Here is a 54,714-nt window from a genome sequence, read left to right as displayed (position 1 = left end):
AGCCAGATCAGCCCGCCCGAGGTCGCCGCCTCGGGGGTGCGCACGGACAGGCCGATGAGCGCGCCGATCCAGGTGAACGCGTACCCGAGCAGGAGCAGCAGGCCGAAGGCGCCGACGACACGGAGCGCGTTGGTGCTGCCGTCCGAGCCGACCCGCCAGCCGACCATCAGGGCGACCGCCGCGAGGACCAGAAGGGTCAGCGCGGTCTGCACGAGGTCGGCCAGGGTGCGGCCGGTGAGCACCGCGCCCCGCGCCATGGGCAGCGACCGGAAGCGGTCGATGAGGCCCTTGTGCATGTCGTCGGCGATGCCCGCGCCGGCGCCCGCGGTGGCGAAGGTGACCGTCTGGGCGAAGATGCCGGCCATCAGGAAGTTGGTGTAGGCGGAGGCGCTGGTGCTGCCGCCGATCTTCATGGACCCGCCGAAGACGTACGTGAACAGCACCACGAACATGATCGGCTGGATGAGTCCGAAGATGACCATCTCGGGGATCCTGGACATCCTGATCAGGTTCCGCTTGGCGATGACCAGGGAGTCCCGGACGGACTGGTAGACCGGGTTCGATGGTGCCGTGACCCGTACGGCGTCGCTGACGGCGCTCACTTGACGGCCTCCTTCTCGCTCTTGCCGGTCCGGGCGTCCCGGCCCTTGCCGGCCGGGGTGTCCGCCGCCTCGCCGTTCTCCCCCGGCTTCTCCTCGGCCACATGACCGGTGAGGGAGAGGAAGACGTCGTCGAGGGTGGGGCGGCGCAGGCCGATGTCGTCGATCTCGATGCCGCGGCCGTCCAGTTCGCGGATCACCTCGGCGAGGAGCTTCGCGCCGCCGGTGACGGGCACGGTGAGCTTGCGGGTGTGCTCCTCGACCGTCGTCTCGCCCTTGCCGAAGCCGCGCAGCACCTCGGAGGCGGTCGCGATGTGCTCGCGCTCGTGCACGACGACCTCGACGCGCTCGCCGCCGGTCTGCGCCTTGAGCTCGTCGGCGGTGCCGCGGGCGATGACACGGCCGTGGTCGACCACGCAGATGTCGTGCGCGAGGTGGTCGGCCTCCTCCAGGTACTGCGTGGTCAGCAGCAGCGTCGTACCGCCGGAGACCAGCTGCTTGATCACGTCCCACAGCTGCTGGCGGTTGCGCGGGTCGAGGCCGGTGGTCGGCTCGTCCATGAACATCACCGGGGGCGAGACGACCAGGGCCGCCGCCAGGTCGAGCCGGCGCCGCATGCCGCCCGAGTACGTCTTCGCGGTGCGGTCGGCGGCGTCGGCGAGGTTGAACTGGTGCAGCAGCTCGTCCGCGCGGACCTTCGCGTCCTTCGCCCTCATCTGGTACAGCTGGCCGACCATCTGGAGGTTCTCCCGGCCGGTCAGGTACTCGTCGACCGCCGCGAACTGTCCGGAGAGGCCGACCCTGCGCCGTACGGCGTCGGGGTCCTTGAGCACGTCGACACCCGCGACGACGGCCTTGCCGCTGTCGGGGCGCAGCAGGGTCGTCAGACAGCGGACCGCGGTCGTCTTGCCCGCGCCGTTCGGCCCGAGCAGGCCGAGCACGGTGCCCTCCGGGACATCGAGGTCGACGCCGTCCAGAGCCCTTACGTCACCGAAGGTCTTCACCAGGCCTTCGGCGTAGATGGCGCCTGGCATGAGTGTTCTCCACGTCGTTGGGGAATTTTCGGATGTGCGTGTACTGGGGACTTGCGCACGACGGAAAAGTCATCGGCGGTCCGGCCGTCGTCGCACCGGTCCGGACACCCACCGTAACGCGATGTATCGCGTCATTCAACGGATTTCCTCCGAGTGGGACGACCGGGCTCCGCGGACGCCTCCGACCTCAGTCGATGACCGTGTACCCCGCCTCGCGCAGCGCCCGGTTGACCTCGGCGCAGTGCTCGCGGCCCTTCGTCTCCAGGTGCAGCTCGACCTCCACCTCCGTGAGCCCGAGCCGGGGGTCGGTCCGCACATGGCTCACGTCCAGGACGTTAGCGTCCGCCACTGACAACACCCCGAGAAGCGTGGCCAGGGCTCCGGGCCGGTCGGTGAGCCGTAGCGTGACGGCCAGGTAGCGGCCGCCCGCCGCCATGCCGTGCCGCAGGATGCGCTGCATCAGCAGCGGATCGACGTTCCCGCCGGACAGCAGCGCCACCACCGGGCCCTCGAAGCTCCCGGGGTCGCGCAGCAGCGCCGCCACCGAGCTCGCGCCGGCCGGTTCGACGACCAGCTTGGCCCGCTCCAGGCACAGCAGCAGCGCGCTGGACAGATCGTTCTCGGAGACCGTGCGGACCTCGTCGACCAGTTCCTCGACCAGGCGGAACGGCACGTCGCCGGGGCGGCCGACCTTGATGCCGTCGGCCATCGTGGCCGGGTTCTCGATGGACACCGGCCGCCCGGCCGCGAGCGAGGGCGGGTACGCGGCCGCGCCCTCGGCCTGCACCCCGATGATCCGTACGTCCGGACGCAGCGCCTTCACCGCGAGGGCCACGCCCGCCGCGAGCCCGCCGCCGCCGATCCCCAGGACGATCGTGCGCACCTCGGGGCACTGCTCCAGGATCTCCAGGCCCACCGTGCCCTGGCCCGCGATGACGTCCGGGTGGTCGAAGGGGTGGATGAAGACGGCACCCGTCCGCCGCGCGTACTCCTGGGCGGCGGCCAGGGTCTCGTCGACCACCTGCCCGTGCAGCCTCACCTCGGCGCCGTAGTCACGGGTGGCGGCGACCTTGGGCAGCGGGGCGCCGTCGGGCATGAACACGGTCGACCGCACGCCGAGGAGGGAGGAGGCGAGCGCGACGCCCTGCGCGTGGTTGCCGGCGCTGGCCGCGACGACCCCCGCGGCGCGCTCCTCCGGGAGCAGGCCCGCGATCCGCACGTACGCGCCGCGCAGCTTGAACGATCCCGTCCGCTGGAGGTTCTCGCACTTGAACTGCACCGGTGCGCCGACCAGCTGGGACAGATACCTGCTGCCCTCCATCGCGGTCACCCGCGCCACACCCGAGAGCATCTTCTGCGCGCCGCGCACGTCGTCGAGAGTCACACTGGGAAAGGAGTCAGCCGTGCTGTAGCTCATGACCACCAGTCTCGCAGTTCACACGGGCGCGCCTCCGGGGTGACCACGCTCCGAGACCCGGTTTGCGCAGCCCCGGTACGGCCCGCGTCCGGGCCGCGTAACCTGTCCCCCAACCCAGCTCCCCACGCATGAATTGAGCCCCCGGCCATGCCCACTACACCAGAGATGTCGATGGACATGACGACCGTCGGTGACACCGGTCTTCTCGAAGCCCTTCAGCACGAGGTCGCGGTCTTCGCGCGCCGTGCGGAACAGACCCGGCTCGGCGGGGTGGGGCAGGTGCGCAACTCCATGGACCGGGCCGCCTACCTGCTGCTCAACCGCCTGGACAAGGAAGGCCCGATGGGCGTCAAGGCGCTCGCGGCGAGCATGGGCATCGACTCCTCGACGGTCACCCGGCAGGTCGCCCCGCTGGTCGACACCGGCCTCGTCAAGCGGACCTCGCACCCCGAGGACGGACGCGCCGTCGTGCTCCAGCTGTCCCCGCGCGGCCAGTCCCGGCTGGACGAAGTGCGCACGTCCCGGCGTCAGTTGATGGCCGAGCTGACACACGATTGGGCGCCGGAGGAGCGTGAGGTGTTCTGCGCGCTCCTCACCCGCTTCAACGGCGCGCTGTCCGCCCGCCAGGCGACCCAGGGCATGCCGGCCGCGGAGTCCGAGCCCTCCTCCTGAGCTCACCCGCCCCGGGGAGGGCGGTGGGCCGGGCCCGGTGCCCCCGGGCCCGCGTGCCGCTTCCCCCGCCTCCCGCGCGCGGGCATGTGCGCCGCCCCCGTGCGCGCGCATGTGCGCCGGGCTCTTGACCGGAAGGCGCCGCCTGGCCTCATATGAGACCGGGCCCTCGTCGTACGGGGTGCGACGGGTCGCACGCGGCCGCGGGCCCGTTCTCAGGGCGGTCCTCGGGCGGGAGGCGTGGTGCGAGAACGGCGTGCCTCCCAAGGCGTCCGCCGGGCGAGGGAGTTCGAGGCGTTCGTGGCGGGCGCGGCGGGGCGGCTGCTGCACACCGCCACGCTGCTCACGGCGGAGCCCCGGGACGCCAACCCGCGCGCGCGGCGCCTGCTGACGCTGGCCCTCGCCCATACGTACGCCTCCTGGGACCGGCTGCACGGCGAGGATCCCTACGACAGTGCCCGGCGCCAGCTCGCCGCGCGGTTCCAGCGCTCGGCCTGGCACCAGTACGGGAGCTTCGGGCGCCGGCGCACCTCCCCGGACCACGCGCTGGCCGGGCTCACGCCCCAGGAACGGCTGATCCTGGTCCTCCGGCTGTACGAGGGGGTCGCCGAGGAGCAGGCCGCGGCCCTGCTCGGTCTTCCCGTGGAACGGGTACGGGCGATCTGCGCCCGCGCGATGGCGACGCTGCTGCACCCGCCGCGCGGCCCGGCGCCCGCCCGGATGGAGGTGGCGCCGTCATGATCCGGCGGACGGAGGTGTTGTCGTCATGAACCTGGCGGAGCGTGAGGCGACCGTACGGCGGCTTCTGGAGCGGGAGCCGCCGCCCGTGGTGCCGCCCGACCTGTACGGCGAGGTCGTGCGGCGCGGCGGACGCATGCTGCGGCGCGGGAGGGCGGTGCGGCGGCTGCTGTGGCTGGCGCTGTTCGGCGCGGTGGTCGTCTTCGCCGTCTGGGCGGCCACGGCCCGCCCGTGGGTGGAGCCGCCGTCGGAGACGACTCCCCTGGTGACGGACTGGTGACCGGCCGGCGCCTTCGGACGACGTGGCCGCCCGCCACCGGGTGACACCCGGCCCCCGCCGCACGGCTGCCACGCCGCCCTGACACGCTGCCGCCCGCGGTCCGGTGATCCGGGGCCCGCGGGCGGCGAGGGTGTGGCAGGAGGCGGAGACGACGGAGATCCGGCAGGGGCCGGGCCCCGGGCCTCTCGGCTCCCGGGGCGTCCGGACTAGCCCAGGGCCTGCTGGAGGTCCTGGAGCAGGTCGTCGATGTTCTCGATGCCCACGGAGATACGGACGAGGTCGGCGGGGACCTCCAGCGCCGAACCGGCGGCCGAGGCGTGCGTCATGCGTCCCGGGTGCTCGATCAGGGACTCCACACCGCCCAGGGACTCACCGAGCGTGAAGATCTTGGCGCGGTTGCAGACCTCGACGGCCGCCTCCTCGCCGCCCTCGACCTGGAACGACACCATGCCGCCGAACGCCCGCATCTGCTTGGCGGCGATCTCGTGACCGGGGTGCTCCGGCAGACCCGGGTACAGAACGCGCGTCACGCGCGCGTGCCGGGTGAGCATCTCGGCGATCCGGCCCGCGTTCTCGCTGTGCCGGTCCATGCGCACGGAGAGCGTCTTGGTGCCGCGCAGCACCAGCCAGGAGTCGAAGGGCCCGGCGACCGCGCCCATCGCGTTCTGGTGGTACGCGAGTTCCTCGCCGAGTTCCTGGTCACCGGTGATCAGGGCGCCGCCCACGACGTCCGAGTGGCCGCCCATGTACTTGGTCAGGGAGTGCACGACGACGTCCGCGCCGAGCGCGAGCGGCTGCTGGAGGTAGGGGGTGGCGAAGGTGTTGTCGACGACGAGCCGGGCACCCGCCTCGCGCGCGATCTGCGCGACCACGGCGATGTCCGTGATGCCGAGGAGGGGGTTGGAGGGTGTCTCGACCCAGATCACCTTGGTCTTCGGGGTCAGCGCGGCCCGCACCGACTCGGGGTCGCTGGTGTCGGCCACCGACCACTCCACGCCCCAGCGGGAGACGACCTTGGCGAAGAGCCGGAAGGTGCCGCCGTAGGCGTCGTTGGGGATCACCACGTGGTCACCGGGGCTGAGCAGCGTACGCAACAGGCAGTCCTCGGCCGCCAGTCCCGACGCGAACGCGAGGCCGCGGCGACCGCCCTCCAGGGCGGCGAGGTTCTCCTCCAGGGCGGTCCTGGTGGGGTTGGCGCTGCGGCTGTACTCGTAGCCGCCGCGCAGGCCGCCGACGCCGTCCTGCTTGTAGGTGGAGACCTGGTAGATCGGCGGGACGACCGCTCCGGTGAGGGGGTCGGCGGTGTTGCCCGCGTGGATCGCGAGCGTCTCGAAATGCTGGCTGATGTGCGTGTCGCTCATGAGTCCCGAGCGTAGTGCTCCGCGAGTGCTCATGACGTCGTGACCGGACCGTCCCAAAAGCCGACGTGGGACCGGGTTGGCCAATTGTCGGACCCGTCTGGTTCGCTTGAGCCATGGAGATTCTCTGGGTCCTGATGGCGCTGGCCATGTTCAGCCTGGTCCTGCTGCCGGTGCTGCGGCGCATGCGCAACGGTGTGCGGCTGGCGTCGCCCGGCGACCCCGACGCCGCGGACCCGGCCGACTACGGCTTCCTGCGCCAGGAGGAGCTGGACATCCGCATGCCGGGGCCCGACGCGGATCTCCTGGACGTCCTGGACGTCGTGCAGCGGACCCAGGACCACCGGGCGGCCTCGCAGCTGCTGGCCGGCACGGAGACCGAGGGCGAGACCCGCTGGCAGCGGGTGCAGGCGTTCGCGGGCGCCGCGTCCCTCGAGCTCCAGCAGCGGCCCGGCGGGGTCAGCGAGACCCCGGGCGGGCAGTGGCTGCGCGTGTGGCGTGCCGAGGCCCCCAAGGACGCCGGCGGCGCCGCGGTGCACGCCGAGTTCCTGGTGCAGCAGGCCTGGCGGACGTCGACTCCGGGCACCGACGACTTCCGGATCATCATGGAGGAGGCGCGGTCCGCGTGCGGCGACGCCGCGCTGCTGTCCCCCGGTGACCCGATCCCGTACATCATCGAGCTGTCGGTGGCGCGTGGACTCGGTTACTCCCAGGCCGAGTTCGAGAACCTCTGGCTGAAGATCCTGGACCGCGCGCCCTCCCACATGGGCGCGCACCTTGCGGCCCTGCACTACTGGTGCGACAAGTGGCACGGCTCGCGGGAGACGGCGCAGGCGTTCGCGGAGGCCGCCGCGGCGCGCGCGCCGCGGGGCTCCCTCCTCGCGGCGATGCCGCTCTTCGCGGTGTTCGAGCACCTTCCCGAGGTGAACCTGGTCCGCAGCTTCTACCAGAGCGAGGTCGTGACCAAGGCGGTCCACGGCGCGCTGTACGCGGTCCACGCGGCCCGCCCCGACGACCCGATGCTCGCACACGTCCGGCATCTGCTGGTCTGCTTCCTGGTCCGCGGCGAGCGCTGGGCCGAGGCGATGGACCAACTGGTGCACGTGGACGGCCACGTGGGCGCCCTGCCCTGGACCCTGAGCGCCGATCCCGCCTCGGACTACGCGATATACCGCGCCCTGGCGGTCGCGGGCTACGAGGCGAACGGCGGCAGCCCGGCCACACTGTCGCACTGAGGCAGACGAGACGCCTCCAGCACCGCGCCACCGGTGCCGGAGTCCGGCCCGGGCTCCGTCAGGCGGAGGCCACCACCTCGCCGGACGTGACCTGGGGAGGGTGGGGGAGCAGTGACGCGAGGTTGTCCCGTACGAAGTCCGCGGCCCTGGTGATCGATTCCTCGGCACCGGCCCGGTCCTGGAAGACGCTGGTCGAGACCATCACGCCGTCCCCGGCATCGATCCAGTAGTAGGCGACGAAGCCGGGGACCTGGCGCATGAGTGCCACGAACCCCTCGTTCACGAGACGTGCCGCCTCGGCCGCATCGGTCACGCCTTCGTACCGCCGGACTGCTGCGTACATCACCAGGCTCCTCAGGGCGTTCCGGGTTCGTTCTCCGCTGAGACGTCGTACCCCTGGGACGGCCGCACGGCTCGTGCGGCGTCCGGCAGTCACCTGAAGGGCCGCCCCGGGTGATCCGTACGGCGGCTCGCGGCCCGGACGGGCCGAGAACGCGAGGTGCCGCCGCGTCAGATGGTCGGGGTGTCGTCGACGACCGGCTTGTGGACCTCGACGATCGGCTTCCAGCCGGCGGAGAACTCGATGAAGTCCGCGCGGGTGGGGTAGGTGTCGATCGCGCGGCGGTCACGCTTGGGGCTGTCGCCGCCCTTGCGCCCCCGGGGGATCTGCTCCTCGAAGATGTCGACCTTCACGTCAGGAACCTCCTTGAGGGCCTGGCGCCAGATCTGCACGACGTCGGCGCCGAACGCCTGCCGGGCCGCGGCGTAAAGGGCCGTGAGGGCCCCCTTGTCCCCACCGGGGACGAAGAGTGCCAGGTCCAGCACGACACCGGCGGACTGGAGGACCTCGATGGTTCCCGAGCCGTTCTCGTCGGCCACGTAGATTCCGGGTTCATTCTCGTCGTCGGGAAGGCAGGAGACCTCTTCCTGGAATACGGTCCTCGCCGTGATCGAGCCGCCCTCGAAATCCTCACCGGACCTGGTCAGAAAAGCAGGGACATAGCAGCCGGGAAGTTTGAGTTCTGCCGTGTCGGCGGAAATGAAGAGCCTGTCCCTAACGCCGAGCTTCGTCACCTCTTCGAGCGAGAGGCGGCGAGCGGCAATCTTCTCCGTGTTCACGATTTCCCTTTCAGGTTGCACCATCCCTGCGAACCAGGACGCTACCACGAAACCCCGAGGTCAACTGCCCAGTAATCGTTGGGTAAATGGCCTCCCGCGACCCGTCCGGGAGAATACGGAAGCGGGTGCCGTTCGGCCGGGAACACGCATCCGCCAGGAGGTGGCCCCCGTCGTGGTGTCGGGATCAACCGGCGGTCGGATTTCGGTGCGCCGGGCAGCACGGAGGAACTAAAAAAAGGGCTTACGGCAGATATCACCCATATCCCCTTCGGGGAGGCGGGCGCGAGGTAAGGCGGTCCATTAGCCGCGCATCCCGAAGAGCTCGGCGGAAACCAGCCGGATCGTCCGGCGACGCGACAACGGGGGCTCCCCGGTGATGCCGTCGGTCGTGCCGGACCGCCGGTCAGGGACGCAGATGGGCCAGTAGCTCCTCGCCTGCGGGGTATCCCCGCTCCTGGGGGAGCAGTCGGGCGGCTGCGTCCAGTTCGCGGTCCCTGACGAGTGCGTGGATCTCGTGGGCGAGCGGGGTCACATCGTCGATGGACACGATCCACTCGTTCGCGTAACGCGCCGACGCCTCACCGGAGAGCCCCAGTTGGAGCGAGCGGTGGGGCAGGGGACGCAGGTGCAGATCGCGTTCGGGATCCCACTGGACGCGGGCCGGTGCGCGCTTGAGGTCGCGCTGCCAGGCGCTGCGGTCGGGATGCAGTCCGCGGACGTAGTGCGAGAGGCACGCGTTGCGCAGCGCCCAGTCGAAGCCGTCGCGGCTGATCTCGACGGCGAGGACGGTCTCCTGGCCCTCCTTCGTCCCCCAGCCGCAGCGGTACATCATCCACAGGAAACTGGGCTTGATCCACGTCATGCGGTCGGGCTTCCACGCGGCGGGAAAGCGGCCGCGGCGGGCGGCGGGTCCGCCGATCTCGGGGCGGTACGCCTGATAGACGGTGACCGTGGACGCCGTGTGGAGCGCGCGGATCCTGCGGAGCGGTTCTTCCATGACCTCCAGCGTGGACCCGGCCGGCTCGTACGACCATCGATTTTCGTCCGTCGCGGCGGTACCTCCGGGGGTGCCTTCCGGCTACGGCCGCTGCTTGGCCTTGTCGACGACGGCCCAGCTGTCGAGGTAGGAGAGCTGGGTGAGCTCGACCCTGTGCTTGTTCCTGACCACGGCGCGCGCGTCACGGAAGCCGAGGAACGCGTAGGTCTTCGGGTCGAAGATGAAGTAGCCGCCGAAGGACCTCGCCCCGTCCGGAAGCGTCGGATCGTCATAGGTGACGGCCACGCCGGTACGGCCCTTCGCGTCCTTCTGGTTCGGCACCGCCTTCACCCCGGGGATCATGCCGAGCGCCTCGTACGCTGCCGGGCGCAGCCCCTCGGGCATCACCGGGACCAGCTTGAGCAGCCCGGCGAGCTTGAACTGGACCAGCGACCACGTCGCGTCGGAGATCCCGCTGAGCGAGTCGTCCTTGCCGCTGGGCCTTCTGTGCGCGAGCTCGAGAATCAGTTTCCTGGGGTCGGTCGGAAGCTTCTTCAGCGTCCCCCAGTCCTGCGGCGGCCACACGGTCTCGTTCTTCTGCGGCGGCTGAGACCACCAGCCCTTGCCGATCTCCATGATCCAGGAAGGCTTCGAGTTGTCCACCGACCTCCAGTCCTCGTCGGTGTAGGTCTTGGTGGCGCCGGTCTTCTCGTCGATCTCCCTGATGATCTCCTTGGTGTAGATGAACTGGTCGTCTCTCGGGCTGGCCGCAAGACTGGCCGCCTGCTCGTGCCGGCGAGCGTAGGTGGCCGCGCCGTTGAGCACGATCCGCACGCTCAGGTTCTGCATGACCGGGGAACTGGCCGTCGGCGGTGCCGCCGTCTTCCCGTCACCGCTGTCGTCGCGCTGTCCGGTGACCAGCACACCGCCGACGACCGCGACCGCGACCGCGCCGGTCAGGGCGACGCGCAGGACGGGGCGGCGGTGGCGTACCGCCGGGGCGGGTCCGTTTCCCGCGTTGATCGTGGAGAGCAGTCGTGCGCGCACCCGTCCCCGGGTGGCGTCATCGAGCGGCGGAGTCCCCGCGTCGTATTCCCTCAGTTCTCGCAGTTCTTCGATGTCACGCATGGGTGTCTGCCTCTCGGAAAGCTGTCGGATCGGAACCGCCCAGTGCTTGGCGCAAGCTGCCGCGAGCCCGGTTCAGCCGGGATCTGACGGTGCCGATCGGCACCCCGAGGGCTTGGCCCGCTTCCTGGTAGTTGAGGTCGCCCCAGGCCACCAGCAGCACGACGTCCCGGTGCCGGGCGGACAGCTTGGCCAGCGCCGCCGCCAGTTCCCGGTGCACTGCCGCGGCGCCGACCGCGGCGACCGCGCGGTCCGCGACCGGCTCCTCGTGCACAGGCGCCGGAACCTTCGCGAGCGCCTTGAAACGGCGTGCTTCGGCCCTGCGGTGCCGGCTGATGAGGTTGGTCGCGATGCCGAACAGCCAGGGGCGGGCATCAGCACGGCTGAGGTCGTAGGTATGGCGCCGCTGGAAGGCGGTCGTGAACGTCTCCGCCATCAGATCCTCCGCCGTCTCGGGACCGATCCGCCTGGCCACGTAGCGGTGCACGACGTCGGCGTACCGGTCGAAGAGCGCGGCGAACTGTTCGGGCTCGTCCCGGGACCGCGCGATCACACGGGCGTCGCTGTCCTCGCGATCCTCCTCGCAGGTGCGGACGCCCGAGGTCTCAACGGGCATCGGAGCTCCTTTCGTTCGTTCGAACGCCTTGAAGGCCTGGGTTCGTGCGAGTTTCACGTGCCCTTCGCCGATGGGCCACATCGGGTTCCATTCCGGCGACAGCGGAGCCGGGGGCTCTCCCGCCCATCGCGCCCGCCAGGGACGTCAGGGATGCCATGGGCGTGAGGGGACTGCACCCCGAGCGGACCGTGAACGGGAATCGGCCACCCGGCTGCTCCCCCGGGACCGGGAGCATCCCGCCGGTGCGGAACTCCTGGCCCAGCCGCGTCCCTGATCGGTGGTCACGCCCCGTGGACGGCCACGGCCCGGGTTCCGGTCAGCCGGCGGGGGCTTCGCCGGAGCGGGGGTCGACGGCGTCGAGGGTGGCGAGGGCCGCGGCGTCGAGGGTGATCCCACCGGCCGTCATGTTGGCCTCCAGGTGGGCGGCGTCGGCGGTGCCGGGGATGAGCAGCACGTTCGGGGCGTGGTGCAGCAGCCAGGCGAGGCCGATCTGTGAGGGCGTGACGCCCAGGGAAGCGGCCACGGCCCGCACCGCCGGGTCGCCGGTCACCTTGGGCAGGCCCGGGAAGGCCCCGCCGAGCGGGAAGAACGGCACCCAGGCGATGCCCTCGGCCGCGCACAGCCGGAGCATGTCCTCGTCGGCGCGGGAGACGAGGCTGTAAGCGTTCTGCACGCAGACGATGCCCGCGGGCAGGGCGCGGCGCAGGCCGTCGAGGGGGACGCCGCTCAGGCCGATCGCGCCGATCTTCCCCTCGTCGCGCAGGGCGGTCATCACCGCGAGCTGGTCGTCGAGGCCGACGATCTGATCGCCGTCGGCGCGCAGGCCGGGGCCTGAGTCGAGACGGCGGAGGTTGACCACCGGGAGCCGGTCGGTGCCGAGGCTTCGCAGGTTGTCCTCGACACTGGCGCGCAGCTGCTCGGGACGCTGCGCCAGCCGCAGCGGCAGCGGCCCGCCCGGGTCGGGATCGGCACCGACCTTCGTGACGACCAGGACGCCGTCCTCGGGGCGCAGTGCCTCGCGGATCACGTCGTTGGCGAAACCGAAGCCGTAGAACTCGGCGGTGTCCACGTGGTCGACGCCCAGCTCGACCGCGCGGCGCAGCAGCGCGACGGCCTCACCGCGGCGGTCGTGCAGACGCTGGAGCTGCATGGCGCCGTAGCCGATCCGGGAGACCGTGCGGTCCGCCAACGAAGCGGTGGTGGTGGTCATGACGTCGTCTCCTCGATCGGCGATCGCAGGGCGGTGCGCAGCAGTTCGGCCAAGTGGAACGCCATCACCTGGTCGGCGATCGGGGTGACCCGCTCCCGGGCCTCGGGCGGGTCGAGGTACTCGACCTCGACCATGTAGGCCATGACGCGGTCGTGCACCATGGCGCGCAGCCGGTCGATCGTGTCGACGACGATGGCGCGGACGGCGAGGCTGGTGGTCGCCCGCCCCAGGCCTGCACGCCGACGCGGGCCTCGGCGGGATCGATCGCGGCGATCAGGAGGGCGAGCAGGTCGTCGGGGTCGGGCGGGGTGTCGCTCGTGGCGTGGTCACCAAGGGTTTCGGCGCGCTTGGCGAGAACGCGTGGGCGGAGGCCTGGACCGGGTCGGCCTTGCTGCGGCGCGCTCTGCTTGCGGGCCCCACCCTACAGATTGGCCACTCCGTTCGACCTGCCCGAGCGAGACCTGCGGCTCAAGGCCCTTGCCGCACCCGTCCCTGCGACTCTGCCTCTCGGACGAGGCCTCACGGGGCTGCGCGGCCAGGACGACCTCATCGCCCACCTTCAGGGCTGGGGGGAGGGAGCTCGCCCCGAAACAGCTGAATCGCTTCTCCGTCACTCGTTCGAGCGGAGGGAAGGCGCTCGTGCCCGATAGGCTGAGGCGCGGGACAGAATCGCGCCCATGGGAGCAGCCATGACCACCCCTGCCGCTGAGCAGCCACTCATCCCTCAGCCGCCCGCAACGGTCGCCGCGCTACGACAGGCCGTGAGCCAGATCGCGCCTGCCGCCCTCCCCGCCTTCACACGCGAGCTGGACCAGGCGGCCGACCAGTCCCGGCAGGGCTCTGATCTCGCCCCCCTCCGGCGATTCGTCACCCAGTGGGCCGTCTACGTCCACATCCAACGCCAACCCGGCCTGGCCGCGGATCTCCGCCGCTGGGAGGACACCGCCGAAGCGGGCGACGCCACGCAGGCACGACAGGCGGCCGCCGAGATCGGACGGCTTCTCGACGAAGCTCACGCCGCCGTCGGTCTCCCGACCCGGTGAGCTCGGACTGGCAACTGGGAGTACGACCCTGATCACGATCACGTGGCGGGCGGCCTCCCGGCCCACGTCGTCGCGGAAGTCGAACGCCTGGCCGGCCAACTCGTCGAACTCGCCAGTACGGGAATCGACGTCTCCGATCTCGGCAATGGCCCAAGACCGGGCGGTCTACGTCGGATGGACGCGGCCGGCGGTTGGTTCTACTTCCTCGTGGCCCTGCGCGATCCGCTCATCATCGTCTTCCGCATCGTTCCCCCGTTCGACGCCCTGTAGCAACCGCACCCGCGTGGCGCTCCGAGGCCGGGCCGGCGTGTCCGACCGGTCCATGGTCCGGCAGCCGGCCGCCGTGAGACCCCCCTCGGCGCCTCCGTGGTCGTCGTTCAGGCGCCCGCCGCCGTGACGACGGCGTCCGTGGCGAAGCCCAGGAGCAGGCCCGTCAGGATGCACCAGGTGGTGAGGGTCTTGAGGCCGGTCCTGCGGGCGACGGCCAGGAGTTCGATCACCACGTAGAGGATCGAGCCGGCGGCGAGGCCGAGGAAGGCGATCGAGAGGGTGTCGTCGACGAGGTGCTGGCCGACGACCGTGCCGAGGAAGGTGGGGCCGCCGCCGATCAGGCCGAGCCAGAGCAGCGTGAGCCAGGACGGGCGCTCGCCCTCGGCGGCGAGCGGGGCGACGATGCCGAAGCCCTCGGTGGCGTTGTGCAGGCCGAACCCGATGATCAGCAGGACGGCGAGCGAGAGTTCACCCTTGGCGGCGGAGTTGCCGATGGCCAGGCCCTCGGCGAAGTTGTGCAGGCCGATACCGGTGGCGATCATCAGCGCGAGCGAGCCCGCCTGGCTGCGGGTCGCCGGGGCCAGCTCGGTGGTGGCGGCGGCGCCGGGTCCCGCGGGGCGCGCGGCGGCGGCCCGGCGGCGGGCCATCCAGCCGTCGTAGTGCACGAGCCCGGCCAGCCCGAGGGTCAGCCCTGCCGCCAGGGTGCCGCCTCCGGAGGCGACCGAGCCCCAGTCGTGGTCGGCGAGCGCCCCGTCGACCGGCTCCCAGGCGTGCGTCAGGACGTCCCACACGAGGAAGACCAGGATGCCGATCGCGACGGCGTTCAGGCCCGCCTTGAGGCGGGGTGTCGGCGTACGCAGGCGGCCGATGGGGAGGCCGAGATAGATGGTGAAGCCCGCTATGGCTCCGAGCAGGACGACGTTGGCGCTGGACATGGATTCTCCGGTCTGACGTTCGGGGACGCCCAGAAGTTAAGACAGGGAAGGCTTACCTAACAAGAGAGAAGGCCGGCCTTCGGAGAACCTTGGTCAAGCCATTACGCGACGGTGCGGAGCCCCCGGAACCCCGCATCGGGCCAACTGCGGTACGCCGCCGACGAATTGGTCACGCGAGGCGCCGGACGAGCTCATCCCGGGTGTCCGGACAGTTCGCGGCGGCCCGCGGCACCGACCGGCAGCCGCGTCCGGGCGCCGCACCGGGACGCGTCCCGCCCCGCGGCGCCCCTCAGCCTCCGAACGCGATCCCCGCCACCCCGCCGATCAGGGCGCTGGCCAGGGTCGCCGCGAGGAGCGCGGCGAGCGGGATCAGCAGCCGCCGGGGTCTGACGCGGGCCCCGGTCACGGCGTTCACGGCCGTGGCTCCCAGGACCAGTACCGCCAGGCCGAGCAGGGAGACCGCCAGCCAGCCGAACACGGCGCCCGCGCCCGTTCGTTCGTAGCCGCCGGAGGCCGTCCGCCGCACGTCCACCGTGCGGCCGACGGACAGGTGGTCGGCGATCGTGGCCCGCGGATCCACCGTCGTCCCGTCGTCGGAACGGAAGACGCCGTGGCAGTGCACACTCCGGTGGTTCCCGTAGCCGCTCCAGGTGCAGGCCTCGACCCTGAGACGGCCGGACGTGCCCTCCAGGCCCGAGGCGTAGGCGACATGGGTCACCGCGAGCCAGGTGACGACCGCGCCCACGGCGAACAGACCGGCGATCACGAGGAACAGACTCGCCCTCGGCACCCCCTCCCGCAGCCTCTCGCGACGGTTCGTCCGTCCGCTCATCGCGCCCCCTTCCGCCCCCGGACCACGGCCGCCCCGTCCCGGATCACAGCCGCCCCGCTCCCGGACCCTGGCCGTCCCGTTCTCCCGCGCCATACAGCAGACCCACGACCGCGCCCCATGGTTGTGGGCGGCGCCCGCGTGGCTCCGATCGAGTGGACTTGCCGGACCGTTGATCGGACCGGAGCCCCGGTCGGCGCCCCGGGTGGTGGTGTTGCCGTCTGTTCCCGTGTCCCCCGTGACCTGGACCTGATCCGGAAGAGGCGCCCCCCATGCGACACCGCTCCTACCGCCGTCCGTTCGCCGCCGCCCTGCTCGCCGCGTCCGTGCTGGCCCCGATGACGGCCACCCCCGCCGCCGCCCTCCGCCCGGCGGACGCCCCGACCCGCGGCGCCCGCGCGACCGGCACCGGCGGATACGGCCAGGACGACACCGCGCGCGACAGCCTGAGCCCCGCGCTGAGCGCACGGCTGGACAAGGCCGTCGCGGACGTCCGCAGGCAGGCGAACATCCCCGGTGTCGTGGTCGGGCTCTGGATGCCCGGCAGGGGGAACTACGTCCGCGCGACCGGCGTCGCCGACACCACCACCCGCAAGCCGATGTCCGTCGACTCCTACGTCCGGATCGGCAGCGAGACCAAGACCTTCACCGTCACCGCGCTGCTCGAACTCGTCGACCGGCACCGGGTCCGGCTGGACGACCCGATCTCCCGCTACGTCCACGGCGTCCCGAACGGCCGGAACATCACGCTGCGCCAGCTCGCCGAGATGCGCAGCGGACTGTTCCCGTACACCTCGGACCCGGACTTCGTGCACGACCTGCTGAGCAACCCCCAGCGGGTCTTCACCCCGCGGGAGCTGCTCGCGTACGGCTTCAAGCACCGGAACACGTTCGCGCCCGGCGCGCAGTTCGAGTACTCCAACACCAACCTCGTCCTGCTCGGCCTGGTCGTCGAGAAGGCCGGCGGGCAGAAGCTGCGCGACGTCATCCACCAGCGCGTCCTGCGCCCCGCGGGCCTGCGCCACACGCTGTTCCCGAAGGGCAACGAGTTCCCGGAGCCGCACCCGCAGGGGTACACCGACCAGACGCTGACCGGCGAGGTCGCGAACTCCACGAACTGGAACCCGAGCTGGGCCTGGGCGGCCGGGGCGATGATCTCGAACCTGCACGACCTGCGGCGCTGGGCCAAGGTCGTCGCCACCGGCACGCTGCTCAGCCCCGCCACCCAGGCCCAGCGCCTGAAGACGCTGCCGACCGGCTTCCCCGGCACGTCGTACGGCCTGGGCATCTTCAACGCCAGCGGCTGGATCGGGCACAACGGCTCCCTGCCGGGCTACGAGACCGTGACCGTCTACCTGCCCTCGAAGAAGGCCACCCTGGTCGTCATGCTCAACACCGACACCACCTACCAGGGCCAGGAACCGTCCACGCTGGTCGCCAGGGCCGTCACGCAGATCGTCACCCCGGACAACGTCTACGCGGGCGCGGTCGTCGGACGCTGACGTGAAAGGGGGCCGTCACGGTCGTACGACCGTGACGGCCCCCTTCCTGTCCTGCCCGGCGGCCGGGACCGCCGGGCCGGCCGCTAGAGGGTGGCCGCGTCGATCACGAAGCGGTAGCGGACGTCGCTCGCCAGCACCCGCTCGTACGCCTCGTTGATCTCGGAGGCCTCGATGAGCTCGATCTCGGCGCCGAAGCCGTGCTCGGCACAGAAGTCCAGCATCTCCTGGGTCTCGCGGATGCCGCCGATGCCGGAGCCCGCGAGGGTCTTGCGGCCGCCGATCACCGAGAACAGGTTGAGCCGGACCGGCTCCTCGGGCGCGCCCACGTTCACGAACGCGCCGTCGGTGCGCAGCAGGGACAGATAGGCGTCCAGGTCCAGCGGCGCGGAGACGGTGGACAGGATCAGGTCGAAGGTGCCGCGCAGCGCCTTGAAGGTCTCCGGGTCGCTGGTGGCGTGGTAGTGGTCGGCGCCCAGCTTCAGGCCGTCGTCCTTCTTGCGCAGCGACTGGGAGAGGACCGTGACCTCGGCGCCGAGCGCGTGCGCGATCTTGACGCCCATGTGGCCGAGACCGCCCATGCCGAGCACGGCGACCTTCTTGCCGGGGCCCGCGTTCCAGTGCTTGAGCGGGGAGTACGTGGTGATCCCGGCGCAGAGCAGCGGCGCGGCGACGTCGAGGGAGATGCCGTCGGGGATGCGCAGGGTGTAGTTCTCGTCGACGACGATCTTCTCGGAGTAGCCGCCGTAGGTGGGCTCGCCGTCCTTGCCGACGGAGTTGTACGTGCCGACGCCGCCGCCGGTGCAGTACTGCTCGAGACCGGCCACGCAGTTGTCGCACTCACGGCAGGAGTCGACCAGGCAGCCGACGCCCACGCGGTCGCCGACCTTGAACTTGGTGACGCCGGAGCCGACCTCCTCGACGATGCCGGCGATCTCGTGGCCCGGCACCATCGGGAAGGCCGCCTTGCCCCAGCCCTCGCGGGCCTGGTGGATGTCGGAGTGGCAGATGCCGGCGAACTTGATGTCGATCAGGACGTCGTGCTCCCTGACCGCGCGGCGCTCGATCGTGGTGCGCTCCAGCGGAGCCTTGGCGGCGGGTGCGGCGTAAGCGACGACAGTGGTCATGCCGGGGTTCTCCTCGGGAGGGGGGTGTCCGTGCCCGGCGGACTCGGTCCGGGCACGGCGTCCAGCCTGCCCGGTCCCACGCGTTTCACCCAGACCACGGTTCTGCGTACGTCCGCCGGTCCTACCACTGGCGGGGTCAGGCTCCGTGTCGTACGACCGTTGATACTGGACATATGGATGAACAGCCCTCCGCGGGCCCCGCCGGTGAGGCGGCCCACTCCCTCGACCGGCGCGCCGAGCTGAGCGAGTTCCTGCGCAGCCGACGGGCCCGGCTGAAGCCGGAGGACGTCGGGCTGCCCGACTTCGGGCGGCACCGCCGGGTGCCGGGGCTGCGCCGCGAGGAGCTGGCCCAGCTGGCCGGGGTGTCCGTCGCCTACTACACGCGCCTGGAGCAGGGCCAGGGCCGCAATGTGTCGGCGGAGGTGCTGGACGCCATCGCGCGGGCGCTGCGGCTGACGGACGCCGAGCACAACCACCTCACGCATCTCGCGAAGCCCAAGCAGCACAAGAAGAAGCAGACGGCCCGGCCGCAGCAGGTGCGCGGCTCGCTGCGCCAGCTCCTCGACACGCTCGACCACGTCCCCGCGTACATCACCGGGCGGCGCTCCGACGTGCTCGTCTGGAACCGGATGGCCGCCGCGGTGTTCGGGGACTGGTCGGAGCTGCCGCCGCAGGAGCGGAACTGGGCGCGGATGGTCTTCCTGCGGCCCGAGTACCGGGAGCTGTTCGTGGAGTGGGAGCAGAAGGCGATCGACATCGTCTGCATGCTGCGCATGGACGCGGGCTGTCATCCGGACGATCCCCGGCTGGCCGCGCTGGTCGGGGAGCTGTCGGTGAAGAGCGAGGACTTCCGGCGGCTGTGGGCGACGCACGACGTGAAGGAGAAGAGCCACGGGCTGAAGCTGCTGCGGCATCCGCTGGTGGGCGATCTCGCGTTGCAGTTCGAGTCGTTCCGGCTGATCGGTGACGGTGAGCTGGCGCTGGTCACGTATCACGCGGAGCCGGAGTCGGCTTCGGCCGAGGCGCTGCGGCTGCTGGCGTCGTGGGGAACGGACGCGACCCGGGCGGGCTCGTCCGCTCCCCGGTAGCCCGCCCGCCCGAGCCCGGGTACCGCGGGCCGGCTCGGGACCCCGGGCATGCCTGGGCTACGGCCGGTAGGGCGGTGCCGCTCCCCAGGTCCACTTCGGTACGGGCTGCTCCCCCGGAGGTGTCGCGTCCGGGCCCGAGTAGTACACGGCAAGCCGCGTGCCCCACTCCGCGTACGCGAGGAAGGCGGAGCGGAACTCGGCGTCGGTGGGCAGTCCCGCGTCGTCGGCGGCGTCCTGGAGCAGGTTGACCCAGCGGCGGCGCTGCGGCTCCGTGATGCCCTTGCCCAGGTGCTTGGCGACCATGTGGCCGTGGCCGCCCTGGGTCTCGGAGTACGCGTGCGGTCCGCCGAAGACCTCGCCGAGCCAGAGGGCGACATGGGCGGCGTGCTCGGGCGCGAGGTCCGCGAACAGCGGCGCGAGGAGGTCGTCCTTGAGGACCTTGTCGTAGAACGCCTCGGTGAGACGGGAGAAGGCCTCGGCGCCGCCCGCCCAGGCGTAGAGGGTGGGCTCGGAGGCGCCCCGGCCGCGGACCGAGGTCGGTTTGTAGTGGCGCATCTCCTCGATGCTGCCGATGTACGGGCGGATCTCGGCGAGGAAGCCGGGGAAGAGCTCGGAGGTGCGGAAGCCCTCGACGTGGTCCTCGGTCGAGGTCCAGGTGATCCTCAGGACGAAGTGCTCGAAGTCCTCCTCGCAGCGCGCGAGTTCGTAGTCGACGCACTGCGGGGCCGCGGCGAGCTGGACGGCGGCACGGGTGTAGGCGGCCAGGAACTCGGCCGACCGGTCCTCGGGAATGCGGTACCTGATGTATTCGACTGTCGAGACGGTCATGTCCCCACACAAACACGGAAGGACCACCGGAGGCTCTCTTTCCGGTGGCCCTTTCGCTGCGGGCTCATTCCCGCGGGGCGGGTGCGCGCCACGGTGATGCGCCGCGGTTACGCGCCGGCGTTCTCCTTGACGGTGATCTTCCCCTTGCGGATCGTCGCGACGCGCGGGGCCTTCTTCGCGATCGCGGAGTCGTGGGTGACCATGATGAAGGTCAGCCCGTGCTCCTTCCACATGGCTTCGAGCACCTCCATGATCTCGTCGCGCATGCCCTCGTCGAGGTTGCCGGTGGGCTCGTCGGCGAGCAGCACCTTGGGCTGCTTGACCAGGGCGCGGGCGATCGCCACGCGCTGCTGCTGACCGCCCGAGAGCTCGGCGGGCAGGTGCCCGAGGCGCTCGGCGAGCCCAACGGACTCCAGGGCCGCGGCGGCCCGCTCACGCCGTTCCTTCGCCTTGACCCGCAGCGGTACGAGCGCGGTCTCGACGTTCTCCTGGGCGGTGAGCGTGGGGATCAGGTTGAAGCTCTGGAACACGAAGCCGATGTTCTCGCTGCGCACCCGGGTGAGCTTGGCCTCGGACAGTTTCGCCATGTCGACGCCGTCGAGCTCGACACTGCCCGCGGTGGGACGGTCGAGCCCGCCGAGCATCTGGAGCAGGGTGGACTTGCCGCCGCCGGTGGGGCCCTGGATGACGAGCCGGTCGCCGTCGCCGATCGTCAGATCGATCCCGGCGAGCGCGTTGATCGATTCCTTGCCCCGCACATAGCGCTTGGTGACGCCTCTGAGTTCGTACATGGTGTTACTCCTGGGATACGTAAGTACGTAGGGGCGGGGCTTATTCGACGCGGCGCAGGGCGTCGGCGGGACGCAGCCGGGAGGCGCGCCAGCCGCCGAAGGCACCGGCGATCAGACCGCCGGCCACGGCCAGGGCGACCGCGAGGACGATCGTGTTGACGCTGACCGGCGCGGTGAGCGCGACGTCGAGGGCCTTGGAGGCGCTCTGCCGTGCCGGGCCGCCGAAGCCGCCGCCGCCGAAGCCGCCGCCTCCGCCCGGACCGCCGCGGCCCGCGCTCGCCAGCTGCGCCGTGAGGCTGGGGCTGATCTCGGTGACGACGTAGGCGCCGGCGAGGCCGAGGGCGATGCCGAGGACGCCGCCGACCAGGCCGTTGACGATGGCCTCGCCGACCACCTGGCGGGTCACGCGGCTCGACTTCCAGCCGAGCGCCTTGAGGGTGCCGAACTCGCGCACGCGGCGGGAGACGGCGGAGGACGTGAGCAGGCCCGCGACCAGGAACGCGGCCACGAGCACCGCGATCGACAGCCACTTGCCCACGTTCGAGGCGAGGTTGGAGGCGGTGGACAGGGAGCCGGAGACGGTGCTCGCGAGGTCCGCCGAGGTGGTGACCGTCGTACCCGAGATGTTCTTCTGGATGGTGGTCTTGACGCTGGAGATCTGCTGCGAGTCCGTGGCCTTGACGTAGATCGTCGTGACCTTGTTCTTGGAGCTGCTGAGCGTCTGCGCCTGCTGGAGCGGGATGTAGAGGTTGGCCGCCGCGTCGCCGCTGTCGGGCGTCGCGATGCCGATGATCTTGTACTTGACGCTCTTGATGGTGACGGTGCCACCGAGCTTGAGCTTCTTCTCCTTGGCGTACGACTTGTCCGCGACGACGACCTTGGCGTTCGTCTCGGAGGTCTTGAACGTACGGCCGCTGGTGATCTTCGACGAGGTCAGCGGGCCCAGGGAGGGCTTGGTGACGTCGGTGCCGTAGACCGTGTAGTTGTTGACGTCGAAGTTGGCGCCGCCGCCCTCGACGCGGCCCTGGGGAGCCCCGCCGCCGCCACGCTGCCGGCTGCCGCCGCCGCTGCCCGGGTCCTGCTTGAACTGGCCGCGGGTGAACTGGCCGTTGATACGGATGACCGTGAGGCTCAGGCCGCCGACGGAGTCCGCCACGCCCTTCTGGGAGTCGACCTTGGAGACGGTCGAGGAGGCCAGGGTCTGGAAGCCCTGGACCATGACGCGGTCGCTGCTCTGGTCCGTGCCGGAACCGCTGTCCTTCGCGTCGAAGTTGAAGCGCGGGCGGTCGCTGGTGCCGGCCGCCGCGGCGGCCTTGGTGACCGTCATGTCGGTCCCCAGCCCGTACAGCGACTGGAGGACCTTGCCCTGGGCCTTCTCCATGCCCGAGGACACGGAACTGACCACGATGACCAGGGCGATGCCCAGGGCGAGCCCGGAGGCGACGACGAGGGCCGCCTTTCTGCGGCGGCGCAGTTCGCGCCTCAGGTAGGTGAAGAACATGTGCCGCAAGCTAGTTACGGCGCGTGATGAAGGAATAAGGCCGAAATAAGAGAACCATGAGAAGGCTGTGGCCGGGCTCGGAACCCCGTGGGAGACGCCGATGCGGCGGTGGCCCGGGGCCACCGCCGCATCAGTGTTCGCTCCTGTCCCGCTGCCGGCCGTCTCAGACGGCCGAACCGGCCTTCCAGGCCGCCCAGTCCAGGTTCCAGCCGTTGAGGCCGTTGTCCGGGGCGATGGTCTTGTCGCCGGTGTTCTTGACGACGACCACGTCACCGACCAGCGAGTGGCTGAAGAACCACGCGGCGGGGGTGTTGGGGTCGTTGGCGCCCTTCGTGTCGGACAGGCCGACACAGCCGTGGCTGGTGTTCACGGAGCCGAAGATGGACTTCGCGCCCCAGTAGTTGCCGTGGATGAAGGTGCCGGAGTTCGACAGACGCATCGCGTGCGGCACGTCCTTGATGTCGTACTCGCCCTTGCCGTCGTCGTTCGTGAAGCCGACCGTCGAACCGTCCATCCGGGTCTCCTTGAACTTCTCGGAGATCACCATCTGGCCCTGGTACGTGGTGTGGTCCGGAGCGCCCGCGGAGATCGGGATGGTCTTGACGACCTTGCCGTCCTGCATGACCTGCATCGTCTTCGTGTTGGCGTCGACGACGGAGACCTGGTTGCGGCCGATCTTGAACGTGACCGTCTTCTGCTGGACGCCGTAGACACCGCTCGCGCCCTGGACCCCGTCGAGGTTCAGCTTGAGGGTGACGGTGGAACCGCCGGTCCAGTAGTTCTCCGGACGGAAGTCCAGGCGGTTGGCGTTGAACCAGTGACCGACCACCTCCTGGCCGCTGCTGGAGGAGACGGTGATCCCCTTCTGCACGGCGGCCTTGTTGGTGATCGCCTTGTCGAAGTTGATCGAGACCGGCATGCCGACACCGACCGTCGAGCCGTCCTCGGGCGTGAAGTTGCCGATGAAGCTGTTGGCCGGGGAGACCGTGGTGAAGGACGCGTTCTCGTGGGCCGTGCGGCCCGCGGAGTCGGCGGCCTCGGCGGCGATCTTGTAAGTGGTCGCGCGCTCCAGCCGGTTCAGGGGCTTCCAGGTCTTCTTGTCGGCCGATATCTGACCGGCGACGGCGGTGCCGGTCGCGGTCTTCATCGTGACCGAGGTGAGCGAGCCCTTGCTGACCGTGACGGCGGTGCCGTTGTTGATCGAGGCGTTGTCCGAGCCGTCCTTGGGCGTGATCGTGATCTGGGCCTCGGACGTCTTCTTGGCCGCCGCCTCGTCGACCTTGGCCTGCGACGTGGGGTCGCCGGTGCCCGAGGCGTCGGTCTTGCCTCCGCCTCCGCTGCACGCAGAGAGCATCAGCACCCCGCCGAGCAGTACGGACGCAGTCGTCAGACGCTTGCGCCGCTTACTGTTCGTCATCACACGCTTCTCCATCGTCGCCGATTCCCGTAAAGGGGCACGGGCCCCATGAACTTCAACGCCACAACCGGTTCACCCCGTTCCACTTCACCCGGAAGTGTGGCCCACGCCACGTCCACCGCGTTCGGCACGCGGACCGGAGCGGTGTGCGGGTGGGGTGCGGAGGCGGATCGTGCGGCGCCGGGGCCGAAAAAACCCCGGACGGCGGTCACCGGCCGGGGCCTTGTCTCCCGGTCCGCGTCAGCCGCGCACGTCTTCCTCGTCGTCCTCCTCGGCATCATCCTCGTCGATGTCCCATTCCGGCGAATCGGGATCGTAGTCGACGGGCTCACTGCTCCAGGAGGCCTGCGCGAGTTCGACCCCGGGCACCTCGCTGACCAGGTCGAACGGGTCCACGAGATAAGCCAGCGCCTCCGCCGTGTCTTCCGTCACTGCGCCCTCGGCGTGGGCCCTTTCCTCGGCCGGCATGTCCGCGTCGTCGCCGATCCGGCTCAGCGCGGCCCGGGTCACGGCCTCGGCATCGTCGATCTCCAGCACGAGTTCGACACGAAGCCGGACAAACCGTGAAGTCTCAGGGGTAGTCATGGGAGGGAGCGTACGGCCCGTGGCATGCGCGACTTTCCCGCGACCCGCGCCTTTCATTAGCATCGGCCCACACGGCCAATTCGCAAGCGCCACAAGGGGATCGATATTTCGTGTCCGCCGCACGTCGATCGTTGCTGACCGCCACCGCAGCGGGGACCCTTCTGGGTGCCCTGTGGTTCGTCCCGTCCGCCAACGCGACCCAGGACGTACCCACGCCGAGCGCATCGGCGCCGGCGTCCGCCCCGGCCGCCGGCGCGACGAAACCGGCGTCCACGGGATCGGACGACGGCGGCCGCACGCTCCCCGGTGGCGACGGGCCGCACGCGCTGTCCGGTGACGACGGGACGCGGCTCGCGGACACCGGTGCGGTGGACACGACGCCGTATCTCGTCGGCGGCACGCTCTTCCTCGGTCTGGGCGCCGGATTCGTGACGTATTCCGTGCGCCGAGAGCGCATGATGGCCTACTGAGCGCACCGACCGCGCGCCTGACAACCCACAGGGAAGCCATGCGAGAGCTGAGCGAGCTGACCGACGTAGAGGAACCGGCCTGGCCGCTGCTGTCCAAGGCGCTCGCCGGCAGCGGGGTGTCCATGGACGTTCCGCCGGTGGACCCCGACCTGGGCCGTGCCAGCCTGCACCAGCTCCAGGTCACCGCACGGTCCTGGCTGGGCGGGATGGTCCTCAACTGCGGTGGCGTGGTGCTGGACAGCGGCTGGCTGCGGATCTACGGCAGCCCGGCCGAGGAGCCCCCGACGGGCGTGCCCGACGGGACGACGGACCTGCCCTCGCTGGCCGAGGTCAACGGGTTCCCCGAGCACTTCGACCCGTACTGGCGCCCGCAGGACGGCGGGCTCGTCGTCGGACACGACGTGCTGGGCGGGGTGTTCGTGCTCAACGGGCCGGACCCGGAGGCGGTGGGCCGGCCCGGCCGGCCGGGCGAGATCGTCTACTTCGCGCCGGACTCCTTGAAGTGGGAGGCGCTCGAAGTGGGCCACGGGGCATGGCTCCAGTGGCTCCTCGACGAGGGCACGGACCAGTTCTACGACACGCTGCGCTGGCCGGGCTGGCGGGCCGAGTCGGGCGCCCTCACGGGCACGCAGGGGCTGTCGGTGGTGCCGTTCCTGTGGTCGGCCGAGGCGCGCCGCGACCTCATGTCGACCAGCCGCCGCGCGGTACCCCTGTCCGAACTCCTCACCCTGCACCGGGACTTCGCCCTGAAACTGGACGGGGTGGACCCGGGCTTCCTGGGCGACGTCTGAACCCCCGCGTCACGGGGGGTCTGTTCACGCGCCCCGAGACGCGCACCGAGGCACGCGCGGGCCGCTCTCCGCGACCCCGCGGCGACCCTGAACTCCCGCGCCACGGGACCTGTCCACCCATCGCCGGGCCGTGCTCCCGTGCCGCGAGGCGGACTCTGGCCGCTCGCCGGGCCCGTGGCGACGCCTGAACCCCAGCGTCACGAGGGCCTGTTCACGCGCCGCCGGCCCATGCGCCCGCGCCGCGGGACAGGCTCCGCGGCGGGCGCGGGGTGGGTATGCCACGGCCCCGTGGCCCGCCGGCGTGTGCCGGGGGTCACGGGGCCGTGGCGAAGACGTGCCGGTCAGGCGGCCCTGCGGCCGCCGCCCTGGGCGCCGTTCTGGCCACCGCGCTGCGGAGCACGACCGCGGCCGCCGGAACGACCGGCGCCCGAGCCTCCGGCGGCGGCGTCCGTACGACGGCCGGAGCCGCCCCCGGCCTCACCGCGCCGGCCCGTGGCCGAGCCGCCCGCGTCCGTACGACGGCCCGCGCCCGCTCCGGACTCCCCGCGACGGCCCGCGGCCGCTCCCCCGGTGCCCGTACGACGCCCGGTGGCCGTGCCGCCGGTCGCGGCGCCGGTACCCGCGCGTCCTGCGCGCTGCCGGCGTGCCTGGCCGTCCGAGCCGGTGCCCGTGCGTCCGGCCGTGTCGCCGCCGGCGACCGCCGGGCGCCTGGCCCCGCCACCGGTCGCGCGCCGCGTCTTGGACCGCGCCTTCGGCTGCTCGACGACGGGCTGCGGAACCTCGATGACGACCGGGACACCGGAGGGCTCGCGGGCGCCGGTGAGACGCGCGAGCTCCTCGTCGCTGGACTTCACCCGGGCGGTGCGCGGCGTGATGCCGGCGTCCGCCATCAGCCGGGTCATCTCCCGCTTCTGCTCGGGCAGCACGAGGGTGACGACACTGCCGGACTCACCGGCACGGGCGGTACGGCCGCCGCGGTGCAGGTAGTCCTTGTGGTCGGTCGGCGGATCGACGTTGACGACGAGGTCGAGGTCGTCGATGTGAATGCCGCGCGCCGCCACGTTCGTGGCCACGAGCGCGGTGACCTGGCCGTTCTTGAACTGGTCGAGCGTGCGGTTGCGCTGCGGCTGGCTGCGCCCGCCGTGCAGCGCGGAGGCGCGGACACCGCTGGCGAGCAGCCGCTTGGTGAAGCGGTCGGCGCCACGCTTGGTGTCGACGAACAGGATCACCCGGCCGTCACGGGCGGCGATCCGCAGCGCGACGGCCTTCTTGTCGGTCTCGTCGGCCACGTGCAGCACGTGGTGCTCCATGGTCGTCACCGCGCCCGCGGACGGGTCGACGGAGTGCACCACGGGGTCGGTGAGGAACATCTTGACCAGCCGGTCGATGTTCTTGTCGAGCGTCGCCGAGAAGAGCAGCCGCTGGCCGCCCGGCTCGACCTGCTTGAGCAGCGCGGTGACCTGGGGCATGAAGCCCATGTCGGCCATCTGGTCGGCCTCGTCCAGCACGGTGATCGCGACCTGGCCGAGGGCGCAGTCGCCGCGCTCGATGAGGTCCTTGAGGCGCCCCGGGGTGGCGACAAGCACCTCGACACCGCGGCGCAGCGTGCCGGCCTGGCGGCCGATCGACATCCCGCCGACGGCGGTGGCCACGCGCAGGTTGACGGCGGTGGCGTACGGCGTCAGCGCGTCGTCGACCTGCTGGGCGAGTTCGCGGGTGGGGACCAGGACGAGCGCCAGGGGGCTGCGCGGCTCGGCACGGCGTCCGGCGGTGCGGGCGAGGAGCGCGAGGCCGAAGGCCAGGGTCTTGCCGGAGCCGGTGCGTCCCCGGCCGAGGACGTCGCGTCCGGCGAGGGAGTTGGGCAGGGTGGCGCCCTGGATCGGGAAGGGCTCGGTGACGCCCTGGGCCGCGAGGGTCTTCGTCAGGGCGGCCGGCATGTCCAGCGCGTCGAACGAGTCGACCGCGGGCAGCGCCGGTGTGATCGTCTCGGGCAGGGAGAACTCCTGCGGAGGCGCGACCTTGCGGGCGCCGGCGCGGCCGGCTCCCCGGCCCGCGCTCTTCGCGGAGCCGCCGGCGCGGTCGGCGCGTGCGTTCGCCGGCCGCTTACGGACGGGACGTTCGGATCGAGTCATGCTGGATCTGGTTTCCTTCCTGGGCCCACGGACTGCACACACAGCGCTCACCGACTGCATGAGCTGTCACAGCGCTGAGCCGGGTCCCGCACCCGAAGGCGCGGGACCCGGCTCTGGAAAAGCGCGTTCGAACTAGGCGGGAACGATGTTCTCCGCCTGCAGGCCCTTCTGGCCCTGCGTGACCTCGAAGGAGACCTTCTGGCCCTCGAGGAGCTCACGGAAGCCGGAGCTCGCGATGTTCGAGTAGTGGGCGAAGACGTCCGGGCCGCCGCCGTCCTGCTCGATGAAGCCGAAGCCCTTTTCCGAGTTGAACCACTTCACGGTGCCAGTAGCCATGTTGTTCTCCTGAACAGGTAGTTGGGCCCCCATCCGGAGATGCACCGGGTAATGCCGGAGATGCCGGTAAAACAAAACGCGCCTGCGGAGGATTCCGATCAGGCGCACAAAGTAAATGGGTACCAAAAACGTATCAATGAGACAGTAGCACACCCTGATACCAGAGGGCGAGGCGAGGCGTCGCATGTGGGCCGGGACACAGACCCGGCCCACCTGCGACGCACTCCGCTACGCGAGCGGGCCGGTCACCGGCTCCACCGCGGCCACGACGCCGCCCGCGCGCACGAACGCGTCGGCCGCCGCCAGGTCGGGGGCGAGGAAGCGGTCCGGGCCGGGGCCCTGGACACCGGCGGCGCGGACCGCGTCGATGACCGCGCGCGAGGCCGGGGCCGGGGTCAGGCCCTCGCGCAGTTCGATGGCGCGGGTGGCGGCGTACAGCTCGATCGCCACGATCCGGGCCAGGTTCTCCACGGAGGTGCGCAGCTTGCGCGCCGCCGACCAGCCCATGGAGACGTGGTCCTCCTGCATGGCGGAGGAGGGGATGGAGTCGGCGGACGCCGGTACGGCGAGCCGCTTCATCTCGCTGACCAGCGCGGCCTGCGTGTACTGGGCGATCATCAGGCCCGAGTCGACGCCGGCGTCGTCCGCGAGGAACGGCGGCAGGCCGTGCGAGCGGTTCTTGTCGAGCAGCCGGTCGGTGCGGCGCTCGGCGATCGAGCCGAGGTCGGCGGCGGCGATGGCGAGGAAGTCGAGGACGTAGGCGACGGGGGCGCCGTGGAAGTTGCCGTTCGACTCGACGCGGCCGTCGGGCAGCACGACCGGGTTGTCGACGGCGGAGGCGAGCTCGCGCTCGGCGACGGTGCGGGCGTGCGCGAGGGTGTCGCGGCCGGCGCCCGCCACCTGCGGGGCGCAGCGCACGGAGTAGGCGTCCTGGACGCGCGGGGCGTCGTCCTGGTGGTGGCCGGTGAGCTCCGAGCCCTTGAGCACGGCCAGCATGTTGGCGGCGCTGGCGCCCTGGCCGGGGTGCGGGCGGATGGCGTGCAGTTCGGGGGCGAGGACCTTGTCGGTGCCGAGGAGCGCCTCGAGGGAGAGCGCGGCGGTGACGTCGGCCGACTTGTAGAGCGTCTCCAGGTCGGCGAGGGCCATGACCAGCATGCCGAGCATGCCGTCGGTGCCGTTGAGGAGGGCGAGGCCCTCCTTCTCGCGCAGCACGACGGGGGTGATGCCGGCCTCGGCGAGCAGTTCGCCCGCGGGGCGCACGACACCGTCGGGGCCCTCGGCGTCGCCCTCGCCCATCAGGGTCAGGGCGCAGTGCGACAGCGGCGCCAGGTCGCCGGAGCAGCCGAGCGAGCCGTACTCGTGGACGACGGGGGTGATGCCCGCGTTCAGGACGTCCGCCATGGTCTGCGCGACCTCGGGGCGTACACCGGTGTGCCCGGAGCAGACGGTCTTGAGCCGCAGGAACATCAGCGCGCGGACGACCTCGCGCTCGACGCGCGGGCCCATGCCGGCGGCGTGCGAGCGGACGATGTTGCGCTGCAGCTGGGCGCGCAGTTCCGGGCTGATGTGCCGGGACGCGAGGGCTCCGAACCCGGTGGAGACGCCGTAGACGGGCTCCGGCTTCGCGGCCAGCGCGTCCACGATCTCGCGGGCCGCGGCGAGGGCCGCCACCGCCTGGTCGGAGAGCTCGATCCGGGCGCCTTCGCGCGCCACGGCGAGAACGTCGGACGCGGTCACTCCGGACGTCCCCACCACCACAGTGTGCATATCCATATTCAGGAGCGTACGCAGTGAATTCCTTGATGTCACTAGTGGGTGGCCGGTTGACCCCTTACTCCGGCGTACGTCACAACGGCCGCCCCGCACAGGCCCCGGGAAGCTCGGGGACCCTCATGTGCGGGGCCTGTCGTGGCGTCCGCGGAACCTGCGGCGCTCGCCCGCCGTCGGCGGGGGCGCGTCCGCGAGCCGTACGACGGGGTCGTCGGGGCCCTCGCGGCCGGCGACCACGGGCTTCGCGGCCCGGACGGCCTTCGCCCGGTACTGGGCGGCGTCCGCCAGCCGGAACAGCCGGCGCGCGGACCGTACGGGGCCGATCGGGTCCCCGGTCGAGGCGACCCCGCACGCCACTCCCTCACCGAGCTCCAACTCGGACGCCCGGCAGCAGAGTTCACCGGCGATACGGACCACGTCGTCGGCCGGCGGGCCCACCGCGAGCAGACAGAACTCGTCTCCGCCCAGCCGCGCCGCGAGGGTGCCGGGGAGCATGGCCCCGCAGAGCGAGAGCACCGAGCCGAACCGTTCGAGGAGCCGGTCGCCGACGGCGTGCCCCAGGGTGTCGTTGACGCGCTTGAGCCCGTTCAGGTCGCAGACGACGAGGCTGACCACGGAGCCGTCCTCCCGGTGCCGTTCGACGGCCTCGTCCAGCCGTATGTCCACGGCACGGCGGTTGGCGAGTCCGGTCAGGGCGTCGGTGTACGCGAGCCGCCTGGCCTCCTCCAGACGCTCGGTCTGGGCGATCCCGGCGGCGACGACGGAGGCGAGGACGGTCGCGAAGTCGGCGTCCTCCCGGCCGAAGACGGGCACCCCGGCCGGGCGGGCCACGTACAGCTCGCCCCACGCCCGTCCGTGCAGCACGACGGGCGCGACGACGCAGCAGCCGCGGCCCCGCCGGCGCAGGGCGGCCACGCGCTGGTGGCAGTACCCGGCGGGACCGGCCGCCGGGCCGTCGGCGGTCTCGACCCAGGCGTTGGGCTCGCCGCCGCCCGCCCAGCGCTCGTGCAGGAACTCGGCGATCTCCGGGAACTGGTGCACCGGGTACGCCTCCTGGTCGGGGAACTCGTCCTCGTCCGCGGCGCGGTCGCCCACGTTGGCCAGCACCCGCAGCCGGCCGAGTTCGCGCTCCCACACGGAGAGCGCGGCGAAGCTCCCGGCCAGCGCGTGACACGCGCCGAGCGCCGCGGCCCGCCACGACTCCCGTGGGGTGTGCGCCGCCGCCATCCCCTGCGCCAGCGTCACCACGGCCCTCAGCCGACTGTCCTCGCCCATCTCCCCAGGCTAGGTAGGTTTGCCCGCATTTGGGACATCGGTGGGGCGATCAGGGGTACGCGCGTACGGTCGCGGGGTCCGCGGGTCACTCCCCCGGCCACTCCGGCCTGCGCTTCTCGTTGAACGCGGCGACGCCCTCGGCCCGGTCGCCGGAGAAGGCGACGGACCGCCAGGCCGCGTCCTCGACCTCCAGGCCCGCCCGCAGGTCGAGGCCGTGGCCGAGCCGCAGGGCGCGCTTGGCGGCCCGCAGTCCGACCGGGGAGTTCGCGGCGATCCGGGCGGCGAGGGCGAGTGCCTCGACCCTGTCCCGGCCCGCCTCCACCAGCTCGTCCACCAGGCCCAACTCCCGCGCCTCCGCGGCCTCCAGACGGCGTGCCGAGAAGATGAGCTCGGCGGCGCGCGCGGCTCCCACGCGGCGCGGCAGCAACTGCGTGCCGCCGCCTCCGGGGATCACGCCGACGGACACCTCGGGCAGTCCGACGACCGCCGTGGCGTCGGCCACGATCAGGTCGCAGGACAGCGCCAGCTCGAACCCGCCGCCCAGCGCGAAGCCGTGCACGGCGGCGACGGTGGGCATCGGCAGTTCCAGGACACCGGTGTACGCGGCGCGCGCGAGGGGCCGCTGGCGCAGCAGTTCGGCGTCGGTGAAGGAGTTGCGCTCCTTCAGGTCGGCGCCGACGCAGAAGGCGCGCTCGTGGGTGGAGGTCAGCACGACCACGCGTGCGTCCCGGTCGGCGGCGAGGGCGTCGCAGGCGGCGGCGATCGAGCGGGCCATGTCCGTGGACACGGCGTTCATGGCCTTGGGCCGGTCGAGGACGAGCTCGGCGACATGGCCGTGCGTCCGTACGGCCACGAACTCCCCGAACCTCCGCTCGGCCGGCTCCGTCAACTGGTCCGCCTCGTGCTCCGCCATGACACCCTCCCGGTTAACGCGGGTTAACAATCGATGACCCGATCATCGCAGCCCGGGACGTCCGGCGAAAGCCGTGCCCTCGAGCCGTACCTCCTCGTTCGAGTGACATGTCATCCAACTTCGTTTCCGCGCTCTCACACCGTGCATAACCTGCGCACCGCCACAGCGCATCAGGGACACCGGCTCACCGGGGAGGGACGACCATGACGAACCGCGAGACACCGCAGGCCGCCGACACCCGGCCGGGCCGGCGAACGGCACTCACACGACCGCCGGCCCAGCGGACCGCCTCCGAGGCGGCGGAGGGCCCGGCACCGGTGGACGACGGCTGGATCCGGGTCACCCCGCTCAACCGGGCGATGCCCGCCCCGGCACGGCGCGGAGCCCCCGGGCCGGACGCCCGGGACACGCCCGCGGTGCGGACACCCACCGCCGGAATGGGCGCGACGCTCGCGGAGGCCAGGAAGCGGGCGGACGCCGCTCTCGCGAGGACCGGGACCGCACCGGACAGGGCCGCGAAGTCCTGGGCCCCCGCGACCGGGTCCGTCACGGCCACGCGAGGGACCGCCGCGGACACCACGGCGGAAATCACCGCGGACATCACGGCGCCCGGGAAGACGGTTGAGACGGGAACCGCACCGACCGCGCCTCAGCCGCAGGAAGGCGGTGCGGAGGCCGGTTCGGAGGCGCCCGAGGTCACGGAGGGAGTCCCCGAGGCGGACGCCACCGCGGCCGTGGATCAGCCCCGAGAAGGCGGTGCGGAAGCCGGGTCCGAGGCGCCCGAGGCCACGGCCGGGGCCCGAGGGACGGAGTCCGTCCTCGCGAGCGCTCGCAAGGCGGAGACCGAGGCCGGGGCCGACAACGCCGAAGCCACGGGTGACGCCCGCGAGCCGGAGGCCCGGACCGGGACGCGCGAGCCCCTCGTCACGGCGGAGGCCCGCCGGGCGGAGACCCGTGCGCCGGCACCGGGCAACGGGACCGGGGCGCTCGGGGCCACGGGCCCCCGGAAGGCGGAGACCGGACCGAGGTCACCCGAGGCCGCGGCCGGGACGGGCGTTCGGGAGGCGGCGCGCAGGGCGGACGCTCCCGTGCGAGGGATCGTTCCGGCAGCCCGGGCGGCCGGCGGGCGCGGAAGCGCGTACGCACCCGGTGGCGACGAGACCGCGCCGCTCCCGCTCCGTACCGTACGGGGCCGGCACCGCAAGCCCCGCCGGCGCCGGGTGCTCTTCGCCGTGGGCGGACTCGCGCTCGCCGCGGGGGTGCTGAGCCTGACCCGGATGACTCCGGACGCGGTGACCGGGGGCACGGCCGGCGGGAACACGGAGGCCGACCCCGTCGCGACGGCCACCGACAACGACCCGGCGGGCCACGCCGCCCCGACCGTCGCGGCGATGCCCACCCCCACGGTGGCCGGAGCCGCACCCGCGAGCCCCGCGATGGGCGGGACGAGCCCGGCCCCCACCTCGGACCCGGACGGGATCCCCGCACCGGTCCCGACCTCGGCGACCACGGTCCCGGCGGCCCGCTCCGGGCACCCCGCCACGGCCGCGCCGGGCACCACCGGCATCCCCACGGCCCCGGTGACGACGGCACCGGCCGCCCGGCCGACACCCGCGGCCAGTCCGACCGCCGAACCGCCCCGGCACACCCCGTCCCCGGCCCCGTCCGCCTCCACGCCCCCGCACCAGCAGCCGGGCGTGTGCGTACCGATCGTGGGGATCTGCGTGAACGGACTGCTGTCGCCCGGCCAGGACGACCAGTGACGGGAAGGTGCTACGACTCGTCGGCGCGGCGGGCCAGCAGCCACGGCTCGATGACGCCGAGCCCTCGCACGGGCCGCTGCCACATCGGCTGGAGCGCGAAACGGTACGAGGGAGGCTCCTCGCCCTCCTTCTCCGCGGCGGCCGCGGCCTCGGCGGCCTCCGCCTCGGAGGCGGGCGCGTCACCGGTGCGGGTCAGTTCCTCCGCGAAGGCACCGTCGACGAGGACGGCGTCGCGCGGCGCTATCGACGTGAGCCGGCTGGCCAGGTTCACGGTCGTGCCGAACACGTCGCCCATCCGGGTGGTCACCGTGCCGAAGGCGATGCCGACGCGCAGTTCGGGCATCGTCTCGTCGTTGGCCATCGTCTCGATGAGCCGCAGCGCGATCTCGGCGGCGACACCGGCGTCGTCCGCGGAGTAGAGCACCTCGTCGCCGAGGGTCTTGATGAGCCGGCCGCCGTGGGCCGCCACCAGGTCCGCCGCGGTGGTCTCGAAGGCCTCGACGAGTTCGCCGAGCTCCTCCTCCTCCATGCGGCGCGTCAGCCGGGTGAAACCGACCAGGTCGGCGAAGCCGACGGCGAGCCGGCGGTCGACCATCTCCTCGTCGTCGGCCGCCTGGACGACCCGGCCGGTGGCCGCGGCGAGCTGGCGGCGCCAGACGTAGACGAGGAACTCCTCCAGCTCGGGCAGGAGCAGTTCGATCAGGGGGTACGTCACCTCGGTGCGGGTCATGCCCGGCTCCGGGGGCTCGGTCAGACCCTCGAGGAAGGAATCGATCTGCCATTCGGCCAGACGGGCGGTGGTCTGCCCGGTGGACCGGGCTACCTGCACGGCCATGGCCTCGCTGAGCAGGCCCGCCTCGACGAGACCGGCGAGGCGGCGCAGGGCGAGCACGTCCGCCTCGGTCAGCGCCTTGGCCTGGCCGATGTCCGCGAAGCCCATCGCCCGCCAGAAGCGGGAGGCCAGCTCCATGGACACGCCCGCGCTGCGGGCCGCCTGGAACGGGGTGTAGCGCCGCTCGGCGCCGAGGATCAGGCCTTCGAGGCGCAGCGCGAGGGGGTCGTCCCCGGAGTCCGGCTCGGCCTGGGGGTCGACCCGGCCGTTCGCCTCGTGCCGTGCGTCGGGCCGGACGTACGGGCGGGCGTCGGCCGCCGCGGTGCCGTGGTCGTCGTCGAGGGGTCCGCCGCCCGCGTCCGGGCGCTCTTCGGGGCGGTGGTCCGGGCGGGTGCCGGTTCCGGCGTCCTGCCGGGCGCCGGCGTCCGCGGCGGCCCGTGCGGCGGTCGCGTCCGTGACCGGCCCGGCGGTACGGCCGGGCTCGCCGCCGGGGGCGGGATGGGCACCCGTGCCGGAGCCGGTGTCGTCGACGGTCACTCCTGCTGCCCTTCCGATCTGCCGTGGTCAGGTTCGACCGCGCTCAACTCTACGGCAGGTGTGCGCTGGCTCACTCCCGATGGCGGGACCGGGGCCAGGGACGGTGCCGAAGGACTGGACCACTCGTGGTCGTACGCCGTCACACCCCTCACCGGACCACGCCCGCGCCCCGCCCGCCGCACGGAAGCACGCCTTCTCCCGGCCGCCGCGCCGGACGACACCCTTCACGCCCCCGGCGGCGACCCGTCGCAGCCGCTCCCGGAGACACCGGAGGGGGGTTCGACCGGCCGGGGGAGGACTCCCCCGGCCGGTCTGCGCACCCGGACGCACCCGGACGCACCCGAAAGGCCCGGGCTCACGCGGGTCACCGGGCCGCCGGGGCCCACGCGGGCCGGCAGGGCGCCGGGCGACGGCTCACGCGGGCCTCAGGTGCACCACGTCTCCGGCGCCCACGGGCTCCCGCGTGCCGTCCGGCGTCGCGATGACGAGACGTCCGTCCCCGTCGAGGGCCACCGCCTCGCCGACGACGGAGCGGCCCCCGGGCAGCTCGGCCCGCACCGTGCGCCCGAGCGTCGCGCAGCCCGCCGCGTACGTCTCCTGGAGGCCGGACGCGACCGGGTCGCCGCCCGCGTCCCGCCAGCGCCCGTACCACTCCTCCAGGGAGCGGAGCACGGCCCGCAGCACGGTGTCACGGTCCGTGGTCGTCGCGCCCGCGAGCGCCAGCGATCCGGCGCCGGGCACGGGCAGTTCACCGGCGCGCAGCGAGACGTTGACGCCGATGCCGACCACGACCGCGTCGGACCCGGCGCGCTCGGCGAGGATGCCGCCGGCCTTGCGTTCCTCGCCGTCCACGGTGACCAGCAGGTCGTTGGGCCACTTGAGGGCCGTGTCGACGCCCGCGGAGCGCGAGAGGGCCGTCGCGACGGCCACGCCGGTGAGCAGCGGCAGCCAGCCCCAGCGTTCGACGGGCACTCCGGCGGGCTTGAGGACCACGGAGAAGAAGAGGCCGGACCGGGCCGGCGCCGTCCAGCGGCGGTCGAGGCGGCCGCGCCCGGCGTTCTGTTCCTCGGCGACGAGGACCGTGCCCTCGTCGGCGCCCTTCTCGCCGGTGACGACGGCGGCCAGATCGGTGTTGGTCGAGCCGGTCCTGGCGACCACCTCCACGTCGCGCCACAGGCCGCCGTCGCGGACGAGCGCCCTGCGCAGGGCGGCCCCGTTCAGCGGCGGGCGGTCCAGGTCCGACCACCGGTTGTCGTTCACGTCTGCTGCATCTCGCGGCGTCATGCAACCCAGCCTAGGTGTGGTAAACGCCGCACTGCCGATCGGTAGGCACGCCACTACGCTACGGATGAGTAGCAAGACCCCCTTCTGAGCATCCGTTTCAGAGCGTCTCGTCCCCGAGCACCCGCGTTTTCCGAGCACCGCGTTTCCGAGCAGTCACCGTCACGTCCCCTTAGATCAGGCAGGGAGCCGCATCCCGATGTCCGAGCCGGAAGAGCTGCACCACCCCGACATCCACACCACCGCGGGCAAGCTCGCGGATCTTCAGCGCCGCATCCAGGAAGCGACGCACGCCGGCTCGGAGCGCGCCGTCGAAAAGCAGCACGCCAAGGGCAAGTTGACGGCTCGTGAGCGCATCGACCTGCTGATGGACGACGCCTCCTTCGTCGAGTTCGACGAGTTCGCGCGGCACCGGTCGACGGACTTCGGCCTGGAGAACAACCGCCCTTACGGCGACGGTGTGGTCACCGGCTACGGCACGGTCGACGGCCGACCGGTCGCCGTGTTCTCCCAGGACTTCACGGTTTTCGGCGGTGCTCTCGGCGAGGTCTTCGGCCAGAAGATCATGAAGGTGATGGACTTCGCGCTGAAGACCGGCTGCCCGGTCATCGGCATCAACGACTCGGGCGGCGCCCGGATCCAGGAGGGTGTGAGCGCCCTCGGCATGTACGGCGAGATCTTCCGCCGCAACGTGCACGCCTCGGGTGTCGTCCCGCAGATCAGCCTGGTCGTCGGCCCGTGCGCGGGCGGCGCTGTGTACTCCCCGGCCATCACCGACTTCACGGTGATGGTCGATCAGACCTCGCACATGTTCATCACGGGTCCCGACGTCATCAAGACGGTGACGGGCGAGGACGTCGGCTTCGAGGAGCTGGGCGGCGCCCGGACCCACAACGCCGTGTCGGGCGTGGCCCATCACATGGCGGGCGACGAGAAGGACGCCATCGAGTACGTCAAGCAGCTGCTGTCGTACCTGCCGTCCAACAACCTCAGCGAGCCCCCGGTGTTCCCGGAGGAGGCGGACCTCGCCCTCACGGACGAGGACCGCGAGCTGGACACGATCGTGCCGGACAGCGCGAACCAGCCGTACGACATGCACACGGTGATCGAACACGTCCTGGACGACGCCGAGTTCTTCGAGACGCAGCCGCTTTTCGCGCCGAACATCCTGACCGGCTTCGGCCGGGTCGAGGGCCACCCGGTGGGCATCGTCGCCAACCAGCCGATGCAGTTCGCCGGCTGCCTCGACATCGACGCGAGCGAGAAGGCCGCGCGGTTCGTGCGGACCTGCGACGCGTTCAACGTGCCCGTCCTGACGTTCGTGGACGTGCCCGGCTTCCTCCCGGGCGTCGACCAGGAGCACACGGGCATCATCCGGCGCGGCGCCAAGCTGATCTACGCGTACGCCGAGGCGACCGTCCCGCTGATCACGGTCATCACCCGCAAGGCCTTCGGCGGCGCGTACGACGTCATGGGCTCCAAGCACCTGGGCGCCGACCTCAACCTCGCCTGGCCCACCGCGCAGATCGCGGTCATGGGCGCGCAGGGCGCGGTGAACATCCTGCACCGCCGCACCATCGCGGCCGCCGAGGACCAGGACGCCACCCGGGCCCGGCTCATCCAGGAGTACGAGGACACGCTGCTGAACCCGTACACGGCGGCCGAGCGCGGTTACATCGACGGCGTGATCATGCCGTCGCAGACCCGCTCCCACGTCGTACGCGGTCTGCGTCAGCTGCGTACGAAGCGGGCATCACTGCCTCCGAAGAAGCACGGCAACATCCCGCTCTAGACCCCGCAGACCCGGATCCTGGGAGCAGACATGACGATCAAGGTCGTACGGGGCAACCCGACCCCGGAGGAGCTGGCCGCCGCACTGGCGGTGGTCCGCGCACGCGCCGCGGCGGTGGCGTCCGCCCCGTCCGGCGCGTCCGGGCCGCGCGACTCCTGGTCCGACCCCGCCCGTATCGCCGCGCACCGGCTCCCGCAGCCGGGCCCGACGTCGTGGGGCCGCAGCTACTGGCCGGGCTAGTACCCGGCCGGAACCGGAGCGCGCACGATCCCCCGTGGAACCGTCCACGGGGGATCGTCTTCTCGCGGCCGATTCCCGTGCCCGCAGGGGCGGTTGAGACGTCCGCCGCCCCCGCGGGGGTGGCGGACGGCGCCGCCCGGTCCGGGCCACGGCAGGGGCGGCCGCGGTGCCGTTTTCACAGGATGCCCGCAAGTTGAGTACGCGTACTCAGGCGTCCGGCCGCCCCGCCGTCGCACGATCGGGAGCATGCTGTGGTCCGACCCCGAGAACGAACCCCCCGAGGAGCTCCGCGACATGCAGGACATGTTGCGACGCCTGGGCGTTCTCCTGGCCCTGGCCATGGTGATCGCGATGACCCTGATCGGCATCCACTGACCGGGCCCCGCGCCCGGTTCCCGTGTCGTGGGGGCGGCAGCCGAGGCACCGGCCGATCGGCGCCGATACCCTGATCGCATGAACGATCAGCCGCGCCGTCGTCTCGTCCTCGCCTCGCAGTCCCCCGCCCGGCTCAATCTGCTGCGGCAGGCCGGGCTCGCCCCCGAGGTGATCGTGAGCGGGTTCGACGAGGACGCCGTCACCGCGCCCACCCCCGCCGAGCTCGCCCTCGCGCTGGCCGAGGCGAAGGCCTCCGTGGTGGCCGCGCGGCCGGAGGTCCAGGGCGCGCTGGTGATCGGCTGCGACTCCGTGCTCGACCTGGACGGCCAGGCCCTCGGCAAGCCCGCGGACGCCGAGGAGGCCACCGCGCGCTGGCTGGCGATGCGCGGCCGGGCGGGCACGCTCCAGACGGGGCACTGCGTCTGGGACACCGAGCAGAAGCGGTGGGAGTCCGCGATCGCCTCGACCGTGGTCCGCTTCGGCGAGCCGACCGACGAGGAGATCGCCGCGTACGTCGCCTCGGGCGAACCGCTGCACGTGGCGGGCGCGTTCACGCTGGACGGCCGTTCGGCCCCGTTCATCGAGGGCATCGACGGCGACCACGGCAACGTCATCGGCATCTCGCTGCCGCTGGTACGCCGGCTGCTTGCCGAACTGGGCGTCGGCATCACGGAGTTGTGGACACCCCGGGAGGCCTGAGCACCCCGGCGGAACACGCCCGGCGAAGCCCTTCGGCCGCCCCGCCGATCCAGGAACGCCCGTACGACGGAGAGCGGCCGGACGGCGTCGAGCGACCGGCCGGCCTCCAGACCGACCGCCGGACCGCCGCCGGATCACCGGCAGATCGCCGCCGGACAGTCGCCGGACGGCCGCCAGATCGCCGCCGGTTCGCCAGCAGACCGCCGCCGGTTCGCCGGCAGACCGCCGACAGGCCGCCGCCGGAATCGCCGGGGCGGCGCCGGACAACCGTCGGACAGCCGTCTGACGCCCTCAGACCGCCGAAGAAGCCGTCGCCCCGACGCCCTTGGCCTCGGCGTCCCCGGAGCCGGAGTCCTCGGCGAGGGACCCCTCCGTGAGGGAGCCCTCCGCGGGGGAGGCCTCGGAAGCGGAGCCCTTCCCCAGGTCGACCCGCCCGGCGGCGTCACCGTCCTCGCCGGGGCCCGCGCCTTCCGCGCCGGCGGCCCCGCCGGTGGCGGTGCCCTCCTCCGCGGCGTCGCCCTCGCCGTCACCCGTCCCGCCGGCCTCCGGCGCGGCGTCGACGGGACCCGTCTCCCGGCCGTCGTACGCCAGGAGGGTGAACACGGTCAACGCGAAGCCGACCATCATGAAGGTGAAAGCCCGCCAGCCCACCAGACCCACCGCGAAGGCACCCAGCAGGGCGTGCACGACGGCGGCGCTGATCAGCAGGACACGCCCGAAGAGACCCGGGGGGCGCTGCCGGAGCGCGACCAGCACGGCCGCCGTGGCGCACGCCAGGAAGTAGAGGCCGAAGACCAGGCCGCCGATCTTCGACGACCGCGCCATCAGGTCGGAGTCGAGTCCCGCCATCGACATGTCCTGGCGGTCGACCACCACGCCCAGGAACCAGTTCAGGAGGGCGATGCCTATCGCCTCCACGAACAGCACGATCGCCGCCACCCACACCAGCGGTCTGCGCGCCACCGGCCCCACCCACTTCCGCGCTGTTACCCCAAGTACGTTCTGGACATCGCGAACGCTACTAACGGGTAAACCCGGGGACAAGGGTTCCGTCGAGGGCAAAGAATCATTGGGCCATTCGTAGGGACTCGACAAAGAATCGTTGTGGGCCGCAGCACGGAGTCACAGAGACCTTGGCCACACAGGAGGGCTAGGGTTCAGGGAAGGATTCCCGCGTGCCTTGGCACGACAAGGGATTTCGCGGGTAGGGCGAGCCTCGTATCACGCTCCGTGTGGGCAAGCTCACCACTGGGGACAGCTCGAAACGTCGTGTTGGCTGTCCCTAAACTCGGCTTGTTTTCAAGGAGGGAGCCATCGTGCGCAAGGTGCTCATCGCCAACCGTGGCGAAATCGCTGTCCGCGTGGCCCGAGCATGTCGGGATGCCGGGATCGCGAGCGTTGCCGTGTATGCGGAACCGGACCGGGACGCTCTGCATGTCCGTGCTGCGGACGAGGCGTTCGCCCTGGGCGGTGACACTCCGGCGACCAGTTATCTCGACTTCGCCAAGGTGCTCCAGGCCGCCGCGGACTCGGGGGCGGACGCCGTCCATCCGGGTTACGGGTTCCTTTCGGAGAACGCGGAGTTCGCGCAGGCGGTGCTGGACGCGGGACTGATCTGGATCGGTCCGCCGCCGCAGGCGATCCGTGACCTGGGGGACAAGGTCGCCGCCCGGCACATCGCGCAGCGCGCCGGCGCGCCGCTGGTGGCCGGTACCCCGGACCCGGTCTCGGGTGCCGAGGAGGTCGTGGCGTTCGCGGAGCAGCACGGTCTGCCGATCGCGATCAAGGCGGCCTTCGGTGGCGGCGGTCGTGGTCTGAAGGTGGCCCGGACGCTGGAGGAGGTTCCGGAGCTGTACGAGTCGGCGGTACGTGAGGCGGTCGCGGCCTTCGGGCGCGGCGAGTGCTTCGTGGAGCGCTACCTCGACAAGCCCCGGCACGTGGAGACCCAGTGCCTGGCCGACAGCCACGGCAACGTGGTCGTCGTCTCCACCCGTGACTGCTCGCTCCAGCGCCGCCACCAGAAGCTGGTCGAGGAGGCGCCCGCGCCGTTCCTGTCCGAGGCGCAGGTGGCTGAGCTGTACGCGTCCTCCAAGGCGATCCTGAAGGAGGCCGGCTACGTCGGCGCGGGAACGGTGGAGTTCCTGGTCGGCATGGACGGCACGATCTCCTTCCTGGAGGTCAACACCCGTCTCCAGGTCGAGCACCCGGTCACCGAGGAGGTCGCGGGGATCGACCTGGTCCGCGAGATGTTCCGGATCGCCGACGGCGAGGAGCTCGGCTACGGCGACCCCGAACTGCGCGGCCACTCCATCGAGTTCCGCATCAACGGCGAGGACCCGGGCCGCAACTTCCTGCCCGCCCCCGGCACCGTGACCGCGTTCGCCGCGCCGACCGGTCCCGGTGTCCGTCTGGACGCGGGCGTCGAGGCCGGCAGCGTCATCGGCCCGGCCTGGGACTCCCTGCTCGCCAAGCTGATCGTCACCGGCGCCACCCGCGAGCAGGCCCTCCAGCGGGCCGCCCGCGCGCTTGCCGAGTTCCAGGTCGAGGGCATGGCGACCGCGATCCCCTTCCACCGCGCGGTGGTCGTGGACCCGGCGTTCGCCCCCGAGCTGACCGGCTCGCAGGACCCGTTCACGGTCCACACCCGCTGGATCGAGACCGAGTTCGTCAACGAGATCAAGCCGTTCGCCGCCCCGGCGGACGCCGAGACCGACGACGAGCCGGGCCGCGAGACGGTGGTCGTCGAGGTCGGCGGCAAGCGCCTGGAGGTCTCGCTGCCGGTCTCGCTGGGCATGTCGCTGGCCCGCACCGGTCTGGCCGCGGGCGCCAAGCCCAAGCGCCGGGCCGCGAAGAAGTCCGGCCCGGTCGCCTCCGGCGACACCCTCGCCTCCCCGATGCAGGGCACCATCGTCAAGGTGGCCGTCGAGGAGGGCCAGGAGGTCAAGGAGGGCGACCTGATCGTCGTCCTGGAAGCCATGAAGATGGAACAGCCCCTGAACGCCCACCGCTCCGGCACCGTCAAGGGCCTGAGCGCGGAGGTCGGCGCCTCCATCACCTCCGGCGCCCCCATCTGCGAGATCAAGGACTGAGCACCGCGGACGGGTGACACACCGTCCGCAGGCGTCCGAAGCGCCCGGCGAACCGCGTCAGCGACCCGCCGGGCGCTTCGGCGTACGGGGACTCCTCCGGGCGCTCCGGTGTACGGGGCTCCCCCGGGCGCTCCGGTGTACGGGGCTCCCCCGGCGCTCCGGTGTCACCGGGCGCGCCCGGCACCTCGTCGTACGGGCGCGCCAGGCACCTCGTCGTACGAGCCCCCGGACGAGCCCCACGTACGGAACCCCCGTGTACGGAACCCGCGTACGGGCCCGTGTGCGGGGCGGATGCCGGGTGCGACGGCGCCCGGACCCCCGTCCGCGCAACCGTCCATGATGCTTCGAGCCGTCGGGCACCGAGCCCGCGGGCATCCGTCCGGCGGCCGCCGGTGGCATCCTGGAGCGCAGCCGGGCGGCGGGAGAGGGCAGGTGGAGGCCATGGTGGGCGCGACCGCGAGGGAGCGGGCCGGGACGTCGGAGCCCGCCCGGAGTCCAGGGGTGCCGCGCGCGATGCGTGCGGACGCCCGGCGCAACCACGGACGGCTGCTCGCCGAGGCGCGCTCCGCGTTCGCCGAGCACGGCACCGACACGTCCCTGGAGGACGTGGCCCGGCGCGCGGGCGTCGGCATCGGCACCCTGTACCGGCACTTCCCCAACCGGCACGCCCTGATGAGCGCGGTCTTCGAGGAGGCCGTGAGCGATCTGCTGGCCCGCTCGCGCGCGTTGCTCGACGCGCCGCAGCCGTGCACCGCCCTGGTGGAGTGGCTGCGCGCGATCATCACGCACGCGGGTGAGTACCGAGGGCTCGCGCGTGCCCTCATGTCGGCCTCGCGGGACGAGGGTTCACACCTCGCCCGGTGCAGCGGCCCGATGCGTGAGGCGGGCAGCGCCCTGCTGCTCCGCGCACAGGAGTCGGGAGCCGTACGCCCCGACGTCTCGATCGGTGATCTCCTCCAGCTGACCAACGCGATCGCGCTGGCGGCGGAGGAAACCGCGGACGACCCCGCGCTGGCCGACCGTCTGCTGAACCTGACCCTGCGCGGCCTGAAGCCGTGACCGCCCCGGCTCGGGGCGTCGTGAGCCGACCCGGCCGGTCCTGCGGCGGGTGACCCCGGCCGGCGGCACCGCGTCCGCCGGCTCCGTTCAGCGACGTCGAAGATCGGCCACGCGCGCTCTTTCGGCCGGGGGCTGGTCCCCCATCACCGTCGCGCTGCGTAGTTGCGGTCCCGAGCCCGGGACGACCTGGCCGCGGCGCGGACCGGGGAGGGGGACGTCACGGCGCGGCTGACGCCCCGCCGGCAGCGGATCCCCTCCCGCGCCGCCCGAAGCCGATGACCCGGCCACCGCGATCTGCACGCCCTGATCGGCCAGGGCCTGGAGTTCGGTGGCCGCGCGGTCGTCGTGGGCGGGCGGCTCGTCCGTGACCAGACGGGTGATGAGGTCGGTCGGCACGGTCTGGAACATGGTGTCCGTCCCGAGCTTGGTGTGGTCGGCGAGGACCACGACCTCGGCGGCCGCCTGGACGAGAGCGCGGTCCACGGACGCCGAGAGCATGTTGGACGTGGAGAGTCCGCGCTCGGCGGTCAGACCGCTCCCGGAGAGGAACGCCCGGGACACGCGCAGCCCTTGCAGGGACTGCTCCGCACCCGAGCCGACCAGGGCGTAGTTGGAACCGCGCAGGGTGCCGCCGGTCATCACGACCTCCACGCGGTTGGCATGGGCCAACGCCTGGGCCACCAGCAGGGAGTTGGTGACGACGGTCAGACCGGGCACCCGCGCGAGCCGGCGGGCCAGCTCCTGCGTGGTGGTACCCGCACCCACCACGATGGCCTCGCCCTCTTCGACGAGACCCGCGGCGAGATCGGCGATGGCCGTCTTCTCGGCGGTCGCGAGATGGGATTTCTGCGGAAAGCCGGACTCCCGCGTGAACCCGCCCGGCAGTACCGCACCGCCGTGCCGGCGGTCGAGGAGTCCTTCTGCCTCCAGCGCGCGCACGTCCCGCCGTACGGTCACTTCGGAGGTCTGGACGACGCGGGCGAGCTCACGGAGCGACACGGCCCCGTTCGCTCGCACCATTTCGAGGATCAATTGGCGACGTTCTGCAGCGAACACGAAACTGACAGTAACCCCAACGACCGTCTGCTTTCAGCAGTTTGCGCCGAATAACAGAAGTTGTTCGCATGGCAGGGTGCTGAGTGGTATACGTACCCACTCGTGCCGCCCCTGCCGTACGCAGCGTCACCAACCGCCCTTGACCAGCGGGGAGTCGGCGGAAGGTGTCAGCCCTCGCCCGCGGTCTTCCGGGTGTGCAGCTGTCGTGCCACCTCGGCGATCGAGCCGGACAGGGACGGGTACACGGTGAACGCGTTCGCGATCTGTTCGACCGTCAGATTGTTGTCGACCGCGATCGAGATGGGGTGGATGAGCTCCGAGGCGCGCGGGGAGACCACCACACCGCCGACCACGATGCCGGTGCCGGGGCGGCAGAAGATCTTGACGAAGCCGTCGCGGATGCCCTGCATCTTGGCGCGCGGGTTGCGCAGCAGCGGCAGCTTCACGACCCGGGCGTCGATCCTGCCCGCGTCCACGTCCGCCTGGCTGTAGCCGACGGTGGCGATCTCGGGGTCGGTGAAGACGTTCGAGGAGACCGTCTTCAGGTTCAGCGGGGCCACCGCGTCGCCGAGGAAGTGGTACATGGCGATGCGGCCCTGCATGGCGGCGACGGACGCGAGGGCGAAGACGCCGGTCACGTCACCGGCCGCGTACACGCCCGGGGCGGTCGTGCGCGAGACCTTGTCGGTCCAGATGTGCCCGGAGTCGCGGACCTTGACGCCGGCCTCCTCCAGGCCCATCCCGCTGCTGTTCGGGATGGCGCCGACGGCCATCAGGCAGTGCGTGCCGCTGATGACGCGGCCGTCGGAGAGCGTGACCTCGACGCGGTCGCCGACGCGCTTGGCGGACTCGGCGCGGGAGCGGGCCATGACGTTCATGCCACGGCGGCGGAAGACGTCCTCCAGGACCGCCGCGGCGTCCGGGTCCTCGCCCGGCAGCACGCGGTCACGGCTGGAGACGAGGGTGACCCGGGAGCCGAGCGCCTGGTAGGCGCCGGCGAACTCGGCGCCGGTGACACCGGAGCCGACCACGATGAGCTCCTCGGGGAGCTCGTCGAGGTCGTAGACCTGGGTCCAGTTCAGGATGCGCTCGCCGTCGGGCTGCGCGTCGGGCAGCTCGCGGGGGTGCCCGCCGGTGGCGATGAGTACGGCGTCGGCGGTGAGGGTCTCCTCGGTGCCGTCCGCGGCGCTCACGACGACCTTGCGGGAGCCGTCCAGGGACTGCATGCCCTCCAGCCGCCCGCGCCCGCGCAGCACCCGGGCACCGGCACGGGTCACCGAGGCCGTGATGTCGTGCGACTGGGCGAGCGCGAGGCGCTTCACCCGGCGGTTGACCTTGCCGAGGTCGACGCCCACCACCCTGGCCGCCTGCTCCATGGGAGGAGTGTCGTCGGCGACGATGATGCCGAGCTCCTCGTAGGAGGAGTCGAACGTCGTCATCACCTCGGCCGTGGCGATGAGAGTCTTCGACGGCACGCAGTCGGTGAGCACCGACGCCCCGCCCAGACCGTCGCAGTCGACGACGGTCACCTCCGCGCCGAGCTGCGCGGCCACCAGGGCCGCTTCATATCCGCCGGGTCCGCCACCGATGATCACGATCCGAGTCACGTACTCCATTGTCCCGCACGCTTCAAGGTGCTTCCGCCCAGGGGCCGCGAGAGCGGGACATCCGCGCCACTTTGTTACGCGAGAGGCGTACGTGCCGCTGCCGTACCCTCGACCCCATGTCGCTCTACGCCGCGTACGCCGGCAATCTCGACCCGCGGCTCATGACGCGCCGCGCCCCGCACTCGCCGCTGCGCGCCACGGGCTGGCTGAACGGCTGGCGGCTGACCTTCGGCGGCGAGCACATGGGCTGGGAGGGCGCTCTCGCGACGATCGTCGAGGCACCCAGGTCCCAGGTCTTCGTGGCGCTGTACGACATCGCGCCGCTGGACGAGGACTCGATGGACCGCTGGGAGGGCGTCGGCCTCGACGTCTACCGCCGGATGCGTGTACGCGTGCACACCCTGGAGGGTGAGGAGCCGGCGTGGGTCTACGTACTGAACGGGTACGAGGGGGGACTCCCCTCGGCGCGTTATCTGGGCGAGCTGGCGGACGCCGCCGAGTCCGCGGGGGCGCCGCACGACTACGTCATGGAGCTCCGCAAACGCCCCTGCTGAGCCCCGTCCGAGGCGGCGGTCTCCCCCACCCGCCCGCCTGTCCGGTCCCGTCGCGCCGGCACCCGCGCGGCGCCCTCCCGATCACCCTTTCGTCGGAAACGACAAGACAACGATCGCAAGACCGTGAGCTCCGTCATCTACGCGCGTAGGCCCAGACCGGCTACGCTCTTGCGCGTGAACGCATCTCTTCTTCCGGACGACATCCAGGGCGACCCCCACGCCGCCGCCGACGCCGCCGCCACGCGCCTGCGTGAGCTGACGGGCGCCGATACCCACGACGTCGCCCTCGTGATGGGCTCCGGCTGGGCTCCGGCCGTGGACGCCCTCGGCACCCCCGAGGCCGACTTCCAGGTCACCGAGCTGCCCGGCTTCCCGGCGCCGGCGGTCGAGGGGCACGGCGGCAGGGTCCGCTCGTACCGGATCGGCGACAAGCGCGCCCTGGTCTTCCTCGGCCGCACCCACTTCTACGAGGGCCGCGGTGTCGCCGCCGTCGCGCACGGAGTCCGCACCGCCGTCGCCGCCGGCTGCAAGACCATCGTCCTCACCAACGGCTGCGGCGGTCTGCGCGAGGGCATGCGCCCCGGTCAGCCCGTGCTGATCAGCGACCACATCAACCTGACGGCCACCTCGCCGATCGTCGGCGCGAACTTCGTGGACCTGACCGACCTGTACTCGCCGCGGCTGCGCGCGCTGTGCAAGGAGGTCGACCCCTCCCTGGAGGAGGGCGTCTACGCCCAGTTCCCCGGCCCGCACTACGAGACGCCCGCCGAGATCCGGATGGCCCGTGTCATCGGCGCCGACCTCGTGGGCATGTCGACCACGCTCGAAGCCATCGCCGCGCGCGAGGCGGGCGCCGAGGTCCTCGGCATCTCCCTGGTGACCAACCTCGCCGCCGGTATGACGGGCGAGCCCCTCAACCACGAGGAAGTCCTCCAGGCCGGCCGCGACTCGGCCGCGCGCATGGGGGAACTTCTGACCCAGGTGCTGGATCGTCTGTAGGCGACGGCGTGTCCGCCCCCGGCGCCGGGGGCGCGACGACCCGGGCACACGGAACCGTACGACCGAAGAGAGAGGTGCACCCCAGGTGCAGGACGAACTCATCGCGCGGGCCAAGGCGTGGCTGGCCGAGGACCCCGACGCGGAGACCCGTGACGAACTCGCCAAGCTCGTCGAGGCCGAGGACGTCACGGAGCTGACCGCCCGATTCAGCGGCACGCTCCAGTTCGGCACCGCGGGTCTGCGCGGTGAGCTCGGCGCGGGGCCGATGCGGATGAACCGCTCCGTCGTCATCCGCGCCGCGGCCGGACTCGCCGCCTACCTCAGGGCCAAGGGGCAGACCGGCGGCCTCGTGGTGATCGGCTACGACGCCCGCCACAAGTCCGCCGACTTCGCCCGCGACACCGCGGCCGTGATGACGGGCGCCGGCCTGCGCGCCGCCGTCCTGCCCCGGCCGCTGCCCACCCCCGTCCTCGCCTACGCCATACGGCACCTCGGCGCGGTCGCGGGCGTGGAGGTCACCGCCAGCCACAACCCGCCCCGGGACAACGGCTACAAGGTGTACCTCGGCGACGGTTCCCAGATCGTCCCGCCGGCCGACGCGGAGATCGCCGCCGAGATCGACGCGGTCCGCGCGCTCGCCGACGTGCCCCGCCCGGACTCCGGCTGGGAGACCCTCGACGAGAGCGTCCTGGAGGCCTACCTGGCCCGCACGGACGCCGTCCTCGCCGAGGGCTCGCCGCGCACCGCCCGCACCGTCTACACGGCAATGCACGGCGTCGGCAAGGACGTGCTGCTCGCCGCCTTCGCGCGGGCCGGGTTCCCCGAGCCGGTGCTCGTCGCCGAGCAGGCCGAGCCCGACCCGGACTTCCCGACCGTGGCCTTCCCCAACCCGGAGGAGCCCGGCGCGATGGACCTCGCCTTCGCGACGGCCCGCGCGGCGGAACCCGACCTGATCGTCGCCAACGACCCGGACGCCGACCGGTGCGCCGTGGCCGTGAAGGCCGGCACCGACTGGCGCATGCTGCGCGGCGACGAGGTCGGCGCGCTGCTCGCCGAGCACCTGGTGCGACGCGGCGCGCGCGGTGTATTCGCCGAGTCGATCGTCTCCTCCTCGCTGCTCGGCCGGATCGCCGAGGGCGCGGGGCTGCCGTACGAGGAGACGCTCACCGGCTTCAAGTGGATCGCCCGCGTCGAGGGACTGCGCTTCGGGTACGAGGAGGCGCTCGGCTACTGCGTCGACCCCGACGGCGTACGCGACAAGGACGGCATCACCGCCGCCCTGCTGATCACCGAGCTGGCCTCGGAGCTCAAGGAGCAGGGCCGGACCCTGCTGGACCTCCTCGACGACATCGCCGTCGCCTACGGGCTGCACGCCACCGACCAGCTCTCGGTGCGGGTGGAGGACCTCTCGGTCATCGCGGACGCCATGAGCCGGCTGCGCGAGCAGCCGCCCACGGAGCTCGCGGGCCTCGCCGTCACGAAGGCCGAGGACCTCACCCGGGGGACGGACAGCCTGCCGCCCACGGACGGCCTGCGCTACACGCTGGACGGCGCCCGGGTCATCGTCCGCCCGAGCGGCACCGAGCCCAAGCTCAAGTGCTACCTGGAGGTCGTGGTGCCCGTCGCCGGCCACGACGCCCTCCCGGCGGCCCACGCCGAGGCGACCGCGCTGCTGACGGCGATCAAGCGGGACCTGTCGGCCGCGGCCGGCATCTGACCGCGTCCTCCCCCTCCGTCCAGGGCCTCGGTGCGAGGCGGCCCGTCCGCCGCCTCCCGCCGGGGCCCTGACACGCATCCCGCCCTTCTTACGGGTGATTTCCGCACGGCAGTTGACGCAGCGCTCCCGTGCGCCACCGGACGACCGAGGAACGGTTACCGGCAGCGCACCATCGAGTCCCAGGAGCCGCCGCGTGCCCTCGACCGATTCCCGGCCGACGTCCGCCCCGCCCCGGAGCGCCCCGGGCGGGGGCGCCCCCGGCGTCCCGGCCGCCCGGCGCGCGCCCGGCGCGGCCGGTCTCCTCGCCGCGGTCCGCGCCGGGCTGCGGCACGCGGCCCCGGCCCTCCTCGCCTACGCGGCCGTCCGTCTCACCGGCCTGCTCACCCTGACGGTCTGGGCCCACCGCAGACACCACGGCGTCTGGCCGATCCTGGCGTCCCAGTGGGACGCGGTCTGGTACCTGGGCATCGCCGACCACGGCTACGCCCGCCATCTGGGCACCGCGTTCGACGCGAACAGCCTGGCCTTCTTCCCGCTCTACCCCGTCCTGGTCAAGGCGGTCGCGGCCCTGACCCCGGGCTCGCGCGCCTCGACCGGGCTGGCGATCTCGGTCGTCTGCTCGTTCATCGCCGCGTGGGGCGTCCACGCGGTCGGCAGCCGGCTGCACGGCCGCCGTACGGGCGTCCTGCTGACCGTGCTGTGGGCGGCCCTGCCGGTGGGTCTGGTCCAGTGGATGGGCTACACGGAGTCGCTGTTCACGGCGTTCGCCGCGTGGGCGCTGTACGCGCTCCTGACCGGCCGGCTGCTGTGGGCCGCCTCGCTGGCCGCGCTCGCGGGGCTGACCCGGCCCACCGGTGTCGCGCTGGCCGCCGCGGTCTCCGTGACCGCCCTGCTGTCGCTGCGCCGGGGCTTCACTGCGCGCGCGCCGTTGGCCGCCGTCCTCGCCCCGGCGGGCTGGCTCGCGTACGTCGGCTGGGTGGGCCTGAGACTGGGCCGCTGGGACGGCTACTTCGCCGTGCAGCGGCTGTGGCACAACGAGTGGGACGGCGGCGCCGAGACCGTGCGCCGGCTGCGGGAGGTGCTGGCGCAGAACTCGTCGCCGGAACTGTTCCTGATCATGGTGACCGTGACGCTGCTGGTGTCGGTGGCGCTGTTCGCGCTCTCGGTCTGGGACCGCCAGCCGCTGCCCCTGCTCGTGTTCACCGGGGTCCTGCTGCTGATCGTCCTCGGCAGCGGCGGCGTCTACTTCCCCCGGGCCCGCTTCCTGCTCCCCGGCTTCCCGCTGCTGCTTCCGGCCGCCCTCCACCTGAACCGGGCCTCACCCCGCTTCCGGGCCCTGTTCCTCACCGCCGCGGTCCTGGGTTCGGCGTACTGCGGGGCGTACATGGCCCTGGTGTGGCCGAGCGCTCCCTAGCTCCCGCACGAGTTCCCGTGAGCTCCCGTACGAGCTCCCGTACGGCAGCGCCCGCGGGAGGCTCACCAGCGCGGGAGTCCCGTCACGACGGTCACCACCGCCGCCAGCCAGGCCAGGACGAACGGGACCGCCAGCGGCCACAGGGGGCGTCCCCGCTCGCGTTCCTCGCTGTCGCCCGTGGGGCGCAGGGCGCGGTCGGCGTGCATGGCGGTCACCTCGGCGGCCAGGGCGTCGTACGGGTGGGGCACACCGCGCCGGCGCTGGAGCCGGCCCCAGCGGGGCGCGGAGACCGTCCAGGCCCCGCCCTCGCTCCAGCGCAGCTTGAGCTCCAGGTCCTCCCGGCGGGCCGAGCGGAAGTCGTCCCACGGGACGTGGGTGGTCCGGCGCAGACCGTTCAGCCAGAGACCGGTCCGGTCGGCGGTGATCCGCCAGCGCAGCTTCACGGGGATGCGGAACGCGCCGAACAGGCCGCTGAGGGCGACGAGGACCTCCTGCCAGAGACTGGAGTCCCCGTCGTCGACGGTCAGGTACGCCGCGACGCCGCACAGCAGCATCAGGAGAGCGGCCAGCCGGTCCACCGCGCCCGCGCGCCAGCGCCGTACCGGGACGACCGTCGTCCGGCGGGCGGCCTCCACCAGGCCCCGGTGCTCCGCGTCCTCCGCCGCCCTGCGCGCCGCCGTCCGCTTCGCCTGCCTGAGCCGCCACCGCACGGCGGCCTCCGGCACCGGGCGTACGGGCCCGGAGGACCGTTCCGCCACGGGCGTGCCACCGGGCTCGGCCGCGGCGCTCACGAGCACCACCTCGGCACCGTCGTACGGCGCCCCGTACAGGACGGCCTCCCGCAGCGGTCCCGGCCGGTCGTCGAAGAGCGGGTTGGCCGCCTCCGCGGGGTCCGCGATGTCCGTCGCGTCCGCCAGGGCGTCCACCGCTCCCTCCGCGACGTCGTCCCCGTCGTAGTCCTTCGGGTGGTCCAGCGCGACCACGCCGACGGTGAACAGCGGCCGCAGGCCCGCCACGTCGTCCGCGGCGAAGACCCGGGCGCCGCCGCGCCGGGTCTCGCGCGTCAGGACGCGCAGGACGGGCGCGGGAGCGGCCCGCAGCGCGGTGGCCCGCCGTCCGCCCAGCACTCCGGAGAGCAGCGCGGTGACACCCAGCCCGGCCACGAAGCAGCCGCCGCCGACCACCACCCGCCGGCCCTCCCCCGAGTCCCACGGACCGGCGGTCGTCACGATCAGCGGGACGCCCGCCAGGACGAGGAGGATCCCGAGCCGGGAGAGGAACCGGCCGCGCCGGAGCGGCCCGCCCGCGTCCGGCACGGGTGCCGTCACCCCTCCCGAGGCGGCCAGGGCCGCGTCCCGCTGCCGGTCCCGGGCCCGCAGCCGCAGGCCGGAGACCGCCGGCGCGGTCGCGGCCAGCGCGAGCGCGCCCGCGATCACGGGCAGGACCGGCGCGGGGTGCACGACCAGGACCGCCACGGCCAGGGCCGGCGCCGACACCCGTACGATCTCGGGCCGCAGCGGCAGCCATACGAGATGGAGCCCGGCCGCCGCCGCCAGGTACGGCGGCACACCGGCCGAGATCAGTCCCAGCGCGGCCAGCACGCCCAGGAGCAGCGCCAGTTTCAGCCCCCGCACCCGGAGCCGTTGCACGGACGCCCAGACGGGCGGCAGTTCCCGCGTCCAGCGCCGGGTGTGCTCCGTGCTCCAGGGAAGACAGCCGTCGGGTATCGCGGTGGCGGGCAGCGTCCGCCGGACGTCGGGGTTCATCGTTTCCCAGAGAATCGGACCGCGGGGCGGTGGTGCGAAGGGCTCTCGGTCTCGTCTCCGGGTGGGGGAACGGCGGTCGCGGCCGAGGCGGGGCGAGGCCCCGTGAAGGGGTGGGTCAGCCGGTCACGAGCAGGATGGCCAGGACGACCAGGCCGGCGAGGGCGGGGCCCATCACCTCGTACGCCCAGCGCACGGTGACCTCGCCCTGCGCGCCCTCGGTGGTGGCGCGGGTCTCGGCCAGCTCGCGCAGGTCGTCCATGACCTGGTCGGTCTCGGGGCGGGTCGGGGCATCGGTGGCGGCGCCCCGGCCGAAGGCGGACGAGAGGCCCAGGGGCGAGGTACGGCCCTCGCCGCCGCGGCCGGACCTGCCCTGCACCGGCTGCCTGGCCGCCTTCTTGCGGGCGCGCAGCGACACCGGCACCGCCCACAGCTGGTACTTCGTGCCCGAGGTGTCGATCACCTCGTTCGAGTAGTGCGAGCGCAGCGAGGCGACCTTGCTCCAGGGGAGCACGATCACGCGGAGCGGGTTGCGGACGCGCAGCCGGTCCTCGTTGGCGTAGACCGCGGGGCGCAGGGTGAAGGCGATCACCACGGGAACGGCGAGGATCAGCCCGGCGAGCGCCAGCCAGGGGGTGCGGCCGTGTCCGGAGATCAGCGCGTCGACGCCGAGCCAGCCCACGATGAGCAGCAGGAGGAAGCCGCCCGCGATACCGGCGGGTGACCGGTAGATCCGGTCCCTGGCCTCGGGTCGCGAGGCGTCCGGAAGGGGTGACTGGTGGTCGGGGGTGGTCATGGTCCCGATTGTGCACGACGCGTGCGGGACGGTTGAGGGCGGTGAGGTCTCGCTTCGGTCGCGAAACCCGCGGCGGGCCCGGGGGGCCGGGAGGGGTCGGTGGGGTACGACAGATACGGCAGATGCGTCAGATCCGGCAGATACGACGGGTACGACGGGTACGGGGCAATCCGCGGGAGGCGGCATGGGATCGGATCGCAGGGTGGACGACGCGGTGGACGGCGGGCAGGCCGCCCGTTGGAACGGGCCCGCCGGGAACGCCTGGGTCGAGTCCCAGGATCTGGTGGACGCCCTGTTCGCGCCGCTGGAGCGGCTGGTCGTGGACGCCGTGCCGGCCGGGTGGGGCGGGCGGGTCCTCGACGTCGGCTGCGGCACGGGCGGCACGACGGTGGCCCTCGCGCGCCGGCTCGGGCCCGGGGGGCGCTGCGTGGGGGTGGACGTCTCGGAGCCGATGGTGGTGGCCGCGCGGGCCCGTGCGGAGCGGGAGGGTGTGCGGGCGTCCTTCGTCCGGGCCGACGCCTCGGACCCCGTGTTCGAGCCGGGCTCCTTCGACGCGGTCGTCTCCCGGTTCGGGGTGATGTTCTTCGCCGATCCGGTGCGGGCCTTCGCCCAGCTGCGGCGGGCCGCGAAGGAGGGCGCGGTGCTGCGGTTCGTCGTGTGGCGCGGGATCGAGGAGAACCCGTTCATGACGACGGCGGAGCGTGCGGCGGCGCCGCTGCTGCCGGATCTGCCCGAGCGGGTGCCGGACGTGCCGGGGCAGTTCGGGCTGGCGGACGCGGGGCGGGTGCGTCGGCTGCTCGGGGCCGGTGGGTGGGCCGGGGTGGAGGTGCGGCCCGTCGACGCGGTGTGCGTGATGCCGGAGGCGGAACTGGTGCCGTACTTCAGCCGGTTCGGGCCGGTCGGGATCGCGCTGCGCGGGACGGACCCCGCGACCCGGGCCCGGGTGATCGAGACGGTCCGGCCCGCGTTCTCGCCGTTCGTGCGGGGCTCGGAGGTTCGTTTCACGGCAGCGTGCTGGCAGATCGAGGCACGCGCCTCCGGCCGTTGAGCGGGGTCGGTCCGGCCGTTGAGCGGGTCCGGCCGGTGGGTGGGTCGGGGCCGTGCCGGTGCATCAGGCCGTCGCCGTTGGATGAGGCGTGACCGTCGGTGGCGACGGCCATCGATG

The 54,714-nt window shown here is 72.4% G+C and carries 52 protein-coding genes and 1 pseudogene (1 of these 53 only partly in view); 22 read left to right on the top strand and 31 right to left on the bottom strand.

Annotation, left to right across the window (positions count from 1 at the left end):
* From ACFWI4_RS21095 to ilvA, 3 genes are all read right to left on the bottom strand, one after another.
* Positions 1-602 carry the 5' portion of an ABC transporter permease gene (locus ACFWI4_RS21095; protein ID WP_385402235.1) on the bottom strand. Its footprint begins 256 nt before the window's first position, so 602 of the gene's 858 nt are visible here — the first part of the coding sequence; it begins with the start codon at positions 600-602; its stop codon lies off the left edge, out of view.
* Positions 599-1,633 (bottom strand): ATP-binding cassette domain-containing protein, encoded by a 1,035-nt coding sequence (locus ACFWI4_RS21090; RefSeq protein ID WP_385402232.1) that lies wholly within the window; start codon positions 1,631-1,633, stop codon positions 599-601. Before ACFWI4_RS21090 ends, ACFWI4_RS21095 begins: the two co-directional genes overlap by 4 nt.
* A gap of 187 nt (positions 1,634-1,820) precedes the next feature.
* Positions 1,821-3,050 (bottom strand): threonine ammonia-lyase, encoded by a 1,230-nt coding sequence (ilvA, locus tag ACFWI4_RS21085; RefSeq protein ID WP_385402229.1) that lies wholly within the window; start codon positions 3,048-3,050, stop codon positions 1,821-1,823.
* A gap of 165 nt (positions 3,051-3,215) precedes the next feature.
* On the opposite strand from ilvA, the gene ACFWI4_RS21080 reads away from it, so the two are divergent.
* The 3 genes from ACFWI4_RS21080 (at position 3,216) to ACFWI4_RS21070 (ending at position 4,737) form a co-directional block, all read left to right on the top strand.
* Positions 3,216-3,722, top strand: a complete 507-nt coding sequence (locus ACFWI4_RS21080) for a MarR family winged helix-turn-helix transcriptional regulator (RefSeq protein ID WP_385402277.1) — start codon at positions 3,216-3,218, stop codon at positions 3,720-3,722.
* 240 nt (positions 3,723-3,962) lie between these two features.
* Positions 3,963-4,460 carry a sigma factor-like helix-turn-helix DNA-binding protein gene (locus ACFWI4_RS21075; RefSeq protein WP_385402227.1) on the top strand — a complete coding sequence of 166 codons (498 nt, stop codon included), beginning with the start codon at positions 3,963-3,965 and terminating at the stop codon, positions 4,458-4,460.
* 25 nt (positions 4,461-4,485) lie between these two features.
* Positions 4,486-4,737 (top strand): hypothetical protein, encoded by a 252-nt coding sequence (locus ACFWI4_RS21070; protein ID WP_387198347.1) that lies wholly within the window; start codon positions 4,486-4,488, stop codon positions 4,735-4,737.
* A 206-nt stretch (positions 4,738-4,943) separates the two neighbouring features.
* Here ACFWI4_RS21070 and ACFWI4_RS21065 read toward each other — a convergent pair whose 3' ends face one another.
* Positions 4,944-6,098 carry a cystathionine gamma-synthase gene (locus ACFWI4_RS21065; protein WP_387198344.1) on the bottom strand — a complete coding sequence of 385 codons (1,155 nt, stop codon included), beginning with the start codon at positions 6,096-6,098 and terminating at the stop codon, positions 4,944-4,946.
* A gap of 113 nt (positions 6,099-6,211) precedes the next feature.
* Between ACFWI4_RS21065 and ACFWI4_RS21060 the strand changes: the two genes are divergently transcribed.
* Positions 6,212-7,330 carry a hypothetical protein gene (locus ACFWI4_RS21060; RefSeq protein WP_385402221.1) on the top strand — a complete coding sequence of 373 codons (1,119 nt, stop codon included), beginning with the start codon at positions 6,212-6,214 and terminating at the stop codon, positions 7,328-7,330.
* 58 nt (positions 7,331-7,388) lie between these two features.
* Here the strand turns inward: ACFWI4_RS21060 and ACFWI4_RS21055 are convergent, their stop codons facing one another.
* The 7 genes from ACFWI4_RS21055 to ACFWI4_RS21025 all read right to left on the bottom strand — a co-directional run bounded on the left by ACFWI4_RS21055 (position 7,389) and on the right by ACFWI4_RS21025 (position 12,537).
* Positions 7,389-7,673 carry a hypothetical protein gene (locus ACFWI4_RS21055; protein ID WP_387198341.1) on the bottom strand — a complete coding sequence of 95 codons (285 nt, stop codon included), beginning with the start codon at positions 7,671-7,673 and terminating at the stop codon, positions 7,389-7,391.
* A gap of 167 nt (positions 7,674-7,840) precedes the next feature.
* Positions 7,841-8,449 (bottom strand): hypothetical protein, encoded by a 609-nt coding sequence (locus tag ACFWI4_RS21050; protein WP_387198339.1) that lies wholly within the window; start codon positions 8,447-8,449, stop codon positions 7,841-7,843.
* A gap of 403 nt (positions 8,450-8,852) precedes the next feature.
* A complete protein-coding gene (locus ACFWI4_RS21045; RefSeq protein WP_387198336.1) occupies positions 8,853-9,446 on the bottom strand; it encodes a DUF4291 domain-containing protein in 594 nt (197 codons plus the stop codon).
* 81 nt (positions 9,447-9,527) lie between these two features.
* Positions 9,528-10,553 (bottom strand): CU044_5270 family protein, encoded by a 1,026-nt coding sequence (locus ACFWI4_RS21040; RefSeq protein WP_387198333.1) that lies wholly within the window; start codon positions 10,551-10,553, stop codon positions 9,528-9,530.
* Positions 10,546-11,166 (bottom strand): RNA polymerase sigma factor, encoded by a 621-nt coding sequence (locus tag ACFWI4_RS21035; RefSeq protein ID WP_387198330.1) that lies wholly within the window; start codon positions 11,164-11,166, stop codon positions 10,546-10,548. The genes ACFWI4_RS21040 and ACFWI4_RS21035 overlap by 8 nt, the downstream gene beginning before the upstream one ends.
* Positions 11,167-11,482: 316 nt before the next feature.
* Positions 11,483-12,376, bottom strand: coding sequence for an aldo/keto reductase (locus ACFWI4_RS21030; protein ID WP_387198327.1), 894 nt, complete (start codon positions 12,374-12,376; stop codon positions 11,483-11,485).
* Complete coding sequence (locus tag ACFWI4_RS21025; protein WP_387198324.1) at positions 12,373-12,537, bottom strand: hypothetical protein; 165 nt, start codon at positions 12,535-12,537, stop codon at positions 12,373-12,375. The genes ACFWI4_RS21030 and ACFWI4_RS21025 overlap by 4 nt, the downstream gene beginning before the upstream one ends.
* 528 nt (positions 12,538-13,065) lie before the next feature.
* Here ACFWI4_RS21025 and ACFWI4_RS21020 point away from each other — a divergent pair.
* Positions 13,066-13,419 (top strand): DUF6247 family protein, encoded by a 354-nt coding sequence (locus ACFWI4_RS21020; protein ID WP_387198420.1) that lies wholly within the window; start codon positions 13,066-13,068, stop codon positions 13,417-13,419.
* A gap of 42 nt (positions 13,420-13,461) precedes the next feature.
* Entirely contained in the window at positions 13,462-13,689 is a 228-nt protein-coding gene (locus ACFWI4_RS21015) for a hypothetical protein (RefSeq protein WP_387198322.1), read from the top strand.
* 107 nt (positions 13,690-13,796) lie between these two features.
* On the opposite strand, the gene ACFWI4_RS21010 is transcribed toward ACFWI4_RS21015, so the two are convergent.
* Together ACFWI4_RS21010 and ACFWI4_RS21005 are read right to left on the bottom strand one after the other, a co-directional pair.
* Positions 13,797-14,624, bottom strand: coding sequence for a ZIP family metal transporter (locus tag ACFWI4_RS21010; RefSeq protein ID WP_387198319.1), 828 nt, complete (start codon positions 14,622-14,624; stop codon positions 13,797-13,799).
* Positions 14,625-14,913: 289 nt separating this feature from the next.
* Positions 14,914-15,456 carry a hypothetical protein gene (locus ACFWI4_RS21005; protein ID WP_387198316.1) on the bottom strand — a complete coding sequence of 181 codons (543 nt, stop codon included), beginning with the start codon at positions 15,454-15,456 and terminating at the stop codon, positions 14,914-14,916.
* Positions 15,457-15,725: 269 nt separating this feature from the next.
* On the opposite strand from ACFWI4_RS21005, the gene ACFWI4_RS21000 reads away from it, so the two are divergent.
* Entirely contained in the window at positions 15,726-16,955 is a 1,230-nt protein-coding gene (locus tag ACFWI4_RS21000) for a serine hydrolase domain-containing protein (RefSeq protein ID WP_387198313.1), read from the top strand.
* Between the two features lie 83 nt (positions 16,956-17,038).
* Here the strand turns inward: ACFWI4_RS21000 and ACFWI4_RS20995 are convergent, their stop codons facing one another.
* Positions 17,039-18,079, bottom strand: coding sequence for an NAD(P)-dependent alcohol dehydrogenase (locus ACFWI4_RS20995; RefSeq protein ID WP_385402199.1), 1,041 nt, complete (start codon positions 18,077-18,079; stop codon positions 17,039-17,041).
* Positions 18,080-18,252: 173 nt separating this feature from the next.
* Here ACFWI4_RS20995 and ACFWI4_RS20990 point away from each other — a divergent pair, with 173 nt between their 5' ends.
* Complete coding sequence (locus ACFWI4_RS20990) at positions 18,253-19,167, top strand: helix-turn-helix domain-containing protein (protein WP_387198310.1); 915 nt, start codon at positions 18,253-18,255, stop codon at positions 19,165-19,167.
* A gap of 57 nt (positions 19,168-19,224) precedes the next feature.
* Here ACFWI4_RS20990 and ACFWI4_RS20985 read toward each other — a convergent pair whose 3' ends face one another.
* The 5 genes from ACFWI4_RS20985 to ACFWI4_RS20965 form a co-directional block, all read right to left on the bottom strand.
* The gene (locus ACFWI4_RS20985) at positions 19,225-19,995 is read right to left on the bottom strand and encodes a group II truncated hemoglobin (protein ID WP_387198307.1); all 771 of its coding nucleotides are present in this window, start codon (positions 19,993-19,995) and stop codon (positions 19,225-19,227) included.
* Positions 19,996-20,102: 107 nt separating this feature from the next.
* On the bottom strand, positions 20,103-20,786 hold the full coding sequence (locus ACFWI4_RS20980; protein WP_387198304.1) for an ABC transporter ATP-binding protein: 684 nt from the start codon (positions 20,784-20,786) through the stop codon (positions 20,103-20,105).
* A gap of 40 nt (positions 20,787-20,826) precedes the next feature.
* Positions 20,827-22,287 (bottom strand): ABC transporter permease, encoded by a 1,461-nt coding sequence (locus ACFWI4_RS20975; protein WP_387198301.1) that lies wholly within the window; start codon positions 22,285-22,287, stop codon positions 20,827-20,829.
* Between the two features lie 163 nt (positions 22,288-22,450).
* Positions 22,451-23,719, bottom strand: a complete 1,269-nt coding sequence (locus tag ACFWI4_RS20970) for an Ig-like domain-containing protein (protein ID WP_385402187.1) — start codon at positions 23,717-23,719, stop codon at positions 22,451-22,453.
* A gap of 225 nt (positions 23,720-23,944) precedes the next feature.
* Positions 23,945-24,289 carry a hypothetical protein gene (locus ACFWI4_RS20965; protein ID WP_385402184.1) on the bottom strand — a complete coding sequence of 115 codons (345 nt, stop codon included), beginning with the start codon at positions 24,287-24,289 and terminating at the stop codon, positions 23,945-23,947.
* A 110-nt stretch (positions 24,290-24,399) separates the two neighbouring features.
* Between ACFWI4_RS20965 and ACFWI4_RS20960 the strand changes: the two genes are divergently transcribed.
* The gene (locus ACFWI4_RS20960) at positions 24,400-24,759 is read left to right on the top strand and encodes a hypothetical protein (RefSeq protein ID WP_387198296.1); all 360 of its coding nucleotides are present in this window, start codon (positions 24,400-24,402) and stop codon (positions 24,757-24,759) included.
* 38 nt (positions 24,760-24,797) lie between these two features.
* Positions 24,798-25,550: a DUF2625 family protein gene (locus tag ACFWI4_RS20955; protein ID WP_385402179.1), complete on the top strand. Its 753-nt coding sequence runs from the start codon at positions 24,798-24,800 to the stop codon at positions 25,548-25,550.
* Between the two features lie 341 nt (positions 25,551-25,891).
* Here the strand turns inward: ACFWI4_RS20955 and ACFWI4_RS20950 are convergent, their stop codons facing one another.
* From ACFWI4_RS20950 to ACFWI4_RS20930, 5 genes are all read right to left on the bottom strand, one after another.
* Positions 25,892-27,682 (bottom strand): DEAD/DEAH box helicase, encoded by a 1,791-nt coding sequence (locus tag ACFWI4_RS20950; protein WP_387198292.1) that lies wholly within the window; start codon positions 27,680-27,682, stop codon positions 25,892-25,894.
* 132 nt (positions 27,683-27,814) lie between these two features.
* On the bottom strand, positions 27,815-28,018 hold the full coding sequence (locus ACFWI4_RS20945) for a cold-shock protein (RefSeq protein WP_030362889.1): 204 nt from the start codon (positions 28,016-28,018) through the stop codon (positions 27,815-27,817).
* 228 nt (positions 28,019-28,246) lie between these two features.
* Positions 28,247-29,785, bottom strand: a complete 1,539-nt coding sequence (hutH, locus tag ACFWI4_RS20940; RefSeq protein ID WP_385402274.1) for a histidine ammonia-lyase — start codon at positions 29,783-29,785, stop codon at positions 28,247-28,249.
* Between the two features lie 123 nt (positions 29,786-29,908).
* The gene (locus ACFWI4_RS20935) at positions 29,909-31,063 is read right to left on the bottom strand and encodes a diguanylate cyclase domain-containing protein (protein WP_387198289.1); all 1,155 of its coding nucleotides are present in this window, start codon (positions 31,061-31,063) and stop codon (positions 29,909-29,911) included.
* An 85-nt stretch (positions 31,064-31,148) separates the two neighbouring features.
* Entirely contained in the window at positions 31,149-31,976 is an 828-nt protein-coding gene (locus ACFWI4_RS20930) for an enoyl-CoA hydratase/isomerase family protein (protein ID WP_387198286.1), read from the bottom strand.
* A gap of 203 nt (positions 31,977-32,179) precedes the next feature.
* On the opposite strand from ACFWI4_RS20930, the gene ACFWI4_RS20925 reads away from it, so the two are divergent.
* Positions 32,180-33,739, top strand: a complete 1,560-nt coding sequence (locus ACFWI4_RS20925; RefSeq protein WP_387198283.1) for a hypothetical protein — start codon at positions 32,180-32,182, stop codon at positions 33,737-33,739.
* 10 nt (positions 33,740-33,749) lie between these two features.
* Here the strand turns inward: ACFWI4_RS20925 and ACFWI4_RS20920 are convergent, their stop codons facing one another.
* Together ACFWI4_RS20920 and ACFWI4_RS20915 are read right to left on the bottom strand one after the other, a co-directional pair.
* Positions 33,750-35,108: an adenylate/guanylate cyclase domain-containing protein gene (locus ACFWI4_RS20920; protein WP_385402166.1), complete on the bottom strand. Its 1,359-nt coding sequence runs from the start codon at positions 35,106-35,108 to the stop codon at positions 33,750-33,752.
* A 414-nt stretch (positions 35,109-35,522) separates the two neighbouring features.
* Positions 35,523-36,392, bottom strand: coding sequence for a biotin--[acetyl-CoA-carboxylase] ligase (locus tag ACFWI4_RS20915; RefSeq protein ID WP_385402163.1), 870 nt, complete (start codon positions 36,390-36,392; stop codon positions 35,523-35,525).
* Between the two features lie 196 nt (positions 36,393-36,588).
* On the opposite strand from ACFWI4_RS20915, the gene ACFWI4_RS20910 reads away from it, so the two are divergent.
* The 4 genes from ACFWI4_RS20910 to ACFWI4_RS20895 all read left to right on the top strand — a co-directional run bounded on the left by ACFWI4_RS20910 (position 36,589) and on the right by ACFWI4_RS20895 (position 39,495).
* Positions 36,589-38,181: an acyl-CoA carboxylase subunit beta gene (locus ACFWI4_RS20910; protein WP_387198280.1), complete on the top strand. Its 1,593-nt coding sequence runs from the start codon at positions 36,589-36,591 to the stop codon at positions 38,179-38,181.
* A gap of 30 nt (positions 38,182-38,211) precedes the next feature.
* Positions 38,212-38,421: an acyl-CoA carboxylase epsilon subunit gene (locus tag ACFWI4_RS20905; protein WP_103554379.1), complete on the top strand. Its 210-nt coding sequence runs from the start codon at positions 38,212-38,214 to the stop codon at positions 38,419-38,421.
* A gap of 246 nt (positions 38,422-38,667) precedes the next feature.
* Positions 38,668-38,796 carry a morphogenic membrane protein MmpB gene (mmpB, locus tag ACFWI4_RS20900; protein WP_385402158.1) on the top strand — a complete coding sequence of 43 codons (129 nt, stop codon included), beginning with the start codon at positions 38,668-38,670 and terminating at the stop codon, positions 38,794-38,796.
* A 78-nt stretch (positions 38,797-38,874) separates the two neighbouring features.
* Positions 38,875-39,495, top strand: a complete 621-nt coding sequence (locus ACFWI4_RS20895; RefSeq protein WP_387198276.1) for a Maf family protein — start codon at positions 38,875-38,877, stop codon at positions 39,493-39,495.
* A gap of 522 nt (positions 39,496-40,017) precedes the next feature.
* Here the strand turns inward: ACFWI4_RS20895 and ACFWI4_RS20890 are convergent.
* Positions 40,018-40,458 (bottom strand): annotated as a pseudogene (locus tag ACFWI4_RS20890) (hypothetical protein); the annotation flags it as partial.
* Between the two features lie 353 nt (positions 40,459-40,811).
* Between ACFWI4_RS20890 and ACFWI4_RS20885 the strand changes: the two are divergent.
* Both ACFWI4_RS20885 and ACFWI4_RS20880 read left to right on the top strand, forming a co-directional pair.
* Positions 40,812-42,584, top strand: a complete 1,773-nt coding sequence (locus ACFWI4_RS20885) for an acetyl/propionyl/methylcrotonyl-CoA carboxylase subunit alpha (RefSeq protein WP_385402154.1) — start codon at positions 40,812-40,814, stop codon at positions 42,582-42,584.
* A gap of 513 nt (positions 42,585-43,097) precedes the next feature.
* Positions 43,098-43,643: a TetR/AcrR family transcriptional regulator gene (locus tag ACFWI4_RS20880; RefSeq protein WP_385402151.1), complete on the top strand. Its 546-nt coding sequence runs from the start codon at positions 43,098-43,100 to the stop codon at positions 43,641-43,643.
* An 87-nt stretch (positions 43,644-43,730) separates the two neighbouring features.
* On the opposite strand, the gene ACFWI4_RS20875 is transcribed toward ACFWI4_RS20880, so the two are convergent.
* Both ACFWI4_RS20875 and ACFWI4_RS20870 read right to left on the bottom strand, forming a co-directional pair.
* Positions 43,731-44,699, bottom strand: coding sequence for a DeoR/GlpR family DNA-binding transcription regulator (locus ACFWI4_RS20875; protein ID WP_361691386.1), 969 nt, complete (start codon positions 44,697-44,699; stop codon positions 43,731-43,733).
* A gap of 167 nt (positions 44,700-44,866) precedes the next feature.
* Positions 44,867-46,315, bottom strand: coding sequence for an NAD(P)H-quinone dehydrogenase (locus ACFWI4_RS20870; protein ID WP_387198272.1), 1,449 nt, complete (start codon positions 46,313-46,315; stop codon positions 44,867-44,869).
* A 107-nt stretch (positions 46,316-46,422) separates the two neighbouring features.
* Here ACFWI4_RS20870 and ACFWI4_RS20865 point away from each other — a divergent pair, with 107 nt between their 5' ends.
* The 4 genes from ACFWI4_RS20865 to ACFWI4_RS20850 all read left to right on the top strand — a co-directional run bounded on the left by ACFWI4_RS20865 (position 46,423) and on the right by ACFWI4_RS20850 (position 50,990).
* Positions 46,423-46,860, top strand: a complete 438-nt coding sequence (locus ACFWI4_RS20865) for a gamma-glutamylcyclotransferase (protein WP_266762095.1) — start codon at positions 46,423-46,425, stop codon at positions 46,858-46,860.
* A gap of 174 nt (positions 46,861-47,034) precedes the next feature.
* Entirely contained in the window at positions 47,035-47,859 is an 825-nt protein-coding gene (locus ACFWI4_RS20860; RefSeq protein ID WP_385402143.1) for a purine-nucleoside phosphorylase, read from the top strand.
* Positions 47,860-47,944: 85 nt separating this feature from the next.
* Positions 47,945-49,576, top strand: a complete 1,632-nt coding sequence (locus ACFWI4_RS20855; RefSeq protein WP_387198268.1) for a phospho-sugar mutase — start codon at positions 47,945-47,947, stop codon at positions 49,574-49,576.
* A gap of 193 nt (positions 49,577-49,769) precedes the next feature.
* Complete coding sequence (locus ACFWI4_RS20850) at positions 49,770-50,990, top strand: hypothetical protein (RefSeq protein ID WP_387198265.1); 1,221 nt, start codon at positions 49,770-49,772, stop codon at positions 50,988-50,990.
* A gap of 62 nt (positions 50,991-51,052) precedes the next feature.
* Here the strand turns inward: ACFWI4_RS20850 and ACFWI4_RS20845 are convergent, their stop codons facing one another.
* Together ACFWI4_RS20845 and ACFWI4_RS20840 are read right to left on the bottom strand one after the other, a co-directional pair.
* Positions 51,053-52,756 carry a hypothetical protein gene (locus ACFWI4_RS20845; protein WP_387198262.1) on the bottom strand — a complete coding sequence of 568 codons (1,704 nt, stop codon included), beginning with the start codon at positions 52,754-52,756 and terminating at the stop codon, positions 51,053-51,055.
* A 115-nt stretch (positions 52,757-52,871) separates the two neighbouring features.
* Positions 52,872-53,549, bottom strand: coding sequence for a PH domain-containing protein (locus tag ACFWI4_RS20840; protein ID WP_387198259.1), 678 nt, complete (start codon positions 53,547-53,549; stop codon positions 52,872-52,874).
* Positions 53,550-53,733: 184 nt separating this feature from the next.
* On the opposite strand from ACFWI4_RS20840, the gene ACFWI4_RS20835 reads away from it, so the two are divergent.
* Positions 53,734-54,597: a class I SAM-dependent methyltransferase gene (locus ACFWI4_RS20835; RefSeq protein WP_387198256.1), complete on the top strand. Its 864-nt coding sequence runs from the start codon at positions 53,734-53,736 to the stop codon at positions 54,595-54,597.
* Positions 54,598-54,714 lie beyond the last annotated feature (117 nt).

The sequence above is a fragment of the Streptomyces sp. NPDC127038 genome (genome assembly GCF_042725875.1).
Classification (GTDB): Bacteria; Actinomycetota; Actinomycetes; order Streptomycetales; family Streptomycetaceae; genus Streptomyces.
The sequence above is the reverse complement of the archived record's forward strand: the minus strand, read 5'-3'. Positions and strand labels throughout refer to the sequence as shown.

What these genes read in the sequence shown, in the direction of transcription:
- ACFWI4_RS21080 (WP_385402277.1), top strand. Translation starts at nt 3,216, where the DNA reads ATGTCGATGGACATGACGACCGTCGGTGACACCGGTCTTCTCGAAGCC.
- ACFWI4_RS21045 (WP_387198336.1), bottom strand. Translation starts at nt 9,446, where the DNA reads ATGGAAGAACCGCTCCGCAGGATCCGCGCGCTCCACACGGCGTCCACG.
- ACFWI4_RS20975 (WP_387198301.1), bottom strand. Translation starts at nt 22,287, where the DNA reads ATGTTCTTCACCTACCTGAGGCGCGAACTGCGCCGCCGCAGAAAGGCG.
- ACFWI4_RS21070 (WP_387198347.1), top strand. Translation starts at nt 4,486, where the DNA reads ATGAACCTGGCGGAGCGTGAGGCGACCGTACGGCGGCTTCTGGAGCGG.
- ACFWI4_RS21010 (WP_387198319.1), bottom strand. Translation starts at nt 14,624, where the DNA reads ATGTCCAGCGCCAACGTCGTCCTGCTCGGAGCCATAGCGGGCTTCACC.
- ACFWI4_RS20985 (WP_387198307.1), bottom strand. Translation starts at nt 19,995, where the DNA reads ATGACCGTCTCGACAGTCGAATACATCAGGTACCGCATTCCCGAGGAC.
- ACFWI4_RS20870 (WP_387198272.1), bottom strand. Translation starts at nt 46,315, where the DNA reads ATGGAGTACGTGACTCGGATCGTGATCATCGGTGGCGGACCCGGCGGA.
- ACFWI4_RS20970 (WP_385402187.1), bottom strand. Translation starts at nt 23,719, where the DNA reads ATGGAGAAGCGTGTGATGACGAACAGTAAGCGGCGCAAGCGTCTGACG.
- ACFWI4_RS20835 (WP_387198256.1), top strand. Translation starts at nt 53,734, where the DNA reads ATGGGATCGGATCGCAGGGTGGACGACGCGGTGGACGGCGGGCAGGCC.
- hutH (WP_385402274.1), bottom strand. Translation starts at nt 29,785, where the DNA reads ATGCACACTGTGGTGGTGGGGACGTCCGGAGTGACCGCGTCCGACGTT.
- ACFWI4_RS21040 (WP_387198333.1), bottom strand. Translation starts at nt 10,553, where the DNA reads ATGCGTGACATCGAAGAACTGCGAGAACTGAGGGAATACGACGCGGGG.
- ACFWI4_RS21090 (WP_385402232.1), bottom strand. Translation starts at nt 1,633, where the DNA reads ATGCCAGGCGCCATCTACGCCGAAGGCCTGGTGAAGACCTTCGGTGAC.
- ACFWI4_RS20845 (WP_387198262.1), bottom strand. Translation starts at nt 52,756, where the DNA reads ATGAACCCCGACGTCCGGCGGACGCTGCCCGCCACCGCGATACCCGAC.
- ACFWI4_RS21000 (WP_387198313.1), top strand. Translation starts at nt 15,726, where the DNA reads ATGCGACACCGCTCCTACCGCCGTCCGTTCGCCGCCGCCCTGCTCGCC.
- ACFWI4_RS20905 (WP_103554379.1), top strand. Translation starts at nt 38,212, where the DNA reads ATGACGATCAAGGTCGTACGGGGCAACCCGACCCCGGAGGAGCTGGCC.
- ACFWI4_RS20880 (WP_385402151.1), top strand. Translation starts at nt 43,098, where the DNA reads ATGCGTGCGGACGCCCGGCGCAACCACGGACGGCTGCTCGCCGAGGCG.
- ACFWI4_RS21035 (WP_387198330.1), bottom strand. Translation starts at nt 11,166, where the DNA reads ATGCCCGTTGAGACCTCGGGCGTCCGCACCTGCGAGGAGGATCGCGAG.
- ACFWI4_RS21055 (WP_387198341.1), bottom strand. Translation starts at nt 7,673, where the DNA reads ATGTACGCAGCAGTCCGGCGGTACGAAGGCGTGACCGATGCGGCCGAG.
- ACFWI4_RS21020 (WP_387198420.1), top strand. Translation starts at nt 13,066, where the DNA reads ATGACCACCCCTGCCGCTGAGCAGCCACTCATCCCTCAGCCGCCCGCA.
- ACFWI4_RS20840 (WP_387198259.1), bottom strand. Translation starts at nt 53,549, where the DNA reads ATGACCACCCCCGACCACCAGTCACCCCTTCCGGACGCCTCGCGACCC.
- ACFWI4_RS21030 (WP_387198327.1), bottom strand. Translation starts at nt 12,376, where the DNA reads ATGACCACCACCACCGCTTCGTTGGCGGACCGCACGGTCTCCCGGATC.
- ilvA (WP_385402229.1), bottom strand. Translation starts at nt 3,050, where the DNA reads ATGAGCTACAGCACGGCTGACTCCTTTCCCAGTGTGACTCTCGACGAC.
- ACFWI4_RS20965 (WP_385402184.1), bottom strand. Translation starts at nt 24,289, where the DNA reads ATGACTACCCCTGAGACTTCACGGTTTGTCCGGCTTCGTGTCGAACTC.
- ACFWI4_RS21025 (WP_387198324.1), bottom strand. Translation starts at nt 12,537, where the DNA reads ATGGTGCACGACCGCGTCATGGCCTACATGGTCGAGGTCGAGTACCTC.
- ACFWI4_RS20990 (WP_387198310.1), top strand. Translation starts at nt 18,253, where the DNA reads ATGGATGAACAGCCCTCCGCGGGCCCCGCCGGTGAGGCGGCCCACTCC.
- ACFWI4_RS20930 (WP_387198286.1), bottom strand. Translation starts at nt 31,976, where the DNA reads ATGGCGGAGCACGAGGCGGACCAGTTGACGGAGCCGGCCGAGCGGAGG.
- ACFWI4_RS20910 (WP_387198280.1), top strand. Translation starts at nt 36,589, where the DNA reads ATGTCCGAGCCGGAAGAGCTGCACCACCCCGACATCCACACCACCGCG.
- ACFWI4_RS21005 (WP_387198316.1), bottom strand. Translation starts at nt 15,456, where the DNA reads ATGAGCGGACGGACGAACCGTCGCGAGAGGCTGCGGGAGGGGGTGCCG.
- ACFWI4_RS21065 (WP_387198344.1), bottom strand. Translation starts at nt 6,098, where the DNA reads ATGAGCGACACGCACATCAGCCAGCATTTCGAGACGCTCGCGATCCAC.
- ACFWI4_RS21060 (WP_385402221.1), top strand. Translation starts at nt 6,212, where the DNA reads ATGGAGATTCTCTGGGTCCTGATGGCGCTGGCCATGTTCAGCCTGGTC.
- ACFWI4_RS20915 (WP_385402163.1), bottom strand. Translation starts at nt 36,392, where the DNA reads ATGACGCCGCGAGATGCAGCAGACGTGAACGACAACCGGTGGTCGGAC.
- ACFWI4_RS20945 (WP_030362889.1), bottom strand. Translation starts at nt 28,018, where the DNA reads ATGGCTACTGGCACCGTGAAGTGGTTCAACTCGGAAAAGGGCTTCGGC.
- ACFWI4_RS20955 (WP_385402179.1), top strand. Translation starts at nt 24,798, where the DNA reads ATGCGAGAGCTGAGCGAGCTGACCGACGTAGAGGAACCGGCCTGGCCG.
- mmpB (WP_385402158.1), top strand. Translation starts at nt 38,668, where the DNA reads ATGCTGTGGTCCGACCCCGAGAACGAACCCCCCGAGGAGCTCCGCGAC.
- ACFWI4_RS20925 (WP_387198283.1), top strand. Translation starts at nt 32,180, where the DNA reads ATGACGAACCGCGAGACACCGCAGGCCGCCGACACCCGGCCGGGCCGG.
- ACFWI4_RS20950 (WP_387198292.1), bottom strand. Translation starts at nt 27,682, where the DNA reads ATGACTCGATCCGAACGTCCCGTCCGTAAGCGGCCGGCGAACGCACGC.
- ACFWI4_RS20995 (WP_385402199.1), bottom strand. Translation starts at nt 18,079, where the DNA reads ATGACCACTGTCGTCGCTTACGCCGCACCCGCCGCCAAGGCTCCGCTG.
- ACFWI4_RS20935 (WP_387198289.1), bottom strand. Translation starts at nt 31,063, where the DNA reads ATGGGCGAGGACAGTCGGCTGAGGGCCGTGGTGACGCTGGCGCAGGGG.
- ACFWI4_RS20865 (WP_266762095.1), top strand. Translation starts at nt 46,423, where the DNA reads ATGTCGCTCTACGCCGCGTACGCCGGCAATCTCGACCCGCGGCTCATG.
- ACFWI4_RS20895 (WP_387198276.1), top strand. Translation starts at nt 38,875, where the DNA reads ATGAACGATCAGCCGCGCCGTCGTCTCGTCCTCGCCTCGCAGTCCCCC.
- ACFWI4_RS20980 (WP_387198304.1), bottom strand. Translation starts at nt 20,786, where the DNA reads ATGTACGAACTCAGAGGCGTCACCAAGCGCTATGTGCGGGGCAAGGAA.